Origin of the sequence: Flammeovirga aprica JL-4, assembly GCF_012844305.1 — a bacterium.
Classification (GTDB): Bacteria; Bacteroidota; Bacteroidia; order Cytophagales; family Flammeovirgaceae; genus Flammeovirga; species Flammeovirga aprica.
This window is the reverse complement of record NZ_JABANE010000079.1, coordinates 1-41090: the sequence shown is the minus strand read 5'-3', so window position 1 is coordinate 41090 and position 41090 is coordinate 1. Positions and strand designations below refer to the sequence as shown.

27 protein-coding genes are annotated in these 41090 nt (G+C 34.8%); 13 read left to right on the top strand and 14 right to left on the bottom strand.

Features of this window, described 5'->3' with window-relative positions; translation table 11 throughout:
- Positions 1-206: 206 nt before the first annotated feature.
- From HHU12_RS23330 to HHU12_RS23310, 5 genes are all read right to left on the bottom strand, one after another.
- Positions 207-2447 (bottom strand): GH92 family glycosyl hydrolase, encoded by a 2241-nt coding sequence (locus HHU12_RS23330; RefSeq protein WP_169659154.1) that lies wholly within the window; start codon positions 2445-2447, stop codon positions 207-209.
- A 63-nt stretch (positions 2448-2510) separates the two neighbouring features.
- On the bottom strand, positions 2511-5555 hold the full coding sequence (locus tag HHU12_RS23325) for a GH92 family glycosyl hydrolase (RefSeq protein ID WP_240971092.1): 3045 nt from the start codon (positions 5553-5555) through the stop codon (positions 2511-2513).
- 62 nt (positions 5556-5617) lie between these two features.
- Entirely contained in the window at positions 5618-7810 is a 2193-nt protein-coding gene (locus tag HHU12_RS23320; RefSeq protein WP_169659152.1) for a beta-N-acetylhexosaminidase, read from the bottom strand.
- Positions 7811-7960: 150 nt separating this feature from the next.
- Positions 7961-10186 (bottom strand): GH92 family glycosyl hydrolase, encoded by a 2226-nt coding sequence (locus HHU12_RS23315; protein WP_169659151.1) that lies wholly within the window; start codon positions 10184-10186, stop codon positions 7961-7963.
- A gap of 56 nt (positions 10187-10242) precedes the next feature.
- Positions 10243-11223 carry an isoaspartyl peptidase/L-asparaginase family protein gene (locus HHU12_RS23310; protein ID WP_062620954.1) on the bottom strand — a complete coding sequence of 327 codons (981 nt, stop codon included), beginning with the start codon at positions 11221-11223 and terminating at the stop codon, positions 10243-10245.
- A gap of 312 nt (positions 11224-11535) precedes the next feature.
- On the opposite strand from HHU12_RS23310, the gene HHU12_RS23305 reads away from it, so the two are divergent.
- The gene (locus HHU12_RS23305) at positions 11536-14454 is read left to right on the top strand and encodes a ligand-binding sensor domain-containing protein (RefSeq protein WP_169659150.1); all 2919 of its coding nucleotides are present in this window, start codon (positions 11536-11538) and stop codon (positions 14452-14454) included.
- A gap of 167 nt (positions 14455-14621) precedes the next feature.
- Here HHU12_RS23305 and HHU12_RS23300 read toward each other — a convergent pair whose 3' ends face one another.
- The 4 genes from HHU12_RS23300 to HHU12_RS23285 form a co-directional block, all read right to left on the bottom strand.
- Complete coding sequence (locus tag HHU12_RS23300; RefSeq protein WP_169659149.1) at positions 14622-16196, bottom strand: M28 family peptidase; 1575 nt, start codon at positions 16194-16196, stop codon at positions 14622-14624.
- An 86-nt stretch (positions 16197-16282) separates the two neighbouring features.
- Positions 16283-16768, bottom strand: a complete 486-nt coding sequence (locus tag HHU12_RS23295; protein WP_062620950.1) for an Lrp/AsnC family transcriptional regulator — start codon at positions 16766-16768, stop codon at positions 16283-16285.
- Positions 16769-16959: 191 nt separating this feature from the next.
- Positions 16960-18288 carry an N-acetylmuramoyl-L-alanine amidase gene (locus tag HHU12_RS23290; RefSeq protein ID WP_169659148.1) on the bottom strand — a complete coding sequence of 443 codons (1329 nt, stop codon included), beginning with the start codon at positions 18286-18288 and terminating at the stop codon, positions 16960-16962.
- Between the two features lie 234 nt (positions 18289-18522).
- Complete coding sequence (locus tag HHU12_RS23285) at positions 18523-19848, bottom strand: aspartate kinase (protein ID WP_169659147.1); 1326 nt, start codon at positions 19846-19848, stop codon at positions 18523-18525.
- Positions 19849-20301: 453 nt separating this feature from the next.
- Here HHU12_RS23285 and HHU12_RS23280 point away from each other — a divergent pair, with 453 nt between their 5' ends.
- From HHU12_RS23280 to HHU12_RS23255, 6 genes are all read left to right on the top strand, one after another.
- Entirely contained in the window at positions 20302-21078 is a 777-nt protein-coding gene (locus tag HHU12_RS23280; protein WP_169659146.1) for a carbonic anhydrase family protein, read from the top strand.
- Positions 21079-21185: 107 nt separating this feature from the next.
- On the top strand, positions 21186-22481 hold the full coding sequence (locus HHU12_RS23275; RefSeq protein ID WP_169659145.1) for a sigma-54 interaction domain-containing protein: 1296 nt from the start codon (positions 21186-21188) through the stop codon (positions 22479-22481).
- A 12-nt stretch (positions 22482-22493) separates the two neighbouring features.
- Positions 22494-22856: an Hpt domain-containing protein gene (locus HHU12_RS23270; RefSeq protein ID WP_169659144.1), complete on the top strand. Its 363-nt coding sequence runs from the start codon at positions 22494-22496 to the stop codon at positions 22854-22856.
- Positions 22857-22939: 83 nt separating this feature from the next.
- Positions 22940-23320: a RidA family protein gene (locus tag HHU12_RS23265; RefSeq protein ID WP_169659143.1), complete on the top strand. Its 381-nt coding sequence runs from the start codon at positions 22940-22942 to the stop codon at positions 23318-23320.
- Positions 23321-23515: 195 nt separating this feature from the next.
- On the top strand, positions 23516-25606 hold the full coding sequence (gene pta, locus HHU12_RS23260; RefSeq protein WP_169659142.1) for a phosphate acetyltransferase: 2091 nt from the start codon (positions 23516-23518) through the stop codon (positions 25604-25606).
- Between the two features lie 108 nt (positions 25607-25714).
- Positions 25715-26923: an acetate/propionate family kinase gene (locus HHU12_RS23255; RefSeq protein WP_169659141.1), complete on the top strand. Its 1209-nt coding sequence runs from the start codon at positions 25715-25717 to the stop codon at positions 26921-26923.
- 276 nt (positions 26924-27199) lie between these two features.
- Here HHU12_RS23255 and HHU12_RS23250 read toward each other — a convergent pair whose 3' ends face one another.
- Complete coding sequence (locus HHU12_RS23250) at positions 27200-27715, bottom strand: hypothetical protein (RefSeq protein WP_169659140.1); 516 nt, start codon at positions 27713-27715, stop codon at positions 27200-27202.
- A gap of 188 nt (positions 27716-27903) precedes the next feature.
- Between HHU12_RS23250 and HHU12_RS23245 the strand changes: the two genes are divergently transcribed.
- Both HHU12_RS23245 and HHU12_RS23240 read left to right on the top strand, forming a co-directional pair.
- Positions 27904-28809, top strand: coding sequence for a DNA/RNA non-specific endonuclease (locus HHU12_RS23245; RefSeq protein ID WP_169659139.1), 906 nt, complete (start codon positions 27904-27906; stop codon positions 28807-28809).
- An 83-nt stretch (positions 28810-28892) separates the two neighbouring features.
- The gene (locus HHU12_RS23240; protein WP_169659138.1) at positions 28893-30632 is read left to right on the top strand and encodes a PAS domain-containing sensor histidine kinase; all 1740 of its coding nucleotides are present in this window, start codon (positions 28893-28895) and stop codon (positions 30630-30632) included.
- 6 nt (positions 30633-30638) lie between these two features.
- Here the strand turns inward: HHU12_RS23240 and HHU12_RS23235 are convergent, their stop codons facing one another.
- Entirely contained in the window at positions 30639-31133 is a 495-nt protein-coding gene (locus tag HHU12_RS23235) for a cupin domain-containing protein (RefSeq protein ID WP_169659137.1), read from the bottom strand.
- 183 nt (positions 31134-31316) lie between these two features.
- Between HHU12_RS23235 and HHU12_RS23230 the strand changes: the two genes are divergently transcribed.
- Positions 31317-31949: a Crp/Fnr family transcriptional regulator gene (locus HHU12_RS23230; protein WP_169659136.1), complete on the top strand. Its 633-nt coding sequence runs from the start codon at positions 31317-31319 to the stop codon at positions 31947-31949.
- A gap of 67 nt (positions 31950-32016) precedes the next feature.
- Positions 32017-32319 (top strand): rhodanese-like domain-containing protein, encoded by a 303-nt coding sequence (locus HHU12_RS23225; RefSeq protein WP_169659135.1) that lies wholly within the window; start codon positions 32017-32019, stop codon positions 32317-32319.
- Between the two features lie 75 nt (positions 32320-32394).
- Here the strand turns inward: HHU12_RS23225 and HHU12_RS23220 are convergent, their stop codons facing one another.
- Positions 32395-34794 (bottom strand): TonB-dependent receptor domain-containing protein, encoded by a 2400-nt coding sequence (locus tag HHU12_RS23220; protein ID WP_169659134.1) that lies wholly within the window; start codon positions 34792-34794, stop codon positions 32395-32397.
- A gap of 362 nt (positions 34795-35156) precedes the next feature.
- Between HHU12_RS23220 and HHU12_RS23215 the strand changes: the two genes are divergently transcribed.
- Positions 35157-37082: an AAA domain-containing protein gene (locus tag HHU12_RS23215; protein WP_169659133.1), complete on the top strand. Its 1926-nt coding sequence runs from the start codon at positions 35157-35159 to the stop codon at positions 37080-37082.
- A 62-nt stretch (positions 37083-37144) separates the two neighbouring features.
- Here the strand turns inward: HHU12_RS23215 and HHU12_RS23210 are convergent, their stop codons facing one another.
- Positions 37145-38695: a caspase family protein gene (locus HHU12_RS23210; RefSeq protein ID WP_169659132.1), complete on the bottom strand. Its 1551-nt coding sequence runs from the start codon at positions 38693-38695 to the stop codon at positions 37145-37147.
- 104 nt (positions 38696-38799) lie between these two features.
- Between HHU12_RS23210 and HHU12_RS35855 the strand changes: the two genes are divergently transcribed.
- A complete protein-coding gene (locus HHU12_RS35855; RefSeq protein WP_169659131.1) occupies positions 38800-39708 on the top strand; it encodes a DMT family transporter in 909 nt (302 codons plus the stop codon).
- 55 nt (positions 39709-39763) lie between these two features.
- Here HHU12_RS35855 and HHU12_RS23200 read toward each other — a convergent pair whose 3' ends face one another.
- Positions 39764-40891: a hypothetical protein gene (locus HHU12_RS23200; protein ID WP_169659130.1), complete on the bottom strand. Its 1128-nt coding sequence runs from the start codon at positions 40889-40891 to the stop codon at positions 39764-39766.
- Positions 40892-41090 lie beyond the last annotated feature (199 nt).

The window sequence follows — 41090 nt, the reverse complement described above, 5'->3', positions numbered from 1 at the left end:
GAAAGGAGAGAGTATACTTGAGGCTTTTATAACGCTTGCTTCGTTGAAAATTCCTATTGCTGAGTAGTTACACATAAATTAATATTGAAGTGATAATTAATTGATACAATTAACATTGACTTTAGATCATCAATAGAAACCCTTTAAAACAAAAAAGCCAAGACCTCTCAGCCTTGACTCTTTGCTCTCAAATAAAATTATCTTTGTTATTTTGTATGGAATACAATTTCCTTTGCTCCCACTAAATCTTTGTGAGAAATAAAGTATCCTTTCTTCGTTTTTCCATTCACTTTGATGGATTGAATATGGTTTGTATTTCCTCCTTCTTTTTTGATAACAAGCTCATCAGTTCCCCAAACATCGTGATCTAGTTTGATCGTCACTTTATCAAAAGCTGGAGTAGTTAAAGCATATTGAGGTGTTGATGGTGCATCTGGATAGAAGCCCATCATGGAGAAGACTACCCAAGCTGACATCGTTCCTGTATCATCGTTTCCTGCGATACCGTCAGGCTTGTTCGTGAAATATTTCTCTCTTAATTCAATTACCTTGTCTTGTGTTTTGTATTCTTTTCCTTTGATGTAATTGTAAGCGTAAGGATATGCCATGTCAGGCTCATTGGCCATATCGAATTGATCTTTCTCGAAGATCTCATCTAAACGGTTCACGAAAGCTTTGCTACCGCCAAACTGCTTTACTAAACCTGGTATATCATATTGTACCATTAGGTTGTATTGGTAAGCATTCCCTTCTACGTACCCGATATTGTGCTCAAAATTTGCACCGTGTGCTGGATCAAACGGTTCGTGCCATTTACCATCCATGTGTTTCGGTCTTAAGAAGTTCGACTCTTTGTCAAACATCTTTTTATAACCCATTGAACGGTTATAGAACTCTTTGTACTTTTCTTGATCACCCAATTCTTTTGCAAACTGAGCAATACTCCAATCCGCCACTGTATATTCTAATGTTGTAGATACTGAACCCCAAAGTTTATCTTCTAATTCATCTTCTACAGGAACATAACCGTATTTGATGTAATTGTCTACACATGGTCTTACCGGGTTACCTCCTTCAACTGGGTAAGCTGATTTTAGAATGGCTTCAAATGCTTTCTGCTCATCAAAACCTCTTAGTCCTCTTAAATAAGTATCGGCTACGACGATTGCGGCAGGATCACCTACCATCGTAAATGTTTCTGTTCCATTTAATTCCCACTTTGGTAACCAACCTGTTTCATCATAAATATCTAACATGGTATTGACCATATTCAATTGTTGCTCTGGATAAACTAGGGTCATCAATTGGTGCAAGTTTCTGTACGTATCCCAAAGGCTGAAAACTGTATAACGTTCACCATCTGTTTTCTTTGTTTTACGCGTTTTTGCTTCTGGATATTCTCCGTTCACATCACTCATTACGTTCGGGTGAATCATAGAATGATAAAGGGCTGTATAGAAAACAGTTTTGTCATCATCAGAACCACCTTCTACTTCAATTCTTGATAATTTTTCATTCCAATTGTCTTTGGCTCTGTTGGCAATTTCATCAAATGAAACGTTTGAAACTTCTTTTTCTAAATTCTCTCTTGCGTTTTCGATGCTTACATAAGAAATACCAATTTTCACTTCTACTTCAGTCGCTTCTTCAAAATCATAAGAGAAATAAGCTCCTAATGAATCACCAATGATTGGGTAATAAGCATCTTCAATAATTCTTTGCTGACCATTGTAAGCAGACATCCATTGTGCTTCAATGCCATCAATTTTGTTGTGCTGTTGCCAAACTCCTGTTCTATCTGCTTTCTTATTTACTTTCATCACGAAGTAAACAGGGTAAATAGTCTTAGGATTATTATAGCAGAAAGATCCTATCATTCTCATGCCTTCAATCTCCTGATCATTGACTACTTTCACCATTGCACCGCTTTCATTAGAAAGGGCTTGACCTAAGTTCAAAAGTAAATTGGCTTTACCTGCTGGGAATTTATATTTACTAATACCTGCTCTTTGTGTCGCCGTCACTTCAGTTGCAACTTGATATTTCTCTAAGAAGTTAGAATAATACCCTGCCTTGGCTGTTTCCTTTGAATAAGTAGTACCGTATTCTGATGGATGAATATTCAAATCGCCTGTTGTCGGCATTACAATAACAGCTCCTAAATCAGGACAACCTACACCACTTAAGTTGACGTGGCTATAACCTGTAAAAATGGTATTTTCATAAGCATATGGGAAGGACAACCAATCGCTGTCTTTTTCCATTTTATTGCCTTTACCTGATGTATTAAAAGGAACTACTGAAACCATTCCTCTTGGTGCAATTGCTCCTGGGTTGGTTGCTCCGTAATTTGAAGTTCCGATAAATGGGTTCACATACTCCGTGTAATCTTGTGCTAAAAGTGAAGTGCTCAAGAAAAGAGTTAATAAGTAAAATATTTTTTTCATTGCATCTATTTTGAAATTAAGCCCCATGCTTAAGTAATACGCATGGGGCCTTTATAATTGGCTTTATTCAATCACTAATTCATCTGTAAACATCCATGGTGTGTTTCCTGCACCTAAATGCCAAGATGGTAATTTCTTGAAAGGTTCAGCTACCACTTTTACATATTGGTAAGTGCCGTTCACTTCTGCTGAGAATCTTGTTACGCAGATCACTGGATGATCATTTGGCATTTCAACTGTTTGTTGACTTACCTCTGTAAATTCTTTGCCGTCTTTTGAAACGTAGAATGTGATTTTTTGAGGTAAGAATAACCATGAAGAGGTGTTTTCCAAGAAGCCCATAGACAATTGGTGTAATTGTTTTGGCTTTCCTAAATCCACAACAGCTTCCAAGTCTTGTCCTGAAACACCATCCCACTTACCGTCTCTTAAGTTATCTGACGCATATTCTCCATTCAGAATACCATTATCACCAGCATCGTATGAAGCATTTTTCTCATAGTTGATCGTTAACTTAGGGAATTCTTCGCCCGTATTGTAATAGGCTTTTTTGAAATCAAATTCTGAAACCTTGCTTGACGCACCATGTTCGTTGATTGCAATTGCTTTTACCATTGTTGATTGATCCAATGTAAATGCTTCATTGTATTCAGTAGAAGACGCTGAAGGAGTAGAACCATCCAATGTATAGTAAATTTTCACTTCTGGAGTGATGCATTTTAATCCTACTTTTGCAGTGGAATTAAACAACACTGATTTATTAGTAATAGCAGGACGGAATACTTGCTCTTTTACTTCCAATAATTCAGCTTCTTCAGCAGGAGTAATCGCATAAGAAACTGGACGGCTTTCTTTTGCCTCACCCCATGTTGATTTTGAAGCTCCCATTTCAAATGTGATTTTTCCACCTTCTTCAATTTGCTGATGAGTGATAAATGATTTATCAATTGGGTTACCATTTAAAGTTGCACCTTGAATATAAAGGTTATTGATGTCGTTGTTTTTCGCTTCAATCACGAAATCGTTTCCATTATCCAGGTGAATGGTCACTTTTGAGAAAATCGGGCTACCAATGATATATTCTCCGTTGGCTGGGTTTACAGGATAGAAGCCCATCGCTGAGAACACGTACCAAGCCGACATCTGACCACAATCTTCATTACCTGAAAGACCATCTCTTTCGGCAGTATACATTTCATCCATCACTTGACGGATTCTTGCTTGTGTTTTAGAAGGTTGACCTGCGTAGTTATATAAATAAATGGCGTGGTGTGATGGCTCATTACCTTGAGCATACTGTCCAATCAAACCTGTCACATCATGTGCCATATGGTTATCATTTACAGCTTCTTGCTCAAACATTTCATCCACTTTAGCTACAAAGCCTGCGTCACCACCGTGTAATTCAATCAGGCCGTTTACGTCTTGTGGAGCAAAGAAGTTATAATGCCATGCATTTCCTTCTGTATATTCACCAGCTCCCAATAAAGAAATATTCATTGGGTCAAAAGGTGTCACCCAATTACCATATAAGTCTTTCCCTCTGATAAAACCTGTTTCTTCATTGAACAATAATTTGTAGTTCAATGCTCTATTGCTATACTTTTTGTAATCTTCTGTTTTACCCAAACGCTTTGCCACTTGAGCTACCGTCCACATATCATAAGCATATTCCACTTGTTTAGAAACAGAGTTCGCTTCTTTTTCCAGTGGAATATATCCTTCAGCATTAAACCAGTTCAATCCTCTTCTTGGATCTTCAGCTGCAGCTACTAATGCCTCATATGCTTTTTCTTCGTCAAAATTAGTTTGACCTTTCAGCATTGCATCCACAATTACAGGTGCTGAGTGGAATCCAATCATTGTTCCTGTTTCATTAGCGGCTAATTCCCAAACTGGCAACTGACCTGATTGCTCATATTTTGCCAACATTGATTTAATGAAATCATTGTTTTCTTTTGGTGATGTTAATGTAAATAATGGATGCGTTGCACGGAAAGTATCCCATAAAGAGAATAGCGTGTAGTTTGTAAACCCTTCCGCTTTATGAATTTTATGATCCATACCTCTGTACTGATGATCAACATCCATGAATACGTTTGGAACCGTCATAGAATGATATAAAGAAGTATAGAAAATAGTACGTTGTACTTGATCTCCACCTTCTACTTCAATTTTTGATAATTTCTCATTCCAAGTTAAATCGGCTTGTCTTTTTACTGCCTCAAAGTCGAACCCTTGAGTTTCTGCTTCCATATTTTTACGAGCACCGTCAATTGATACCGAAGAAATGGCCACTTTTACCACAACTTCTTCATCCAATTTTGTATCATAATTGATCACGGCTTTCACATCATCACCTTCCACTTTAGTAGCATTATTGATCAATTCACCACCTTTTACTCCTTGGATCGATTTGAAAGGTTTTGAGAATTGAGCTACAAAATAAATGTACTGATCTCTTGCCCAACCTGATGAACGTCTTAAACCTACAATCTCATTATCACCATTCACTTGGAACCATGTCTCTCTTGCTGTATCAGAAATACCATGCTTTAGATCTAAGATGATATGTGAAGCATCAGATTCAGGGAAAGTGTAACGGTGTACACCTACTCTAGTCGTTGCTGTTAATTCCGCTAATACTTTATAATCTTCTAAAAATACAGAATAATATCCTGGGTCGGCTTGCTCATTTACATGCTCAAAACGCGAGCGGTATCCTTCATCAGGATTAGCTTTAGAACCCGGCTCAGTTTTGATTTCACCCACTGTAGGCATTAATAAAATATCTCCATAATCTCCGCCACCTGTTCCTTGAAGGTGCGTATGTGAAAATCCCATTACCGAAGAATCTGAAACGTGATATCCAGAACTCCAGTCCCATCCTTCAACACCGGTATCAGGACTTAACTGTACCATACCAAATGGCACCGTGGCACCTGGGAAGGTATGTCCATGACCACCTGTTCCGATAAACGGATCAACATATTTTGTGTGAGAAATAATTTCAGGCTCGTCTTGAGCACTGCTTGCAACGTTATTTAGATGGGACACACATCCAAAAAGGAGTGGAATCCACAAAAAAGAAATGGAGAATCGATTCATTGTATATATATAGTAAAGTGTTCAAGCACTAAGTTGACAGCAAATAGTCATTGGCTTAGTTCTTATTGTATGATAATTTCGTCGATAAATAACCAAGATGGATTGCCTGATCCCATTGTTCCTTTTGGCAATTTTCCACCGTTGGTATATATAATCTTGATAGATTTAATCTCTTTGATTTTTGATAAGTCCTCCCAATTATAAATTAATACGTCTCCGTCAGTCGAAACGGTTTCGGATTTAAATTTATTAGCAGATTTATACTTTTTCCCATCTTTAGAATAAAGCACTTCTATATTCTTTGGTGCCATAATCCATGAGCCTACTTCATCATAAGCTCTTAGTTGAATGCTTGAGATAGAAGTCTTATTTTCAAAGGATAATGTTGCTGTCACGTCCTTTCCATTGAAACCTAACCAACTTTCATCTTTGAATTTTCTTTCAGAACCTAAACGTCCGTCAACTAAACCTTGTACACCCGCTTTTTCATAAGGATTTGAAGGAGGTGTAGATAATTCAATTGTCGCATTACTTCCTTTATGCATCACGAAGTTCGAAGAAACAGGATCACCATAAGGTCTTCCATTTCTATAACCTTTAATGATAACTTTCCCTGTTTCTTTCACTTCGACAGCTTTATTGTAATCAACAAACACTTCTGATAAAGGCGTTTTATATTTTAAGCTCACACCGTCAATCAATGGTTTGGCATGTACTTTCAATTGTCCATTCTCATTCAAAACCTCAACATCTAATACTTTAGATGATGGACCGTACTGTATTCCTTTTGAATCTAAATAAGAATATTCGTTCTCCAATCTTTCAGAGAAATCTTCAAATCCTTGTTGCTGACCGATCCACAATGCTTCTGAGAATGCTATGATTCTTGGGAAAACCATAAAATCTAGACGGGCATTATCAGGAATTCTTTCCGTCCAAACTGTACATTCACCACCCAATACATGATGGTGCTTCTCTTTTGCTAAATCTGAAGGTACTGGCTGATAGTTGTACACTTGCTCTACATCAGTCGTCACAATGTCATAATCGAAATAACACATTCCTGTAGGTGATACGATGATATCATTCCTCATTTCAGCAATCTTTCTTACAGCATCTTTATCATGAAAATCTCTCCACAACTGAACTGTTGCTGTTTCTGATAATCCTCCTTCAAGAATCTCATCCCAACCAGTCATTTTCTTCCCGTTGGCATTCACCATTTTCTCGACTCTCTTGATAAAGTAGCTTTGCAGTTCGTGCTCATCTTCTAAACCTTCAGTTTTGATTTTAGCTTGGCATTTAGGGCACTCTTTCCATCTTGCTTTAGGGCACTCATCCCCTCCTATGTGCATGTATTTTGATGGGAACAATGGCATAATTTCATCTAGAATATTCTGAACAAATTCATATGTTCTTTCATTGCCTGCACATAAAACATCTTCGTGTACACCCCATTCTGTTTGTACCTCAAAAGGACCTCCTGTACATGAAAATTCTGGATAAGAAGCCAAAGCAGCTACCATATGACCAGGCATATCAATTTCCGGAATCACTTCAATTCCTCTTTTCGCTGCATATGCTACTACTTCTTTGATTTCTTCTTGAGTGTAAAAACCACCGTATTTTGTACCGTCTTTTTCAGTTCTATAGGCTGAGTTTTCAGTTAAAAGCGGGTATTGTTTCACTTCAATTCTCCAGCCTTGATCTTCTGTCAAGTGCCAGTGGAATTTGTTCATTTTATAATGTGCCATTAAGTCTAAATACGACTTGATGGTTTCCACATCAAAAAAGTGTCTGCTCACGTCCAGCATCATTCCTCTCCATGCAAAAAGTGGAGCATCGTTGATTACAACTTCTGGAACTTCCTTTGTACTTCCAATAAGTTGAAGTAAGGTAGCAGAAGCATTAATAGTACCTTTTGTAGTTTTAGCTTCAAGCTTTATTAATTGATCTGTTACTGTTAATTGATAACCTTCCTCTTCTTTAATATTTTGGTCCAGAAGGATCTGTAAAGTGGCCTCTTCTTTATTTTCTACAACTTGTAAAGAAATGCCTGTTTGAAACTTCACCTCCTCTAAAAAGTGATGGATATCAAAAGCTTTATCCTCTACAAAAAGTGTTGTCTCATTGGTAAGGATAAAGTGATTTTCATTCCAGTTTACCTCTTGAGGAAATGGAATAAGCGTGGGCTTGTTTTGTGCAAAAACAAGGCTTTGGACCAAAAGTAATGCTGTTAGTAAATATAGTTTCATTTCAATTTTGTTTATCTGATTAGTTAAGTATTTGTAGTAGTTTATTTGCAGTGTTATGGCGTTAAGAATTTTATCTTACAACCGTTTTTGATTAAGATTAATAAATAGGTTGGTACGGAGCTGCTTTTTCAACAGCTCCGTACTTTTATGTTAAATGAACTCTAAAGTTCCTCCTTTCATCAATTCTTTGTGACTGATTTTCCAACCTTTGATTTCCTCTCCATTGAAAAGTACTTTCTTCAATGTTGGTTTAGCATCAGAAACTGTCTTAGCAACAATCTTCAAAGTATTGCCGTTACCCAACTGAACAGTAGCATTATTGAATAATGGTGTTCCTAAGTCATACATTGCATTACCTGGGTTTACTGGGTAAAGACCAATTGAACTTAAGATAAACCATGATGACATCTGACCGCAATCCTCATTACCACATACACCGTCAGGAGTAGATTTGTATTGCGTATTCATGATTTCACGGATCAATTTCTGACCTTTTTCAGGCTTATTGATGTAGTTGTATAAATAAGCAACGTGGTGACTTGGTTCGTTACCGTGTGCATATTGACCAATCATACCTGTTGAGAAAATCGGCAACTCATCTTCTGGAGCTGGATAGTAAGTGAACATTGAATCTAATCTTTGCTCGAAACGATCTGCACCACCCATTGCATCAATCAAACCTTCAATGTTTTGTGGTACATAGAAGAAGTATTGCCATGCGTTACTTTCGCAGAAGTGATCTGTATAATCTTTAGGAAGGAAATCTTTAATAAACTCTCCTTTTCTATCTTTTGGACGCATAAATGAAGATTCCTCATCATAAACATGTCTCCAGTTTTCGGCACGCTTCGCGAAATATTTATAATCGTCCTCTTTGCCTAATGCTTTTGCAAACTCAGCAATACACCAGTCATCGTAAGCGTATTCTAAAGTTTTTGAAACGGACCAGTTTTCATGATCAAAATTCAATGGCACATAACCTAACTTAATATAATCCGCCATTGCATCCCCTTTCTCATTCATAGCTGATGCCTTACACGCTTCATAGGCTTTCTCAACATCAAATCCTTCGATTCCTTTGAAATATGCATCAGTAATTACAGGAACAGCGTGATACCCGATCATCATATTTGTTTCATTTCCTTTCATTGACCATACAGGAAGCAAGCCTGTTTCGTCATATTGAGAAAGGAATGAATTGATCATATCTGGTACTCTCTGCGTATGGATCATAGTATACAGCGGGTGTGCTGCTCTATAAGTATCCCATAAAGAGAATGTATCGTATTTTTTATAACCTTTAGCTACGTGATTTTTCTGGTCTGCACCTTTATAAGCACCATCAACATCTGAATGTAAAGTTGGAGCCAATAAAGACTGATACATTGCTGTATAGAATACTTTCAAATGCTCTTCATTCATAGAAGAAACTTTGATTTTCTCTAATTCAGTCTCCCAAGTATCTGATGCATCTTTTCTAACCTTATCAAAATCCCAAGATGTATTTTCAGCGGCTAAGTTCTTTTGAGCTCCTTCAATGCTAGATGATGAAAGGGCCACTTTTACCAAGACTTCATTTTTATCATTTGGTGTATCAAAATTGAAATAACCTCTTGTTTTCAAAGCTTGAATCTCATTACCATCCACTACTTTCATATCATTTCCTTTTACAGAATTTACTAACTGATAAGAAGTGAATGGAACACTAAATTTCGCTACAAAATATTCTTTTTGAACAGGCGCCCATCCTGATGAAAATCTATAACCAACTACTGTTTGATTGTCGATTACCTTCAAATATGTATCCGTAGGGCCATCCCAGTTCAAGGCATAACCTAAGTTGATATAAATTTGAGATTTATCGTCCTTAGGGAAAGTATATTTATGAAAACCAGTTCTAGAAGTAGCAGTCATTTCAGCGTGGATATCATAATCCAATAAATCCACTGCATAATAACCTGGCTCTGCTTTTTCTTGATCGTGTGAGAACAATGAAACTGGACGCACATTTCCATTTTCAGTCAGTGTTCTGTCTGATTTACTGTTGAAAGGCATGACTAAAATGTCATATAAATCTCCTGCACCTGTACCTGACAAGTGAGTATGAGAAAAACCTGCTATTGTAGAATCAGGCCAGAAATAACCTGCGATTCTATCCCATCCACCATAACCGTTGTCAGGCGAAAGTTGCACCATACCATGAGGTACAGTTGCTCCTGGGTAAGTATTACCTGGGCCGTCAGTTCCAACAAATGGGTTGACATAATCTGTATATCTAACCTTTTTAGTAGATGTTTGCTCCTTCTCATTAGAAGTACAAGCACCTAAAAAAGGTAGGATTAATAAAGCTAGTAATGTTGACCTTAATTTAATCATCGATAAGGGTAGTTATAAATAATATGTAATTTGATTTTAGCGGGAATACACCAACGCTACCATTTCATTTTGAACTGGGCGTCTTCCATTCTATTCCCATTTTCCGTATCTACAATTGCGTAGTTAAATCCATTTCTAATACTATATCCGCCGTATTCTCCATTTTTATTAATGGCCAGGAAACCTACTTGAAGGTTTTCCATACGGGATTTATGTGTGTCCATAATTCTTTTGACAGCAATCTCACAAGCCTCAACAGGTGATTTGCCCATTCTCATATGCTCTACTACCATGGCCGACCCTGCCGTTCTGATCACAGCCTCACCAAGGCCCGTTGCACAAGCGGCTCCAATTTCTCCATCTACAAATAAACCTGCTCCAATCAAAGGAGAATCTCCCACTCTGCCATGCATTTTATACGCTGCACCTGAAGTGGTACAAGCACCGGCAATATGACCTTTTGCATCAATGGCCAAAGCACCGATAGTGTCATGGTTTTCTATATTAATGACTGGCTTATACTCTGATTTCTTCAACCACTCTTCCCAATCTTTCTTTGATCTTTCAGTCAATAAGTTTTCCTCCTTAAATCCTTCTGCTAGCGCGAATGTTTGAGCTCCTTCTCCTACCAACATGGCATGAGGTGTTTTTTCCATTACTAATCTTGCCACAGAAATCGGGTGCATAATGTTTTCTAAAGCGGCAACAGCTCCACATTCGTACTCGTGATTCATGATACACGCATCTAACGTCACTTTTCCGTCACGATCAGGCAAACCTCCATATCCTACACTTCTTTCCTTAGGGTCAGCTTCAGGTACTCTCACTCCTGCCTCAACAGCATCAAGTGCGGCGCCACCGTCTTTTAAGATCTCCCAGCCTGCTTCATTTGCTCCAAACCCGTGATTCCAAGTGGATATCATCAAAGGCTTATTACCTTTTCTCTTTCCTGCAAACGAAAAAGTAGATAATGAAGGTGTAATCAATGCGGCTGATGACAATGCCGAAATTCTCAAAAAATCTCTTCTGCTACCCATAGTTTAAAAATAAAAATTGAGGATTTAGTAATTATTTAACGTGTTAAATTTACACATTCATCTAAAATAAACGCATAAACACGCACAAACAAGCTCAAACAAATGATATTTATTAACAAAATCGTGCAAAAAGAAAGACAGCATTAACAGTTTTGAGGGTTTGTGCTTTTCAATTACACCTACTTCAGATAGAAAAATTATTTTTTGGGCTTCTTCAAGAAACTATATACAATATTATTTGACTATTAATATTTATAATGTCATATTTAACGTATTATATACAATTATAACACTACTACATAACATCTGAAAATGCATCAACTAACATTGCTTAAGAGTGGCTTTGCTATTCTTTTATGCACTATATTAACGACGCCTTCAGTATTATCGAACAATCTAACGCCAGTTAAACTCTCAGGATTTACAACCAAACAGGGATTATCACAGAATAATGTAAACGCTATTGTTTACGACAATAACGGTTTTTTGTGGATTGGTACAGATGATGGCCTCAATATTTTTGATGGCAGTTCGTTCAGGTCTTTTGTGGCCTCAGACGTAATTGACCATGGATTAAATTTCAACACAATAAGATGTTTAGCTGTTGATCCTAAAGAAAATCACTTATGGATTGGTACAAACGGCGCCCTTGAAAGAATGGGGCTGAAAGACAAAAAGGTAAAACGGATTGTACTTGAAAACAAAGACGAAGTGGAAGATGTAAAAGGCATCACTTGGTCTTCGGAAGGTGAACAATGGATTGGTGTTAATAATCTTGGTATTTACTATTCCGGTAATCAGGAGACTTACTATAAAATACCAAACAGCGCTGCGAGCATTAATAGTATAGCCTCTTTCCTAAATTATGTTTTGGCAGGTACCGATAAAGGGTTACAAGTTTACGCTTCCAAAACACATGACAGAGTATTAAGTTCTTCTTTCAAAATCCTTAAAAACAAGTCCATATTTTCTTTAAAAAGAATCGGAAATCAACTTTATACAGGCACCACAAATGGAGAACTGTATAGTATTAATCAGCATCTAAGAATCAAGAAATTATATTCGGGTGACAATAAGATAAAATCAATCACAGAAGATAATTTTGGAAACATTTGGCTGGGTACTGAAGGAAATGGCATTGTGATGCTCAAAAAAGAGGAAAACTATAAGCCTTATACCTTACTTCATCATAAGTGTACGAAGAGAACTATCAATTACCTCTATTATGGTGCAAATCACAATATTTGGATAGGAACTTTTGGAAATGGATTACAACTCTATAATGAAAATGATCCGTTCTTTACATTGAGTGAGGACAAAACATATGGCAAGGGCTTATCTCATAATAGTGTTACTTCTTTTGAGCAATTAAATCAAAATGAAATCTTAATTGGCACTGATGGCGGAGGTGTTGACAGACTTAATATTAAGAATGGAAATATTGAAAACGTCGTGTCTAATCAGTATGTTATCTCACTGAAGAAAATTGATAATAAAGTATTGGTAGGTACTTATCAGAGTGGATTGAAGGTTTTGGATGAAAAAAAAATATTATCTCCGTTAGATGCAATCGATCAAAATAAAAACAAACTTTCCTCTGATAATATATGGGATATAGAAGAAGATTATTACGGTAATATATGGTTGGCCACTACAAATGGCGTCATCAAATTAAATCTTAAGAACAATACTTTCGTCCGTTTTCTAAATAATCCTGATGATTCTCTCTCTATCTCTAATAATGATACGCGAAAAATTTACAGAGACATTAAAGGAGATATCTGGATTGGTACATTCAATGGACTGAACCGATACGACAAGGAAAATAATACTTTTAAACAGATTCACTTTACAAGCAATAATAACCAAAATACAAATATCAACAATGCCATTATTTCAATCGCCGAGGATGATAAACTTAACCTCTGGATTGGTACTTTTGGCAATGGTTTGTGGAAACTAGATCGTCAGACAGATTCATTGTACCCTTCTTCTGTCAATAATAAATTACCAAATAAAGTCATTTATTCCATAGAAAACGACTCTCATGGTGCTTTATGGCTCTCTACTAATCAGGGAATCACCTCATACAACCCCAAAGATGAAAGCATCAGAAAATTCACAGAGGAAGACGGACTGCAAGGAAAACAGTTTAATGTGGGTGCTTCTCTAATGCTGAAAAATAACTTTCTGATTTTTGGTGGAACGGAAGGTTTAAATATTTTCAACCCCACAAAGACGATTTCATTCCTTCAGAATATTCCAAAGGTAAAAGTCAACAGCATTACGATAGTGAGAAATCAACTAGCGAATAAGGAAGTGGATATCTCACAGCTACATCAAGTCCTTTTATCTCCTGATGAAAGAACTTTTTACATTAATTATTTTGGGCTTGAATACAATTATCAGCATAACATAGAGTATGAGTATCGTTTGAGAAATTTTGAGAACAATTGGAATCAATCTTTATCCAATTCTTCTATGTTATACTCCAATCTTTCTCAAGGAACTTATTTCTTTGAAATCAGATGCAGGTATAAGAATCAGAAATGGGGCAATACTTTAAGTTTCCCCATTATTCTCAAGGCTTATTATTGGGAAACTCCCCTGTTCAAGTTTATTGTTGTCGTTGTTTTGATAGTCATTGGCCTGATGGTTTATTTACTTTATGTCCGAAATCTGAAACATCAGAAAGTGGCATTGAATAAAATAGTAAAAGAGAGAACACAGGAATTGCTCAATAAAGAGATTGATATTATCGAAGTAGAAAATCAGAAAGCACAATTAATCAAAGAGACGTTGAAACTTAGAGAAAAAGAATTGACGACTCATGTACTTCGTTTGGCTCATATGAATACCTTGGTGGACCAAATTGATAAGAAACTTGAAGATCTTCAGCAATCCAATGATCCTATTTCTAAAAATAAAATCAGCAGTATCCGACGTGAAATAAAACAGGCTGAGAATATTGAGAATGATTGGAAAACCTTAAATACTTTATTTTCTGAAGTCCATCAGAATTTCGCTCAAAAGCTGAAAGAAAACCACCCTGATCTAACGGAAGGGAACTTGAGGCTTTGCAACTTGATCAAACTGAACATGTCAAGCAAGGATATAGCGGCAATTCTGGGCATTTCACTTAACAGTGTGAAAGTAGCCAGGAAAAGACTTAGAAAACGATTAGGCTTAGGGATCGATGACGGTCTGGAAGAGTACTTGAAAAGTATATAATTTACATTACTATGGAAGTACAAAACTCCTCTTTTAATTTGGCGAAAAAGGAGTTTTCATTATAAAATACGGTTAAGTACTAATCGGTTTCCTGACAAATTCAGCATAAAAAAAACCTCGAAAAGTACTTTACGGCTTTCCGAGGTTTTTCCTTATAAATCTATGTTTTACTTTTGCTGTTCTGTTTTTTGATCTACAATAGGAGCATTATCTCTATTGGCTAATTCCCAAGCTGTAGAGAAGACTAATTTTGCTCTCTTAGCCATAGGACCAAATGTGATTTTATCAACAGTATCAGTGGGCTGATGATAATCTTCATGCGTACCATTGAAATAGAAAATTACAGGAATACCGTGCTTCGCAAAGTTATAGTGATCTGATCTATAATAGTATCTATTGGGATCATCTTTCGCATTGTAAGTATAATCTAAATCCAATTCAGGCACATATTTCTTGGCTACTTGCTCATGAATTTCATGTAATTCTGAAGATAACATATCCGCTCCAATTACATAAACGAATTCAGGGTTTTCTTTGTGTGCTTCATCCCCTCTACCGATCATGTCAATGTTTAAATCTGCAATCGTATTTTCTAATGGGAAGATAGGATGATCAGAATAATATTCAGAACCTAACAATCCTTTTTCCTCACCTGTTACAGTCATAAAAAGAATAGATCTTCTTGGTCCTTTACCCTCTTTCTTTGCTTGAGAAAAAGCATTTACAATTTCAAGAAGTCCTGTTGTTCCAGAACCGTCATCATCTGCGCCATTATGAATTTTACCATCAATAATACCTACGTGATCATAATGCGAAGTCACTACTAATACTTCATCTTTCAAATCTGTACCTTCCATAAAACCTAACACATTTTCAGTTGGCATTTTACGTGAAGTAAATTTAGCATCAATATTCAACTTGTAAATTTCTCCTGTTGAAGCAGATTTTCCTTTTGCAATATTTTTTGACAATTGCTTCTCAAATTTCTTTTGATCAGCTGCAATTAATTTGAAAAAACTTGATGGTTTCACTAAGATCAAACCAAAACCGTTATCCTTTGTTTCCTCTGGCTTGTTGAACATCAATCTTCCTTTTGAAATATAACTGCCGTATCTCTTCGCTTGAGTGATATATTTCTCATCTGATTCACCAATTACAATTGCAAAAGCAGCTCCTTTTTCCGCTGCCATTTTAGCCTTGCTTCTAAGTCCAGATGTTTTATTTGAGGAAGCATATTTTTCAGGTGTAGCCTCAAAAAAGACAACTCCTTTTCCTTTAACATCTACTCCATCATAATCACTGATTCCATCATTTTCTTCTCCGTAACCAATAAAAACAACCTCTAACTCTTGTTGGAATGAGAAATTGCCATATGGGAAAATATCTTCTATCAATTGAAGATTAACATCCCCTTTAGAGATAGAAAAGTTGGTGTATTTTTGTTTGTAAAGATCAAACTGCTGGAAATAAGGGTTCGGTACATTAGGAACAGGTCCAGTTAATCCTTGATCCATAAAATGCTGTGCAATGTAATCTGCCGCCATTTTCTGTCCTCTCTCTCCTGTTTCTCTCCCCTCAAACTCATCAGAAGCCAAGATGGTAAGATGGGCTTTCATTTCTGATCCTGTGATAGTAGATTTGTATTTATTTACATCCTCACTGTTTGACTCAAGTGATATACCTTGAGCAAAAACAGGTGAAATTGCAAATGATAATAGTGATGTAAAAAGTAATTTTTTCATATATAATTGAATTGGAATAAAATGATCAGTACCTGCCATAATGTGACAAATACTGATCATAATGCTAGATTTTATTCTGCAATAATTTAAGGTACAGGAATCGTATGAGCATCTTTTGGTGACGAAAGTACAATCATTGATTGTAAATCATCCACCTCTTTAATCTCACTAAGTTTGTTTAATAAAACTCTTTGGTATTCTTCTATATCAGTCGTGATTACTTTCAACAAGTAATGGCTATTTCCTGTAACGTGATGACACTCAATCACCTCTGGAATATTTTCTACCTGCTTTAAGAATGACGTATGATTTTCTTGATTATGCTTTTCGATTTTTACATTAACAAAAGTAGTTACCCCTAAACCTAAAGCTTTAGTATTTAATTTAGCGTGATAACTTTCAATTATCCCTGAGTTTTCTAGTTTTTTCACCCTTTCCAGCGTTGGTGCCGGCGATAAATCAATTTCTTTTGATAACTGGGCGTTTGTTATTTTAGCTTGTTTCTGAAGAATATCTAAAATTCTTCTATCTGTTTGATCAAGCCTCAAAACTGCTTTTTTAAACGTTGACATTTATAAGTAATTATAATGATTAAATATGTGCTGTGAGTATATCTCGATAGTTTGTATAAATAAAAAATTCATTTATTACTAGATACGATTACTGCAATTTATTAGAATATTTTGTTAAATGCGAATTACACCAACTAAAATTTCGGGAAATTAAAAAACAAATCGTTACACGAAATAAGCTATAGGTCTTTTTATGGGGTATGTTTTGATTTCTGATAATTGACATATTCCATGATTCCATAAAAATAACTGTTCGCTACCTCTATTACCCTCTTGGAAATTTTCCCTGATTTCAAATCATTATCATTCAAAGCTTTAAGTTCATTTATATTATCCTGCAAAAGCGGTTCTCCATAACATAGAGGACTATTCAGAAGCCTGCAAAGGCGTAAATTTCTTGCATAAATTCCATTCCCCAAAGGCATCGCCACATTCTTGAGGTATCTTGGTTCATTCGTATTATTTACAGCCGGAACTTTTAGATAATTCACAAACTGATCCATTATATATTTACTCAAGAAGTAAGAGTCCTTTGTATTATCACTCACCAATATTCTCAGAAAATCATAACGATCTCTTTTTGTCGCTAGTTCTTTACGCATAAAAGAACCTGGCACAAACACCATACTGAAATTTCTTTGAGATGGTTTTTTCCAACCTGCATTCAATTCATCTGCATTATAATGTAAAACTACAGTGACATCAGGTTTGAAATAATTTATTTTATTGGCTCGGATTTCAAGGTCATCCTGTAAATAATAATCCCTGTATATTCTTGATTCCGGCGAATGATATAAAATATGCAATAGTTGTTTTTTAGTTAATTTTCGGTGGGTTCTTAGTTTATTAGGCAAGTGCTTACTTTTCCAGGCCTGATAAGATACATTTGAAGCTCCTTTATTACCCACCGAAGTACGTGTCAGAAACACTTCAGCCCCATATTTCTCCAAGCTATCTTTTAAAACATAAGCTGTCGTCAAAGTCAGATCTCCTTCTCTTAAATTGATTTTCTCCCCATTTTCTAAAGTCATATCAATAAATCGCCCTTCAATTTTAGCCATTTTCATATCAGAAGCAATATGCCCCGGATCAATGGCCACCCTTATTCCCGAAAGAGGCTTCATCACTGTAGTAGGAATAAAATTATGATTCAGCTTTAAAATTCTTATGGTTTGAATTAGGTCTTCAGAAAATGGTTTTACCCCTTTGCTGGCATAAACATTATATTGAAAATTTCTATCCGTAAATTCAAAGACATCTTTAAGAGTGTCTAATTCATTCCAGGGAAGGAAAAACTCTGCTACACCTTTTTTATGATGTAACGCAGAAGCATAAATCGTTATCCCTTTTTCATTTATCGTAAAATATTCATGTAAATAGGGACTTTTAACTAGGTATTTCTGGGCTCTTCTTTTATAGTAAAGTGCTAGCTGTTTATTCATTTGTGCATAAACATCCCCTCCTGCTACAAATATCAGCAAGCATAAGAATAATATTATTTTTAGGGGCAGTCTAAGCATTACACATGATTTATTTAGGACTACAAATTTAAGTAGTTAATACTGTAGTATTTAAAAACTCAGGGAAAAGATGGGTAAATCTCATAAAAAAATTGAACATTTCATGAATTTATTCAAATAATTTACAAAACAAGAATCTTAATGTCAATGCATCATCAAACAAAAAAGACTCCAACAATTGAATTGCTGAAGCCTCTGAAATCTATTTATTTATCTAAAGAAAGGTCTTGATACTTATACCAAAGCCTCGCTGTATAATTCTTTATGCAATAAATTCAATGCATTATTTTTCTCAAAAGTAGGAATCAATACAGAAATGTTACTCTTACTTCCTCCGTAAGAAATCATTCTTACAGGAAGAGATTTTAATGCAGTAACTACCTGAGAAACAATGTTTGCATTTTCAACAAGCATTTGACCCACTACACAAACAATTGTCATGTCTTTATCTACTTCCACTAATCCAAGTGACTGTAAATCACGAACAATTTCTTCTAAGTGTGTATCATTGTCAATTGTTAAAGATACCGCCACCTCTGATGTTGTGATCATGTCGATTGGTGTACTGTACTTTTCAAAAACTTCAAATACTTGTTTCAAGAAACCGTATGCCATTAACATTCGGCTTGACTTGATTTTAATCGCTACAATACCATTTTTCGCCGCAACAGATTTTACAGGAATTGCATTGTCTGAAGTTGGTCCGATCAAAGTTCCAAAAGCGTTAGGTGCCATTGTGTTCTTCAATCTTACCGGAATATCTTTCGTTTGAGCTGGCAATACTGCAAGTGGATGAAGGATTTTAGCACCAAAGTAAGCTAACTCGGCTGCTTCATCATAAGTCAATTGCTCAACTGCTTTTGTATTTTCAACAAAACGAGGGTCATTGTTATGCATGCCATCAATGTCAGTCCAGATTTGAACTTCCTCAGCATGAATACAAGCCCCAATAATAGTAGCAGTGTAGTCACTACCACCTCTTTGTAAATTGTCTACTTTTTCAAACTCATTAGTACAGATATAACCTTGAGTGATAAACAAAGTATCACCTTTATATTGTGCTAAAGTAGCCTCAAGTCTTTTTTCAATCTCAGAATACAATGGCTCACCATTTTCCGATCTCATAAAGTCAAGAGCAGGAAGTAACACTGATTTCACTCCTTTTTCAGTAAGATAAAGGTGCATTAATTTAGTTGAAATCAACTCACCTTGAGCGTGAATTTCTCTTTCTTGTTCCGTTGAGAAACCTTCAACAGCATAAGAGTTTAATAACGCATACTTCTCATCCATTAAGGCATGAGCTTCTTCTCTTGCAGCTTCACCTTCCAATAGCTCATAAATATGTTGATCATACTTTGGTTTAAAATCAGCAACCAATTTCTCTACTAATTGCTTGTCACCAGCATAGTATGCATCGCAAATACCCACTAGAGCATTTGTTGTTCCTGATACGGCCGATAAAACTACTATTTTGGGCTTTTCATCAACAATCAGATTTGAAACCTGAACCATACGTTCTGCTGAACCTACCGAAGTACCACCAAATTTATAAACTAACATCGCACTAAAACTGTTTTTTTCTTTGTTAAATCCTGAATATTATGATACAAATATGATAGAGTCTTTTTTCTCCTAGAAATTTAAAGATGAAAAACACCTAAATTTCACAAACTGTTATATTTAAAACACGCTGAGTAATTTATAACAATTTAAATGAAGTAATTAAGCCAGAATAACGACAACAGATTAAGGTGTTTTTCAACGTCAATTACACACTTCATTTGGATAAAAACTGAATCACTTTACATATTACAACGTAACTACACAACGTTTTAAATAAAACATTAAGAAATATTTAAAACTAAAAATTCGTTAAATGTTATTTATTTGAGTGTAATTCCAATTTGATGATAATAATTACCATATTTGAAAATCTATAGTCACTACTTATTATAACTATTTAAAAGACATTTGGACGGTAGAATAATCCGTTTAGAAAACTCTCATTTTATTATGAAATTAACACTAGCAAAAGTTTTAGTTGTCTATCTCGCTTTCGTATCATTAGCATGTTCAAATTCTGATAAGCAAAATACTGATCATCATGATGGCAATATAGCTTACACAGAGGCAGAGTGTGATTTTGGAGATATTCAATCTCCAATCAATATTCTTTCGCAAAGAACAAAAGGAATAATTAAGTCCAGAATTAATATTGAAGCACATTGCAATGCAGTGGAGAATAAGGGACATACTGTTCAAATTGATTTCGATAGTACATCAAAATTAGTTTTTGGAGATGATCAATACAGCTTTAAACAGCTGCACTTCCATACTCCTTCTGAACATCAGATTGATGGTATTACATATCCAATGGAAATGCACATGGTAAATGTATTAGATAATGATGAATCTGATAAACCACATTTCTTAGTGATTGGTGTTTTGTTTAAAATGGGAAAAGAGAATGTATTCTTAAATGAATTCATCAATAAAATCCCCAAGGATAGTAATGGACTCGTAAAAGTTAGTGAAGCAGAAGTTAATCTTGAAGATCTTTTTGGCAGTTACGACTGTGAAGAGATGAAGCATTATTTTCACTACAACGGTTCTTTAACTACTCCTCCATTTACAGAAACAGTTTCTTGGCATGTTAATCAGGTTATTTTCGAAGCTTCAGAAGAACAAATCAAAATCATGAACAAAATTGAAGGTAACAATGCTAGACATATTCAAGATTTGAAAGGAAGGTATGTTGAAAAAGAAGATCTTTATGTTTCATCTAAATAAGGGAACTAAAGCATAGCATTATATTAAGACTATAAAATAAAGGTGATCTTTCGAAGGTCACCTTTTTTTATAAATTTGTAATTCATTACTATTAACCTTTGAAGAAAATGAATGCAATTCTCCTTACCAACAATACAAACCTCATTGATTCAATTCTTTCTTTTTTACCCTCAATTGAAGTCTACTCAAACCTTGAGAACCATAAGCACCTTGTAGATGTAGAAGTCTTAATTATTGATGAAGAATACATCATCGATCAATTGGAAAAACAACTAGACTTTATCAACTCCAACTGCACTGCTGCAGCAAAGTATATTATTTCAACAAAAAATTGTATTCATAATTTAGAATATTATCAAAAAAATGAAATTCCCAATTATATATTACATGATGAAAATTTCAACGAGAGGTTGAAGAAACATTTTTCGTCCATTACAATCAATGCAAATAAAAATAATTTTACTTTTTCTGACTTAATCAAAGGAAAATCAGAAGTAATTGAAAAGGTGTTTCGCTTAATGAAGAAAGCCTCAAACAGTCAGATCACTGTAAACATTACGGGTGAAACAGGTACCGGAAAAGAGCTCGTTGCACGGTCTATCCATGAAAACTCTCAGAGAAAAAATAATAATATGGTTGCTGTTAACATTGCTTCCATACCAAAAGATCTGATAGAGAGTGAATTGTTTGGCTATGAACAAGGTGCGTTTACTGGAGCTACACAAAGAAGAATCGGGAAGTTTGAAGAAGCTAAAGGAGGCACATTATTTTTGGATGAAATTGGCGAACTTCCCCTAGATCTTCAAACAAAACTTCTAAGAGTACTACAAGAAGGAGAATTAACAAGACTTGGAGGTAACGAAGTGATAAAAACTGATGTTCGATTGATTACGGCAACTCACCGTGATCTCTATTCAGAAGTATCCAATAATAACTTTAGAGAAGATTTATATTACCGTATTTTGGGCTTGCCCGTTCACCTTCCTCCTCTTCGAGATAGAAAGGAAGATATTGTTGAGCTTTCTGATAATTTTTTGAAAGTCGTTTGCGATGAAAACAACATTCAACCTCAAAAGATATTAGGAAAGGATGCCATGAAGAAACTACTTAATTACAACTTCCCCGGCAACATCAGACAACTGAAAGCAATCATTGATTTAAGCGTAGTATTATCATCCAATTATGTGATTAGTGCTAGTGATATATTAATTGAATATCAAAAAAATGATCTGAATTTACTGGAAAAAGAGCTAACTCTAGAAGAATATAACATCGAGATCATAGATCACTTTTTGAAAAAGTACTCAGGAAAGGTGAACTTTGTAGCAGACAAGCTTGAAATGAGCAAGTCTAAAATTTACAAGTGGATTGCTGAAGGCAAATTGACAAAACCAAGAACCTAAATTTTATTCAATATGAGTACAGTTCAAAATACAAAGTTATATAACCTCTCACAATTAGAAATGCTCTCTAGAGGAGATGATGGATTTGTTAATAAGATGCTCAATTCTTTCACAGGCAACCTAAAAGACGGTATAAAAGAAATTACAGACGCCTATAAATTACATGATTGGAGCACTATCGGGAAGGTAGCACACAAATTAAAACCTTCAATGTTGGTGCTAGGCGTAACAAGCCTGAAAGAAACTATCATCTTTTTAGAGAAAGATCATAAAGACGGAAGTGTTGATGAAAAGGAAATCAGCATGAAAGTGGAAAGTTTTCTTGAGAAATGTGGCATTTTGTTAATGCAGATACAACAAATATCGAATAATTAAGAAAAAAACTGACATCTGTCACTTAGAGGGTAAAAGTATCTATCTATTTTTGCGGAGTAAAACGAAAAATTAAATTTACTCTAATGAAACAAATTATTTTCAGTGAACTTGCCCCATCACCCTTAGGGCCGTATTCTCAAGCTATTTTAACGAACGACACTCTTTATGTCTCTGGGCAAATTGGTATTAACCAATCTACTGGAGAATTTGTGTCTGATTCAATCGAAAATGAAACACACCAAGTAATGAAAAATCTTGGTTTCATTTTGGAAGAGGCCGGTTTGACATACGAAAATGTAGTCAAATGTAGTATCTTTGTCAGAGATATGAATGACTTTGCGAGGATAAACGAAGTATATGCTACTTACTTCAATGAAGAGACTGCTCCTGCTAGAGAGACGGTTCAAGTAGCCCGTCTGCCTAAAGATGTAGGTATCGAGATCTCTTGTATTGCAATTAAATAAAATGTAATTTTTCTATGTTTAATTGTGCATTTTTATCAAATGTTATCATTATTCCTAACATTAATAATAATTCACAATTAATTGAAACATAGAATTTGAAAATACGTGCATAAATAGAGATCTTTTCAAAGTTGGGAGATCTCTATTATTCATTTATCTACCACGCATATAAAATCAACCACCATTACAAATCAAATGACAAATTCGATTTACATCAGTACTGCAGAGCCAAATAGTGGCAAAGCCTTAGTTGCCTTGGGTATTCTAGAAAACTCGTTACGTAAAAGTTCTAAAGTGGGCTTCTTCAAACCAGTAATTGGAGATTTCAATTCTGGAAAAGAAGACGAGCACATTTCCCTAGTGATTGAGCACTTTGGGTTAGACTTAACGCATGAGGAAGCTTACGGTCTTACGCTGAAAAGAGCGAATGAGCTTATCTCACAAGGCAAAAAAGATGAGATGCTTGAAATCGTAATCGATAAATACAAAAAATTAGAAGAGCGTTTCGACTTTATTCTAATTGAAAGTAGTGATTATAAAAACAGTATTACATTAGAACATAGCTTAAATATTGAGTTTGCTAAAAACTTAGCTACACCTGTTCTAATCCTAACAAACGCTCATAAAAAATCACTTGAAGATTGCACTGACTCATTAAGAGTTGCAATTGACGAGTTTAAAGCAAATGACTGCCAAGTTATTGGAGCAATCGTCAATAGAGTGAATCCTGAAATTGTTTCTACACTTCATACAGGATTAGCTGAGAAGTTTGCTAGCAAAAATATGCTTTTGGCTACTATCCCTGCTGATGAGAGAATTTCTAGTCCTACCATCAGAGATATCGCTGAGCATTTAGATGCAAAAGTTCTTTATGGTGTTAGAAATCTTGATGTATTGGTTGACAATATGACTATTGCTGCCATGCAGATGCAGAATTTCTTGCCAAAAATCAAAGATAATTCACTAGTAATGACTCCTGGCGATAGAGGTGATATCGTTTTAGGTACACTTTCAGCACACAGGTCTCAAAACTACCCTAACATTGCAGGTCTACTTTTAACTACTGGATTGGAGCCTGATGACTCTATCAAGAAAGTAATTGAAGGCATGAAAGACATGTTCCCTGTATTGTCTGTAAAAGAAAATACATACCACACTGCCAACTCTGCCGCTGATGTTACTGCATCAATGAGAGCAAATGATTTAACTCGTATTGCTTATGCTAAAGAACTTTTCGAGCAACATGTTGATTCAAAAATGCTGGAAGAGTTGTTGAGTACTGTGAAAATTGATGGAATGACTCCAAAAATGTTCCAGTATACTTTAACGCAACGTGCGAAGAAGAAAAAAGCGAAAATTGTATTGCCAGAGGGCAACGATCCAAGAATCCTTGAAGCGACTGCAATTCTTGCTACTCAAGATATCGTTGACATTGTACTATTAGGTCAGAAAGAAGAATTGGTTGACATTGCTAGAAAGAATGCGATCAATCTTGATTTCGATTTGGTAGAAGTGATCAACCCAGTAGAATATGAAAAATTCAATGAGTATGTAAATACTTTATATGAATTAAGAAAACACAAAGGTATGAACCTTGACATGGCAACTGATGCAATGTCTGACGTTTCTTACTTTGGTACTATGATGGTACAAATGGGTGATGCTCAAGGTATGGTTTCTGGTGCTGTTCATACAACTGCCGCTACAATCCGTCCTGCATTGCAAGTGATCAAAACTAAACCTGGTACATCAGTAGTTTCTTCAGTATTCTTCATGAGTTTACCGGATAGAGTTTTAGTATATGGTGACTGTGCTGTAAACCCTAATCCTAATTCAGATCAATTGGCGGAAATTGCACTTTCTTCTGCAGAGACTGCAATTGCATTTGGTATCGAGCCTAAGATTGCAATGCTTTCTTACTCTTCTGGTTCTTCAGGATCAGGTGAAGAAGTAGAGAAAGTTCGTAAAGCTACTGAAATTGCAAAAGCTAAACGTCCTGACTTGAAAATCGAAGGTCCTATCCAATATGACGCTGCTGTTGATGCAACTGTTGGACAGAAGAAAATGCCTGGTTCTGAAGTAGCAGGTCAAGCTAACGTATTGATTTTCCCTGACTTGAACACAGGTAATAACACATACAAAGCCGTTCAAAGAGAAACTGGTGCATTAGCAATTGGTCCAGTACTTCAAGGTTTGAATAAGCCAGTGAACGATTTAAGTAGAGGTTGTTTAGTGGAAGACATCTTGAATACAGTGATCATCACTGCTATCCAAGGTATCCAATAGTCAACAAATATTAATAATAATACTTATTAAGAATACCCTTTACATGCCGTGGAGGGTATTCTTATTAAATTGCATAAAATTATAATTAAAAACACTTCATACATTTCAATGAAAATTCTTGTAATCAACGCAGGTAGTTCTTCTTTAAAATACCAATTGTTCGAAATGGAAGGCGAACAAGTTCTTTGCTCAGGTATTGTAGAAAGAATTGGTTTAGAAAATGGTATTATCACTCATAAGACTTTCGATGCTGAAGGTAATGCTTCTAAAACAAAACTTGAACTTCCTATCCCTAATCACAATGTTGGTCTTAACGAGGTAGTGAACCTTTTAACCGACGCTGAAAATGGTGTGATTCAAAATACTGATGATATCGAGGCTGTTGGTCATAGAGTAGTTCATGGTGGTGAATTCTTCAACAAAACAATGCTTATCACGGCTGATGTTGAGGAGAAAATCAAAGAGTGTTTCCAATTAGCACCTCTTCATAACCCTGCCAACTTACAAGGAGTTTTAGATTGTACTAAAATCTTCTCTAAAGCGAAGCAAGTGGCTGTATTCGACACAGCTTTCCATCAAACAATGCCTGCAAAATCATACAGATATGCTATTCCTACTGAATTGTATGAGAAAAATGGCATTCGTGTGTATGGTATGCATGGTACCTCTCATAAATATGTATCTGAAACAACTATCAAATATTTAGGTCTTGAAGGAAAAGATTCTAAAGTAATTACAGTTCACTTGGGTAATGGTTGTTCTATGGCAGCTGTTAGAAACGGTGAGTGTATCGATACTTCAATGGGCTTCTCTCCTCTTGACGGTTTAATGATGGGTACTCGTTCAGGTGATATCGACCCAGCAGTTGTGTTCTACTTAATGGACAAGCTGGACATGAAATCTGAAGAGGTTTATGACTTATTAAATAAAAAATCAGGCATGTTGGGTGTGACTGGCGACAGTGACATGAGAGACATCGAAGATAGATTCAATGCTGGTGACGAAGTAGCTATTTTGGCTCTTCATATGTACACTTACAGAATCAAGAAATATATTGGTGCTTACATGGCGGCATTAAACGGTGCTGATGCTATTGTATTTACAGCGGGTGTTGGTGAAAACGACCACGGTGTACGTCTTTTAGCAGCCAACGAATTAGAGCACTTAGGTGTTGTTGTAGATGAAGCGAAGAACCACAAGTTAAGAGCTTCTGATATTGAAGAAATTCATGCAGCAGATTCTAAAGTGAAAGTACTTGTAGTTCCTACAAATGAGGAATTAGAGATTGCTCAACAAACTTTAGAAGTGATTGGATAGTCAATCCACACACATAAAAAATCCCATACCAACAAACCGGTATGGGATTTTTTTTTGGAAAAAACCGTAATTCCAAACTTGGAAATTACGGCCGATAATTAGGTTTTAACAGGAAGTTTCGTCTTCATTAAACGATGTAATATCATCCTTTAAACCTAAGTACGGCGTTTTTATACTCTAGTCAATCCAGCTTTACACTTGTTTTCACAAGTTTATCAAAGAATAACATAGTTATCATCTTCTTAACAAGTCTATAAGAACTTTTAATATATCAGTCTACAAATTGCCTACTGCTTCCACCTTTTTTCTTTCAATAATTTCAGACTGATAAGTTGTGATTTTATCCATCACTATTTTCTCTGGCAATTCTTGCGATTTTGCCGTCTTACATAAGACAAATTGATGATTTGACATTCGCCCCACAACCCCAACTTGATCCAGATCATTCAGATCTAATAAATCATACAATTTATCTCTTTCTTTCAAGTCTGTAACCAAGTACAGCTTATGACAATGTTTTAAGGTCTCCATAATTCTGGGGTTATTATCAAGGAAAGAAACATCAGTCAGTACTAAGAATCCTATCACCATATTATTCGAACTTGAATAGATAATAGCATCCAATTTAGTTTCTGAGGATGAAGGTACATAATCCCTCTGAATTAATATTTTATTGGTTTTTAAACCGGCCTGTAGAGCGATAGATTTCCCAAAGCTCTTTTTTAAGTTCCTGAACAAAGCCCCACTGATTTCTTCATAAATCAGCTTTGCAGAAATGTTAAGAGTAGACATGTTTGTAAAATTTAGGTTATTAACATTTATTAGCCACTTCGTTGCAATAGTACGAGTTTGCAGTAATTACTATCACAATCATCAGATCAAATAATACAAAATATCATGAACTACAAAACATACAGATTTACTTTATTGCAACTTGTGTGTATTTTTACATTTATAATTAAAATAATTCAATTATTTACATGCGTTTCAAAATTTCGTTTCTAATACTCTTCATTTTTACGAGTACTCAAATTGTTGGACAAAATCTAAGAGAAGTTCCAGCAGAAATATTTCCTTCTTTCGAAAAGGATTATCTAATTATCCGTCATAAAAATTACACAATTGCTTACAGCGAGAAACACGAGCAAGCTGCATTCGTAATCTATAAACTCACCAAAAAAGAGTTGTATAAACATGAAGAACGCTCCAATCATTTTATTGAAGACCCTGATATAAACACTTCTTCTGCTAATGATGATGATTACTATCAATCTGGATATGACAGAGGACATTTAGCTCCCGCTGCTGACATGTCATTTAGTAAAACTGCAATGGAGGAAAGCTTTTTCTATTCTAACATGAGCCCTCAAAAGCCTTCTTTCAATAGAGGAATCTGGAAAAGAATGGAAGAACAGGTAAGAGATTGGGCTTATTTAAAAGATAGCTTGATTGTGATCACAGGGCCCGTTTTGAAAGATGGTTTGGAAAAAATTGGACCTAATAAGGTAAGCGTTCCAGAATACTATTTTAAAATTGTCCTTTCAAAAACAGAAGACGGAGAATATGAAGCTTTAGGCCTACTTGTAGAAAATAAGAAATCATCTGCACCTTTAAGTCAATTCTTTGTGACTATAGACTCCATTGAGAAAGTCACTTCTATCAACTTTTTCGCTGGAATTCCTATACAAGAATCATTTGAGAGCAGTTATGACGCCTCCTACTGGGAAATTGAAGATATTGATTATGTAGAAGTCACTGAAGATGAAGATAATGACGAAGAAGAGGAGCATAAAACAGCTCATCAATGTGAAGGAAAGACGAAAAAAGGGACAAGATGCAAGCGAAATGCTGTAGAAAACAGCAAATATTGCTGGCAACATCAATAAATTTATTCAACGTTAAAGTTTTTGTAACTGATATTCATTAAATTGGGGGAGATAACACCCAAAATGTTATTATCCCAAATTATATGAATGTATTTCTACAAAATGACAAGAAAAAGATAAAGACTTCTACAGCTTCCATAAAAGATAATCATTACTTAATCATTAATAGTAATGGTAACATCAAGTTCATTTCAAAGGGCTTTTTAAACGGTGCCCATACCTTTGAAGAAAATAGATCGATAGCCGTAGGACTTTCTCCCAAAAACCAAATAGTGTTCAAGCAGAAAATTTATGATGCGCTGAACACTCAGGACACTGTTATTTTTGAATTTACCATCTCGATCAATTCGAGACCCCATCTTTTTAAGATTACTCTCTATCCTTTTTTCATCAATGAGGCCTTTGTAAATGCTACATTTGAAACTGTAAACAAGGAAAAAGAACTTCATTTAAAAAGGTTTAAGGACACGTATATTCATTCTGTAGATGCAATAATCTGGATTGACCCTTTTTCTAAAGATGTCATTTTTTCTAATCCTGCTTTTGAGAAAATCACAGGGTATTCTGAGAAAGAAATCTTGGATAAATCCTTTTTCATGCTAATTCCTGAATCCGAAAAAAATAAAGGCAAAAAGGAATTTTCTGAGCTTAGAAAGAATAAAAGTATTGTTTCTGATACTGTTATCATCACAAAAAAAGGGAATGAGCTTCCAGTAGAAATCAGTGCCAATGTGGTTACTTCTGAAAATGACTCTCCTTATATAGTCTGCGTTCTGAAAGATCAAACGGCACTCGCTAAAGCAAAGAAAGAACTGAAGGCTAATTCAACTCGATATGAAGCAGTTTTAGATAACTCTAAAATTAAAATCTGTCAGTTTGACCTTCAGCTAAAACTTCTTTGGACGGGTTCATCGAATGATGTTGTGACTTCTAAATTCCTAACGGAAAAAGATTACGGCTTGAAGATAAAAGAGATCATCAATAATGAGTCTGGCATCAATATCCATCATTTTATGAATGAAGCGATCAAATCTAAAAGCACTGAATTTGGCAGCTTCCCAATAATGTATGATAAAGAATGGAAAGTAGTAGAGATCTACTTCACTCCTGTCATTGAAAAGGGCAAAACAGTAGGTTTGAATGCTGTCTTTTTAAATATATCTGATCAGAAAAGAATTGAAGATAAATTGGATCACTTTGTATATAGAGCTGCTCATGATTTGAGAGGACCAATTACTACTATACAAGGCTTGATACAATTAATCAAAGATCAGGATAAAGAAAATAACTATACCAATATGCTGGAGGAGACTGTATGGACACAGGACATGCATCTTCAAAAAATTCTGGCATATTATTACAACCAAAAGAAGGAATTAAACGTTCTTCCAATCGACTTTGATAAGATCACACATCAGCTCAACGCTTTCGTAGGCAACTCTGGCTACAATATCTGCATTTCAACCAATAATGCTATCCGTAAAACTATTCACTCGGATGGTGAGCGTATTCTTTTACTCTTCAAAAATATTTGCAGTACTATTTTGCAGAATGTATCAAGAGATATACAAGTAAAAGTCAACATTGAACTAAAAGAAATTAAAAATGGAATCTATTTATCTTTTGAAGATAATGTATCTCCTAAAGACTCATTTGATTCCATTCATAACCGCAACGGTTCTACGGAGTATATCCACAATGACTTTTCAAAAGGTATTTTTATTACTACTGATATTATTGAAAAGCTCAAAGGAAAGTATCAGGTGAAGTATTCTAAGAAAAGAACTCAGAAATTAGAGATCCTCTTACCTGATTTAAAATAATCTCAGTTAATCTCTTTTGAAAGATTGAATAATCTCAGCGTATTGAGGATGTTCTTCTGTCAGATTATCGATGTTGGCAATTTCAAAATCCTCAAATTCAAACCCTGGAGCAACAGTACAACCTACCAATACAAAGTCATCTTCTTTTTCCACTAAAGCTCTAGCTGCAAACCAATTCCCTCCTTTAATTACATATTGAGGCACCTCTCCTGCTAGAAAATCTTTTCCAACTATAGTTTCTTTTAACTCACCGCTTGGTGTAATCTCTACAATCTTCACTCTTGCACCATCATAGTGATGCCAAATTTCTGTGTACTTTAATCTGTGAAAAGTAGAAAATTCATCTTTCCCCATCAAATAGTAGATAGCAGTAGAAGCATTTCTTTCTAAACGGTCAGAATTTACTTCAATAGTTTTATGGGAACGGTAAGTTTCATAGAAATACCCTCCTTCAGGATGGGGAGTCATTTCTAAAAATTTAATGATTTCGTCTTTTTTCATCTTTATTATTTATTTTCTTGAGCAAAGTCCCTCTACTCTTTCATCTAAGATACATTATTTATATACCCCGACAAATGTAACAATGCGTTTTTAAGGAATCATAATATTTACAAAAACATTATTACTTAAAGATAGAATAGAGTAAATTTGAAACATGTACAAATCATCATATATTAATTTGTTATGAAAAATAATATAGAACAATTTATTCAAAATAGCTTCCCAGCTTTACCTACTGACCACCCTTTAAAAAAAGAATTTCTTTCGGTTGGTGAATTGGTATCGATCGATGAAGGGGAGTTTTTAATCGATTTGAATGAAGAAATGAACTTTGTTCCTATTGTTACCAACGGTGTTTTAAAAGTAACAAGAGAGGATGAAGAAGGGCATGAATTATTTCTCTATTATTTGGAATATGGTGAAACTTGTACAATCTCAATGATGTATCAAGAAAGTGCAGTGAGGGTGACTGCGGAAGAAAAATCTTTAGTGTATAAAGTCCCTCTGACTGTAATTAATGAATGGATGGTCCGTTTTCCTGAGTGGAGAGATTTTGTGATGCAAGCTTATAAAGTCCGTTTTGATGGCTTATTAAAAGCAATTGATGAACTCGCATTCAAAAAAATGGATGAGAGACTAATCAATTATCTTCAAAAATTAAGAAATATAAAAGAGACTGATGTATTAAGCATATCCCACTCTGAAATTGCATTAAACCTTAACACCTCAAGAGAAGTAATTTCCCGATTATTAAAACAATTAGAGAAAATCGGGAGAGTAAAACTTGGCAGAAACAAAGTTGAATTAATTGGGTAACATTTATCACATAGCAGTAGAAGCATTTCTGTAACTTTGTAGTATCATCAAATTAAAAAAATACGCTATGGAATTTTTGAGAAAATTATTCGGCCTTGGTCCTAAAGTAAATTACAATGAATTAGTTGCCAACGGGGCAAAAGTATTAGATGTTAGATCAACTGGGGAATTTTCTTCAGGTCATTATAAAGGCTCTATTAATATTCCTCTAGATCAAGTAAGTAAAAGAATGCCTGAAATTTTAAAATTAGGTGAGCCTTTAGTGGTTTGTTGCAAATCAGGAATCAGAGCTTCTAATGCTATTTCAAAAATAAAAAAAGCTGGAGTGAAAGAAGTACACAATGCTGGCGGATGGACCAGTTTGAAATAAATAGATTATAAAGAATGCTACCCAACAAACGTCGGGTAGCATTACTTTATTTATACTATTATCTATGAATTCCTACTATAGTCCTCCTCCACTAGATTGTAATTTTCTTTTCTGACGACCTTGGAATTGTCCTCCAAAGGCATAAGAAAAGGATAATCTGTAAACAGGATTTTCTTGCTGGAAGTCTGCCATTTCAACAAAACCATTACCATAAGCTGTTTTTTGCTCTCCGCTGTAAAGTAAGTTGTTGATCTTGAAACTTAAATTACCCTTATGGTTTAAGATAGATTTTTTAATGGCTAAATCCATTGAATATTGTGGATCTGTGATACGTTGAGCATCATAATTTTTTGCTGTGTATCTACCCATCAATTGAACGGTCAGCGTCTTGATTGGAGTTACTTTAGCACTCAATTTTGCAGACCAGTTAATAGGATTATTATCTACTGGTATCGTATATTCTTCGTTTTCATCCTGAATATCTAAGTAATATAAATCTACAGAACCGTTCCATTCCCACCATTTTGTCATATTATAATTAGACGATACTGAAACTCCACCAGTCATTGATTCTCCCAAGTTTTTGTAAGTTACAACCGTAAGGTCTCGATCCTCATCATACTCCACAATTTCTCTTATGATATTTGTAGAATGTCTCATATACAATGCGGTATTTACACTAAATGCACCTCCCATATAGCCATATGACAATTCCATCGAATTAGTATAAGAAGGTTGAAGACCAGGGTTACCTCTCATTACACTTTGAGGATTCGATGACATCTCAATTGGAAGTAACTGCATCACATTCGGTCTTTTAATTCTTCTACTATAGCTAATCCCTACTGTATTTTTCTCTCCCAATTTATGTTGAATATGTAATGAAGGGAATAAGGATTGGTAATCTATAGTATAAGTGGTATCTGCAATAGATGAGTTGGTAATTTTACCTTCCATAAATGCTGATTCAGCTCTTAAACCTGCCTTGATTCTTGTATTTCCTAATTGCAAAGAGTATGATCCGTATGCCGCGTGTACTTGTTCCTGATAAGGGTAAGTATAAGATAAAGTATCATCTGAAGTAAAATTGATACTTTGAACTCTCATTTCAGCATCTGTCATTTGTCCTTTATATCCTATTTCGAATGAGGACTTATCATTGATCTGTTGATCATAGTCTACTGCCATTTGACTGAAGAACCAATTGGCTGAGTTGTTATTTCTACTGATTTCTTGCCATGCCCCATTCCCTACTTTTTCAGCGTTTTGAGGAATGATATCTGCTTCACCAATATTGGCGAATAAATCAATTTCTAAATTTCCTTTTCCAAACTCTTTTCTATGGTTTAGGTTAAACTGATCCCCTTGAGCAAGATTATAATTTTGACCTAGTTGAAAAGTTCTTCTCACAACATCCTCCCCGTCCATATATTCATTGGTATACTCTGAAAAAGCATCCGATTCCCATCTCCATCGTTCGTAAGCAATAGTTGAAGTATTTGTTGAATCCCAGAAGTAATCCATCCCTGCACGTACATTTCTAAATCCATTATCATCATTGATTTTCTCACTTTGTCTTAAATCGTTCAAAGTGATGTCTGTATAATCTCGATTCAGCTGACGTGTGTTATCCCATTCATTGCTACTCATATATGACTGAGCAAAAAAGTTGAGCTTTTTAACTCGGTAATTCAAACCAATAAAGCCCGAATATTTATTATTTGTACCTGCATTCAAACTCAAGTTACCATTGAAACCTTTCATGGCATCCTTTTTCGTGATCACGTTGATGATCCCTGAAAGACCATCTGGATCATATTTAGAAGAAGGGTTTGTAATAACTTCAATTTTGTCTACGGCATCAGCAGGAAGTGATTGTAAGATTTGATTGATGTCCATCTGAGAAGGTTTACCATCCAAAAGTACTCTTACATTGGTATCTCCTCTCAAAGAGATTGTACCATCAGCACCAACGTTGACCTCGGGTAATGTATTTAAGATTTCTGAAGTAGAATTACCATCGGCAATCATTGCTTCACTCACATTGATCACTTTCTTATCGATTCTGTTTTCGATAAAAGATTTTTCACCTGTAATTTCAACCTCATCCAATTGTTCAACTGAAGATACCAAAACAATTTCACCTAGTTCTAATTTTGATTTTTTGGGCGTCAATTCTATTTCCTCAATATAATTTTCATAACCAATAAATTGAACCACCAAATTGTATTTTCCTAACGGTACTTTGGTAAGCGTAAACTCTCCATTATCATCTGATAATACTCCGGTAATTGATTTTTTGTCTGCATCTAATAATGCAATTGATGCATAGCCAACAGGATTATTATTTTCTTGATCAATTAAACGGCCTTTCACCGTTCCTTTGGCTAATGGCTCGTTGGCCAGTGATGTAAACGACGTAAAAATTAAGCATATAAACGTAATATATGCACATACGAGTGTAGAAGTCTTCATAGATTGTATAATATAATTTGACACTTATAGTTAATCGCTGTTCTTATGAACAGATTACAGATTTAGTTGAATGTTAAATACTTAACTGGAAGCTTGTTAAGTTTCACATTCTTTAATAATTAATTCAATTATAGATGTTCAATTTTAAAATCCCAAACAAATCACCGTAAAAATTATAAATTCGTTAAAACAGACTACCATTCTGTAACACCATTGAACACACTTGTTCATTATCGTACGAATATTACAATAATTACTATTTTCACTTTTAAAGACACGTGCAATTTAAAAGGGTTGCATGAATTCATAATTTTTTCAAAAAAATCTAAATCATTTATGTAGATTAGATAAAAAAGGACAATATGAATAAAGACCAGATCAAAGAACACTTTAAAAAACAACTTGAGTTACTTCAGTTAGAGAGGAAGGAAGACTTAGAACAGTACAAAAAATTAATGAGCGATACTTCAATTGAAGAAAGAAGGAAGAGAGGAATCTGCTGGCACCCAGTTCAACTCCAGAAAACTTCTTTTGATGCCGGGGACCGTATCATTATTGAAGTCACTCGAAATGAAAATCATACAGAAAGTCATGTTTTCCAATCAGGAAAAAGTATTTCTTTATTTTCTACTGCAGGAAAGAACGAAGAACATACAGAGAATGTAAAAGCAGTAGTCAATTATGTCAAAAAGAATACAATGACCATAACTTTGAATGCTGATGATGCTCCGGATTGGATCAATGACGGACAGTTAGGCATTCAATTATTATTTGATGAAAGTACATACAAAGAAATGGAAAGGGCCATCACTTTATGCTTAAATAGTGAAGATCCGACATTGCAAAAACATAAAAATATATTTTTTGGTGAACGTGAAGCCAAATTCAGATCCATTTATGAATACAATATCCCCTACTTAAATGAAAGTCAGAATAAGGCATTAATGAACGTGTTGTCTGCTGAAGATGTAGCTATAATTCACGGACCTCCAGGTACTGGTAAAACAACCACTATTATTCAATGTATCATTCAAAATTTAAAAGATACAGATCAAGTATTAGTCTGTGCTCCTAGTAATGCTGCTGTTGATTTACTGACTGAAAAATTGGTAGAGAAAAAGATTAATGTAGTCCGATTAGGTCATCCTGCTAGAATTACAGATACTATTTTACAACAAACTATCGATGTAAAAACAACTAAACACATCCGCTATAAAGAACTGAAAGCAGTAAAACAGCAGGAAAGTCAATACCGAAATGCAGCTCAAAAGTACAAACGTAATTTTGGAAAAGAGGAACGTGAGGAAAGAAGAATGCTTTGGGGTGAAGCCAATAAACTAAGGAAAGAAATCCGTGAACTTTCTGATTATATAGCCAATGACATTATAGATAAAGCTCAAGTAATTGCATGTACTCTGGTAGGCTCTTCTACTCAAGTTTTAAGGGGCAAAAGATTTTCTACTGTGTATATTGATGAAGCTGGACAAGGTTTAGAAGCGGCAACATGGATCCCAATTCAGAGAGCTGACCAGATTATATTAGCCGGTGATCATCAACAACTCCCTCCTACTATTAAATCCATAAAAGCAGCAAAAGAAGGACTTGAAACCACTTTGTTTGAACAATTGATAACTTCAAAAAAAGTGGACGTAATGCTTCAGGAACAATATAGGATGAATGAGAAGATAATGAATTTCTCTTCTGAATTCTTCTATAAAAACAGTCTGATTGCCAATGAAAATGTAAAAGACCATCTAATTTTTGAAGGTGATCTACCTTTAGAATTTGTTGATACTGCCGGTACAGGTTTTCATGATTTCACTGATCCTGAATCGTTGAGCACGAGCAACCTTGAAGAGGCTGATATTGTTCAGAAACATATGACTGCTTATTTCACAGAAATACAACAATTAAAGAAATTTGATGAAGTACAGAATATCGGTGTGATTACTCCATATAAAGCTCAACTAAAGGAACTGAAAAACACACTCTATCACCTTGATTTTTCTGAAAATATCAAAAATAAAATCAATATAAATACAGTGGATTCTTTCCAAGGGCAAGAAAGAGATATTATATACATTAGCCTTGTACGCTCTAATGAGGAAGGAACTATTGGATTTCTTCAAAACACCAAAAGGATGAACGTGGCAATGACTAGAGCACGTAAAAAACTTGTGGTCATTGGTGATTCAAGTACCATATGCAGGCATAAATTCTATAAAAAATTTGTGGATTACACACAAGAAATTGGAGCTTACAGAAGTGCTTTTGAATTGATGTATTAAACCGTAAAAAAAAAATGGAACTGCCATTGAGAATTTTATCATAAGCAGTTCCATTTTTATTTTTATTCAGTTATACCTTGAGAGTTCATTACATCAGTAGCTTTTCTCAAACCATTTCGACTTGCTTCTAAAAGCCAATCTTTATAATTAAGATCAGTATAACCTAAATTTTCTAACTTATCTTTCTCTCTATATATCAGAAAAGATAACTCAAACTGACAAAAAGCATTTCCTTTTTTGGCTCCTTTTAACAAATTAACATATGCATGTTTTAACTTAGACTGTTTTAAACAATACCTGCCAGCATAATAATAACTGATCGGATGCTCTTCACTCAATGAGGATGTGATTTGATTTTGAAGTCTGTAATGATTTTCAATTTTCATCATTCCTTCTGATTGCAACATCGTCAGTAATAGAATATGCTCATCATTCATATTCTCAAAATGTTCAGTATAAAAAGTATCATAAGCCAATTGAATAAAACGGTTCTTTTCATTAGCATCTAATCGGATACCATGTCCACGATGATTCATATAGGCTACCCAAAAAGAGGCCTCAACATTTCCATTTTTTGCCATATCATGAAACTCATCTGCAATTTTTTGTAAAGCCACTGTATTGATAAATCGTTGCTTAAAAAATTCAAGGGATAATTCTTTTAAATTACCGTAATACATATTGACAAGCAGGTCAATCCTCTCCTTTTCATTTACTTTTGATGAAGAACTTCTCGCTTTGAAAACGAAATCCGACATTCCATTGGTTTCACCAAAATAACCTAAAATTGGATTGGAAGATAAAGTAAGTAGCTCAAGCTGTAACTTTTGAGCTGTCACAATACTATCACTAGCATTATCTTCTAAGGCTTTAATAAGATCTCTTGCAAAGGGTGAATGTGAACCAAAAGCACCATCAGGAACAGTATTCAGTCTACCAGAACTTAATACAAATCTCCCTTTATCTTTTAATTGTTTTTGTAGAAATACATTTGCGTTCCAATGATAATTTCTACTACTCGCACTTCTATTCCTCTGAATATTTTCATTAAAAGCTCCTCCAAAACAAACATCTACCATCAACATTACTTGTTGTGAAGGAAGATTATCGGCAATATTTTTAACATGTTGAAAAGGCAAGTAGGTTAATAAATTGGGGTCCTCAGTTTCATTTTTGGTTTCTTTCATCACTAAAAAACCTTCTTTATAGAAAATATTATCGTAGGTGCCATGCCCTGCTATATACAACAGAAAACGGTCATTCCGCTTCAATTTCTTTCGATATTCTTTTAAAGTTGAAAGCAATTGATTGGAGCTTGGGTTTCTTAAAATGTTTATTGTAAATCCATATTTTTCAGAAAGTACCTTTCCTATATCTTCCACGTCATGAATAGGATTATTTAGCATTGTAAAATTATCATATTCATCTGTACCTACTAACAAAGCATACTTCTTAGAGTTTACACCCTTCTGAAATTCGTGCTCATAGGCCGGATTAACCACTATGCTTCTATCTGTCTGACCCACTGAAATAGTGATATTTGCAAATAAAATGTATAGCAGAAAAAGGACTTTTTGAGAAGTCTGATTCTTATAAGTTGATCTATAAAGCATAATAATAAAATAAAACGAGCTCACGAATATCTTAATTATTACTATAATCATGCTAATTTTTTCGATATTTGAGGAAATGAACTTCCATCAACTTTCAATTAACTGTGCGAGCATTCAATAAATATTATTTCTTTTTAGTATTTACAACTTTCATTTGGGGCATTAACTTCCATGTTACCCAAGTGGCATTGCAATACACTTCAGCTATGCTAACTGGCACTTACAGATATACTTTGGGTGCTTTATTGTTGGTATTTATCATGTATTTCAGAAAGCCTACAAGTAAGGATATAAAAGCTGCTTTTTCAAAATGGAAGAGTATCGTTTTTGTTGGTGTAGTCGGTGCATTTGTATACAATATTCTCTTTTTAGAAGGCATGAAATACACCTCTGCTTTTAATGGCGTGTTGATTATAGGACTGACCCCTTTAAACACTGCCTTGATTTCAATTCCTATGCTTGGGCAACGGTTGAACCTGAGACAAGTCATTGCCATGATGTTTGGTTTTTTAGGTATTTTATTCGTCCTTTCAAAAGGTGATATCAATGTGATCACCAATCTGTCATTTTCAAAAGGGGATATTTACATTTTATGTGCAAACTTGAGCTTCTCTTTTGGCAATGTATACATTAAAAAGTATTTAGGTGGTTTTGCACCATTATGGCTAACAACCCTTGTTACTGTGGTGGCCTGTGTATGTTTTATAGGCTTTAGTGTTTTCTTTGAAGATTTTATTTTTCCTACAGAAACAGAATACCTGGCCGCATTATTTTTTATGGGTGCTTTATCTACAGCTTTATGTGGTGCTTTCTGGTTTATTTCTATCAAAGAAATTGGAGCAGAAACCAGTGCATTATTTATGAATTTGGTTCCTGTATTTGGAGCCTCGGCCTCATTTATTTTAGGTGAAGAAATTGTAACACCCCAATTATTCGGAGGTCTCTTAGTAATTACTGGATTATTGATCAACAGTGTGAAAATAAGATCAAAGAAACCGGTTTTAGAACATTAGATTATAAAAAATGCCCATCAAAACTTGATGGGCATTAATAATTAAATACTCTAAATTATAATTGATATAACCTTTCGGCGATCTCTTTATTGTGAGATAACCCCATTTTTTTTCTCAATCTAGACTTTGCTACATTGATTGCATTAGCAGTCGTATTTCTTAACTGTGCTATTTCTTTGGAAGACATTCCCAATTTCATATAAGCACATAATTCTCTATCATTTTTTGTCAACACTGGATATTGTTCAATTAAACGAACTGAAAACTCTGCATTGACGTCTTTAATATTTCCTTGTAAAGTATGAAGTTTTTTATCGGTATCAAGCTGAGATCTTAATTCAAAAATAATTTTCTGAAGCTCCTTCTTCATCTCACCTTTTCCTGACAACCCTTCAAGTTGCTGCAATACCTTCTCTTTGTTTTTCATCTGCACAAGTACATTGGCATTAATACTTTCAAGATCATTTTGAGTTAACGAAAGTTGATCTTCAAGCTCCTTCTTCTGCTGACTGAGTTCTAATTTCTGAGCCTCAATCTCCTTTTCAGTACTTTTCAAAATTTCATTCTTCTCACTTTCAGCCTCATGCTTGACCGTTCTCGAATGATTTTGATATACTCTTATTGTAAAGAAGATAATACCAGAAACCACAACAAGGGTAGAAATATGAAAGAGCGATGCCTGCCAGTTTTCTAGCTCTATGTAGAATTTTTCAGGAAATAATATTTTAGCAAGCATAATTAAAAAGACAATAAAAGCAATCATAAAAATAGTTTTACCGCTTAGCTCATTTTCTTTTTGGAAAACCATTAATACCATAGCTGCAATAAAAATGAAGCTCTCTAGCATAGTACATGGTATTACCAATGTAAAAAATACACCCATGAAAGTCATGGCAATTGCATTCAGCTGATTCGACATGTGGTACCTTTTGTACTTGATAAACTGTACATCTAAAAGCAACATAGCAATCATAACCGAAGGCATAAAAACTGTAGAAGCTGTTTTACTTACTAAAAACAGAAGTGAAGACAGCACTGTCATTACGACCAAAGCTTTATGACCGATGAGACAGATTTCATTTTTTAATACACAATTAGCGAGAGGTGTTTTAGAAAAAAAATCGTTTTCATTTAAAGCGTACACATCCCTAACTAAAGGACTTTTTGTTTTGAGCGAATTCATAAGAGTTATTAGTTAATCATCATTTTACTAATGTTTATGATACAAATTTACCACTACCACCCCCTAGTCCTTTTCAGGAGTGTTGTAAATAATATAAACTATGTTGCAACACTATAATTATCACTTAAAAAAAAAGAGGCTACATTAAAATGTAGCCTCTCGGTATATTTTTGAAGGTTTTTTATTTTTTATTGATAGA

What these genes read in the sequence shown, in the direction of transcription:
- HHU12_RS23270 (WP_169659144.1), top strand. Translation starts at nt 22,494, where the DNA reads ATGAGTACAGTTCAAAATACAAAGTTATATAACCTCTCACAATTAGAA.
- HHU12_RS23220 (WP_169659134.1), bottom strand. Translation starts at nt 34,794, where the DNA reads ATGAAGACTTCTACACTCGTATGTGCATATATTACGTTTATATGCTTA.
- HHU12_RS23295 (WP_062620950.1), bottom strand. Translation starts at nt 16,768, where the DNA reads ATGTCAACGTTTAAAAAAGCAGTTTTGAGGCTTGATCAAACAGATAGA.
- HHU12_RS23325 (WP_240971092.1), bottom strand. Translation starts at nt 5,555, where the DNA reads ATGAATCGATTCTCCATTTCTTTTTTGTGGATTCCACTCCTTTTTGGA.
- HHU12_RS23200 (WP_169659130.1), bottom strand. Translation starts at nt 40,891, where the DNA reads ATGAATTCGCTCAAAACAAAAAGTCCTTTAGTTAGGGATGTGTACGCT.
- HHU12_RS23240 (WP_169659138.1), top strand. Translation starts at nt 28,893, where the DNA reads ATGAATGTATTTCTACAAAATGACAAGAAAAAGATAAAGACTTCTACA.
- HHU12_RS23320 (WP_169659152.1), bottom strand. Translation starts at nt 7,810, where the DNA reads ATGAAACTATATTTACTAACAGCATTACTTTTGGTCCAAAGCCTTGTT.
- HHU12_RS23210 (WP_169659132.1), bottom strand. Translation starts at nt 38,695, where the DNA reads ATGCTTTATAGATCAACTTATAAGAATCAGACTTCTCAAAAAGTCCTT.
- HHU12_RS23245 (WP_169659139.1), top strand. Translation starts at nt 27,904, where the DNA reads ATGCGTTTCAAAATTTCGTTTCTAATACTCTTCATTTTTACGAGTACT.
- HHU12_RS23265 (WP_169659143.1), top strand. Translation starts at nt 22,940, where the DNA reads ATGAAACAAATTATTTTCAGTGAACTTGCCCCATCACCCTTAGGGCCG.
- HHU12_RS23255 (WP_169659141.1), top strand. Translation starts at nt 25,715, where the DNA reads ATGAAAATTCTTGTAATCAACGCAGGTAGTTCTTCTTTAAAATACCAA.
- HHU12_RS23250 (WP_169659140.1), bottom strand. Translation starts at nt 27,715, where the DNA reads ATGTCTACTCTTAACATTTCTGCAAAGCTGATTTATGAAGAAATCAGT.
- HHU12_RS23225 (WP_169659135.1), top strand. Translation starts at nt 32,017, where the DNA reads ATGGAATTTTTGAGAAAATTATTCGGCCTTGGTCCTAAAGTAAATTAC.
- HHU12_RS23215 (WP_169659133.1), top strand. Translation starts at nt 35,157, where the DNA reads ATGAATAAAGACCAGATCAAAGAACACTTTAAAAAACAACTTGAGTTA.
- HHU12_RS23330 (WP_169659154.1), bottom strand. Translation starts at nt 2,447, where the DNA reads ATGAAAAAAATATTTTACTTATTAACTCTTTTCTTGAGCACTTCACTT.
- HHU12_RS23230 (WP_169659136.1), top strand. Translation starts at nt 31,317, where the DNA reads ATGAAAAATAATATAGAACAATTTATTCAAAATAGCTTCCCAGCTTTA.
- HHU12_RS23310 (WP_062620954.1), bottom strand. Translation starts at nt 11,223, where the DNA reads ATGGGTAGCAGAAGAGATTTTTTGAGAATTTCGGCATTGTCATCAGCC.
- pta (WP_169659142.1), top strand. Translation starts at nt 23,516, where the DNA reads ATGACAAATTCGATTTACATCAGTACTGCAGAGCCAAATAGTGGCAAA.
- HHU12_RS23300 (WP_169659149.1), bottom strand. Translation starts at nt 16,196, where the DNA reads ATGAAAAAATTACTTTTTACATCACTATTATCATTTGCAATTTCACCT.
- HHU12_RS23315 (WP_169659151.1), bottom strand. Translation starts at nt 10,186, where the DNA reads ATGATTAAATTAAGGTCAACATTACTAGCTTTATTAATCCTACCTTTT.
- HHU12_RS23275 (WP_169659145.1), top strand. Translation starts at nt 21,186, where the DNA reads ATGAATGCAATTCTCCTTACCAACAATACAAACCTCATTGATTCAATT.
- HHU12_RS23280 (WP_169659146.1), top strand. Translation starts at nt 20,302, where the DNA reads ATGAAATTAACACTAGCAAAAGTTTTAGTTGTCTATCTCGCTTTCGTA.
- HHU12_RS23290 (WP_169659148.1), bottom strand. Translation starts at nt 18,288, where the DNA reads ATGCTTAGACTGCCCCTAAAAATAATATTATTCTTATGCTTGCTGATA.
- HHU12_RS23305 (WP_169659150.1), top strand. Translation starts at nt 11,536, where the DNA reads ATGCATCAACTAACATTGCTTAAGAGTGGCTTTGCTATTCTTTTATGC.
- HHU12_RS23235 (WP_169659137.1), bottom strand. Translation starts at nt 31,133, where the DNA reads ATGAAAAAAGACGAAATCATTAAATTTTTAGAAATGACTCCCCATCCT.
- HHU12_RS23285 (WP_169659147.1), bottom strand. Translation starts at nt 19,848, where the DNA reads ATGTTAGTTTATAAATTTGGTGGTACTTCGGTAGGTTCAGCAGAACGT.